This is a genomic window from Clostridium sp. (assembly GCF_047718555.1).
Taxonomy (GTDB): Bacteria; Bacillota; Clostridia; order Clostridiales; family Clostridiaceae; genus Clostridium_I.
Window position 1 is genome coordinate 57672 of the sequence record NZ_JBDNRK010000008.1, and the last position, 54222, is coordinate 111893.

A 54222-nucleotide genomic window follows, 5' to 3' on the forward strand; every position below is an offset into this window, starting at 1 on the left:
AAAAGGAGAAGCTATAAATTATTTAAATAAAATATATGATAATGGAGTTCTAGTTTTCATAGTAGTTTTTATTCTTATTTCCTTTGGAGTATGGGAGGCAACACATCCTGTTGTTACTAATTACAATGTCAATATAAATAAAAATTCTGGTAAAATTGACTCGCTTAATATTGTTATGGTTTCGGATGTCCATGTTGGCATAGGTGTAAAAGAAAAAGGTATTGATAATATGATTAGTTCAATAAATAGTTTAAATCCTGATATAGTTTTCTTTTGTGGTGATATGGTAGATGAAAATACTAATAGTAAATCCAAACAATATCTTGCACATGCTTCAAAAAATATAAAATCTAAATATGGAGTATATGCAATCACTGGAAATCATGAATATATCGAAGCAAATTTAGCAGAAACTTTTTCATATTTTAAATGTAGTAATGTGAAAATATTACAGGATACAGCAGAGAAAATTGATGACAGCTTTTATGTGATAGGAAGAGATGATCCAGCAAGTATATCTGTGACAAAACATCAGACAAAATCCTTAAAAGAAATATTGAAAAATGTAGACAAATCACTTCCAATTATAGTATTAAATCATAGACCTATAGAATTAGAAGAAGCTCAAGAAGAAAAGATAGATTTACAACTTTCAGGACATACCCATAATGGTCAATTTTTTCCTAATAATCTTATTACAAAACTTGTATTTGAAGATGACTATGGCTATCTTAACAAGGGTAGTTTTAATTTAATAGTTTCTTCAGGTTATGGAACCTGGGGACCACCTATAAGAATTGGAACAAAGGGCGAACTAGTCAATATAAAGGTAAATTTTAATAAATAAAAAATGTTAATGGTTACTATAAAAAATATCAGCATGTTTTCAATTGAATAAGGCCTTGTTGATATTTTATTTGTAAATATTCTTATATATTTTATTGACAAAACATACCGAACGGTTTATTATTAAAGCAGAGTTAATAGTAAACCGTTAATTTTATCCGATGACTACCATCCGTAATACTCCCATCTTCTATCAAAGTGGGAGATAACGGATGCCACGTCCCTGGATAACGATTTCTAAGTTTCAGATGGAGAAAAAAACTCCACTTGAAACAAAGAACTCTGTTTATGGGAGGAATACTTTTGAATAAAGGTATCAAAGGTGAAAATTCAAAAAAACATTTAATAGAAATAGCTGCTAAATTATTTTTGCAAAAAGGATATTCAAACACAGGTATAAATGATATATTGACCGAAGCTGGAGTATCAAAAGGATCCTTTTATTTTCATTTTTCAAGTAAGAAAGATCTTGCAGTAGAAGTATCTAAATATTATTATAAAATTATAGTACAGAATTGGCTTAAGCCATTATCAAATAATACTTGGGATGTATTTATAAATAAATTAGTATTAGATATAAGGAATTCTACATCACTTGGTAAGTTCTTTGGGTGTCCCATAGCCATATTAGGATTAGAAATAGCATTTATAGAAGAAGATTTATCCGATATGTATGCATATTCAATTAAGGAATTAATTGAGGTTTTTAAAAATTCTTTGAAAGTTTCTGGAGTATCAGAGGATAAATTGGATAGTATTGCGAGAAAAGCTTTCTCTATATATGAAGGATATACAGTTTACTATAGAATAACTAAAGATAAAAATGTAATTGACTTTATGTTGAAAGATTTATTGGAAATTGAATTGTATAATAATTTGTAATACATTTTTTATGCAAATAAATGTTAAATTTTTAACTAATTAATCTATAATATATTTTTACAAATTATAAACCAACCAGTCTATTATAAAAACAAAGTATATAAATGAATTTGATTCAGTTAAATTTTAGCATCAGTAAAAGATTATATTAGTCCTAATTCACCTAAAATTGAAAGCTTTTTTCCTAAAGCAAAATCTATAATAGTTATGGCTTATAGGGAATTATCCACTTGTGAAAGTCTTGACCCTCAGCTAGCTATGAATGGAAGGATAGATAAAGATGCGTTAAGACGCTTAAATATCAAAATTAGATAGTCATATTTTAATAGATTATTATTTCATATAGTAAAGCTTCTATATGAAAAATGGGTTTCATGTAGAATAGAAAAGATTGTGATAAAATTAACTATTTAAAAATGTTCATTAACATTTATTAAATATATAGTACATCTAAAATCAAAAATTAGGAGGAGATTTAAATGAAAGAAGTTGTAATAGTTAGTGCAGTTAGAACAGCTATAGGAGCCTTTGGCAAAAGCCTTAAGGATGTACCAGCAGTGGATTTGGGAGCAGCAGCAGTAAAAGAAGCAGTGAAAAGATCAGGAATAAAGCCAGAGGAGATCGATGAAGTTATTTTAGGAAATGTTCTTCAGGCAGGTTTAGGACAGAATCCAGCAAGACAGGCAGCGATAAAGGCAGGATTACCTATAGAAGTTCCAGCTTTTACTCTTAATAAAGTGTGTGGATCAGGCTTAAGAACTGTTAGTTTAGCAGCTCAAATAATCAAAGCTGGAGATGCTGATATAATTGTAGCAGGTGGTATGGAGAATATGTCAAGAGCGCCTTATTTAGTTGATAATGCTAGATTTGGATACAAAATGGGTAATGGGCAGTTTGTTGATGAAATGATTAAGGATGGAGTATGGGATGCATTTAATGACTATCACATGGGAATAACTGCTGAAAACATATCAGAAAAGTGGTCAATAACAAGAGAAGAGCAGGATGAATTTTCAGTTGAATCACAGAATAAAGCTGAAAAGGCTATAAAAAATGGAGAGTTCAAAGAGGAAATAGTACCTATAGTAGTAAAAACAAGAAAAGGTGAATTTGTATTTGATACAGATGAACAGCCAAGATTTGGCAGTAACCTAGAAGCATTATCAAAGTTAAAACCATGTTTTAAAAAGGATGGAACAGTTACTGCTGGAAATGCATCTGGATTAAATGATGGAGCAGCAGCTTTAGTTATAATGAGCGCTGATAAAGCAAAGGAACTAGGCATAAAACCATTAGCTAAAATTTCTTCTTATGCTTCAGCTGGAGTAGATCCTAAGATAATGGGATATGGTGCATTTTATGCAACAAAGGCTGCTTTAGATAAAATAAATTTAGAAGTAGAGGATTTGGATTTATTAGAAGCAAATGAGGCTTTTGCAGCCCAAAGTATAGCGGTAACAAGAGACTTAAAAGTTGATATGAATAAAGTAAATGTAAATGGAGGAGCAACAGCACTAGGACATCCTATAGGAGCTTCAGGAGCAAGAATTTTGGTTACACTATTGCACGCTATGAAAAAAAGAGATGCTAAGAGAGGGCTAGCTACACTATGTATAGGTGGAGGCCAGGGTACTGCATTAATAGTTGAAAGAGAATAATAATTTTTATATTAGTAATGGAAAATAGTTAGTTTAAATAAATATAAAGCTTAGATAACTACCTAAGCTAAGATAAATTTATAAATTAGTATATAACTTAAAAATTAGAGTCATAAATATATGACTCTAATTTTTTGGCATTTAAATATATATAAATTTTTATTTACCATCCCATAAGTGCTTTTCTACGTTAATACGTCCAATATTATTAAAGGTTATGCCTTCGTTTTCCAGCATAGTTCTTTGTATTTTTTTATCTCCAAATATATAATCTGCTGCTAATGTTCCAGTTTTATTTACAACTCTGTGGCAGGGGAGTTTGAGATCCTTTGGAGCAGCTCTCATAGCATAACCAACTATACGGGCATTTCTTGGATTTCCAAGTAATGCTGCTATTAATCCATAAGTAGCAATTTGTCCTCTTGGTATTTTGGCCACAATTTTGTATACTTTATCAAAATATTTTTCCACAATTTGCACCTCTAATATTTAGTAATGTTTAACCTGACTAACTTGGCGTAAGTTTCCCACTTCTTCAAGTGGGAGTTCAACGCCAAGTAAGCCATGCATTTGCAGTTCTAAAATTCAGATGGGGTAAAAGAATCCCCACCTGAATTAAGAACTTGCTTCAAATAATAATTGAAATACTTTTTATTAACTATGTTATATGATAGTCTATTTGTATAATATCATAACAGAAAAGTTTAAAATGAAAAGAGGAATGAGATATGTACTATGGAGAAAAAGTTTGTTTAAGGGCTTACAAAGAAGAGGATATTAAGCTGGCAATGGATTTTGTCAATGATAAGGAGCTTAAAAAGTTTTTAGTCACTAACATTCCTTTTCCAATGAGTTTATGGGAAGAGGAAGCTTGGGTAAAATCTCAAAAGGGCAGCGAAAGCGGTGAATATAATTTTGCTATAGAGGATATAAAGACATGCAAATATATAGGAGGCTGTGGTATTCAAAAGGTGAATTGGTTAACTCGTGTAGCAGTTGTGGGAATAATGATAGGAGACAAGGATTATTGGGGAAAAGGATATGGAACAGATGCTATGAAAGTGCTTATGAAATTTATTTTTGAGAATATGAATATAAGTAAAATAAGATTGCACACTTTTTCATTTAATGAAAGAGCTAAGAAGTGTTATGAAAAATGCGGCTTTGAAGTAGAAGGTGTTCTAAAAAATGAAATATTTAAAGAAGGTAAATATTATGATGAAATAATTATGGCTGCTTTTGGGAAAAAATAATGAAATATTTTATGTATTGATAATAATATCTCATTTATGATTAAATATATATAATAAGATTTGAAATTATACATAGTAATAATACTGAACAGACTTCAATAATGGAGATGATGCAATATGAAAGGTATGGAAAATCAAGATAAAATAATATTTTTTGACATAGGTGGAACTTTAGTAGGTGCTCCAAATTTGTTTTCATATATAGCCAGCAAATATAAAAATTCTCAAGGGGATACAATTGCTAAAGTAATAAGTGAAAACTATGATCAGCTATATTGCAATGTACAGGAAGATGGATTTTTGAGTGTGAAGGATATGTTGGAAATATCACTTAAAAAAGCAGCTTTGAAATTAAATATAGAAGATTTAAGTAATTTAGCCCATCACTATTATGAAGAACTATATATTAATCAATCTTATCTTTATGAAGATGTTATTGGAGTTTTAAATATACTGAGAAAAAGGAAAATAAAATTAATTGTATTTAGTAATTCTGATTCAGATATATTAATTAAAGAATTGAAGGCTTTGAATATATATAATTATTTTCAGGAATTTATAATATCCAGTGATGTTAGATCTTATAAACCATGCGATATTATAATAAATAAGGCATTGTCCTATTGCAATATTCCCAATAAGGATATAATATTTGTGGGAAATTCTGATGAAGATGTTATAAGTGCTAAAAAAATGGGTATTACTTCTGTTTTAATAAAACGATGGGATAAAAAACTCAATGTTACCAGTGATTATAATATAAATTCATTAGATGAGTTGCTAGAAATATTATAAACAGAGTTCTTTGTTTCAGATGGAGTTTTTTCTCCATCTGAAACTTACTAACAGAGTTCTTAGTATCGGTATTTTCGATACTTAGAAATCGTTGTCCTTTAGGGTAAATCGTTATCCAGGGACGTAGCATCCGTTATCTCCCACTTTGATAGAAAAGTAGAGAGCCAAAATTTTTAATTTTGTGCGAATCACTTTCACAGAGTGCGATGGGAGTATTACGGATGGTAGTCATCGGATAAAATGTGATATTATTCTTTGAGAGGTTTATTTAAATAAGTGGTGGTTGGTGGTATGGTATGAAAAAAGATGATATATTTGTATTATTTGATAAGGCATATATGGAGATCTATAATAAAGAACAGAGTAAAGCTGCAAAGAAAAAATACATGAATAGTGTTTATAAGGAGATCTACAAAAAAGTATCTAAATATACTAAAGAAGATTGGAAGGGCCTTAGAGAAAGATTAAATTATATATATGAAGATATAATTATTTTAATGGATAAATCACCTGCACATGAAAAAGTTCAACAAGCTATTGGGGAATTAAGAGAGTATTATAGTGACAGCTTTTACAATTGTAATTTAAATATGTTTAGAGCTCTTGGAAAATTATATATAGAAGACGAAAATTTCAGAGATAAAATTAACCAACGAAAGGAAGGCTTAGCTGAATTTTTAAGTGAGGCCATAGAAATATATTGTGATAGATCAGAATGGTGAAGATATTATTGCCATATCAGGTACTGGACACGGAGCTGATACAGCAATAATAATAAGGCCGGCCCATGGGGCGGATATATTGAAAACTAAAATAAGAGAGATTATTTGTAAACCGTCAGAATGGTAATAAATTAAATACTTCTTAAAAGCTGAGGGTTTAATATATCACTTAATTCTGAAAAGGGAATTTTTATTAAAGGTATTCCGGAAGCAACTGGAGCAATTTCGTTGAAACCAAAAAACAATACAAGATCATTATTATCCAAATAGTAAGGTTGATCTTCAGTTATGCCTTTAAAATTGCTGGCGGTATTAGGATAATAGTCTTGAGGATTTCTCTGTAAAATTGACCTTATCTTACTGTTTAATACTGATATATAATTTGAACCAGGTTTAAATAGATCTCCTAAAGGCATAGATCTAGCATTTTGAAGATTATAATTATAGGATGTTCTTATATAACTATTTCTTCCATTTATATATTGCTGATAGATTAAAGAAATACTTAAAAGGTTATTTTTGTTATAAGTTACTAAATAGTTGTTTGAAATTTGAAATGGAACTACTGGTTTACCTGCCTGCTGCATAGCTTTTGCATTTTCATCTGCAGCTGTTTCCATTTGACTTTTAAATTCTAAAATGTCATTCTTCACATTATTATTAATGTAATTTATAACATTAGGATTAAAGTCTCCGCTTAGCACTGGAATATTTAGATATTCGTGTATTTTATAATTTTCTGAATTTAGTGGCTGAGAAGTGGCAGTTAAGGTTTTTCCGTTTGCAGGATCATTTCTATGCATGTAATATTTTGGATAGTAATCCTGCGGAAGTTGAGAACGAGTAAGATTATTATGTCCTTTATGTTTATGGTTCATAATATACACCCCCTAAGATATTGTAAATAAGATTAACGTATATGTGTCAATATTTTTTAATTATTTTTTAAGTATCTAAGCCACTAACTAGAATATGTTGCAAGTATAAAAATGTTGCTTTTTACTGGCAAACTTCTTAGATATCTAGTCCAGTAATTAGGAATATGAAAATAGATAGTAAGTCAAAGCTGTGACGTATATTTTGAATTATGTAAGGAAACAGGTTTTAGTCATAGTAAAGATTATCTCAATATAAGTTGATTTTGCAGATTTAAAAACGTCACATTCATATTAGGAGGAAATTATGTCGCATATTAAAACTAATGCTATGCGCATTTTAGATAGAAAAAAAATTGAATATAATATTATTACTTATGATAGCTCAGATGGTAAAATAGATGGAATTTCAGTAACCAATAAACTTGGGGAAGATCCTAAAGTTGTTTATAAAACTTTAGTACTTCAGGGAAGCAGTAATAATATATATGTATTTGTTACTCCTGTTGAAGCTGAAATAGACTTAAAGAAAGCGGCAGTGTGTGCAGGAGAAAAAAGTATTAAAATGATAGCAGTTAAAGATATAATGAAATTAACGAGATACATACGAGGTGGCTGTTCACCTATAGGAATGAAAAAGGATTATAAAACTTTTGTTAATATTAGCGCTTTGGATATTAATAAAATAATTGTAAGTGGTGGAAAGATAGGTACACAAATTGAAATTTCCACTGAGGATCTTGCCAAAGTTACAAATTGTGAATTTAAATATTTCATAAAACATTAAAAGAAAAATCATAAGAAGAAAGGCTGTCCAAAATATTTGGACAGCTTATTAAATTAATGCTGTTCAAAAGTTGTTATTATTCCAGAAAGTGTATTAATATGATTTCTATCTTCATTCAGCATAGAGTCCACTAATTTTGAACTGTCCTCGTCTAGGTCACCTTCTACAATTTTAGAAACAAGCTTTATACCCATGTCTTCTCCATGCTGTGCCTTTTTTACATAATCTAAAGGTTTTTTTGTGCCTATATTTTTCACACTGGATATAGTTTCTACAACTCTACCTGTTACACCTACACTGGATACAGGAACTCCTCCTAGAGTTTGGATTCTTTCAGATAATTTAATGGCATTTCTTTTGTGTTCTTTTTGTATTTTTTGAAATTCAGCTTTTGTGTTGGAATCATCTATATTTTTTATATACTTTTCATAGGAATCAATAGCCATGTACTCACCCTTTAACACAGCATTTAGTTCTTTTATACTAACATTTTTTTCTTTTTTCTTTAAATTAGAAACATCAGGTATATGATAGAAATTATTTTTTTTATTAACAATATTTTGCTTTGTTTTACCTGTAGGCATATAAAAAACACTTCCTTTCACATTAATAATATGCTCATATAATGAATAACTTATGTTATGTAATGCTGTATAGTTCAGGAAAAATTTTCATAATTTTAATTAAATATATAAAAATAAAAAGATAAATGTTGTACAAACTAATTATAATAATCAAATTAAAGAAGTTTATTTTAATGATTTTTGTCTACTTTTTGTTATATATAATTTCAATTATTTATTATTAGTATTTTTTAATTAAATAATAATTAATGTGATATATCTTAGGAGGAGAATAATTATGGCTGCATATTCTAAAATACTTTTAATAGGTCATGAAAGCAAGGATGGATTGGAAGACATATATGTAGAAATTCTGCAAGGTGAAGGTGAGAAAAGGTGGTATGAGGCAAAATATGATGAAGAAAAAATAAAACGACTTGGAAATATAAGATCTGTAATTCCAATAGATAGAGATGATCCCAATTCAACTTTAGATGCATGTATAGCTTTTGCTCCAAAATTATTTGAAAATTGTCCCTCATTAAATGATGTAAAAAGTGAATTGAAAGATAAAAATATGATAGATTTCTCTACTGGAAATAATGTACCGGAGTCTTGGAATAATCTTAGAGAAGAGGCAAAGAAAGAGTTAAGTAATATACACATATATGAGGCAGATATAAAAAGGCATAAAATTTTAAATAAAAATTGATAAAGAATAAGTGGAGATATTAGTTCATTTCCACTTATTCTTTATTTTAAAAATATATTTCATATAGAATATATTTATTGTTTCTAAGCATTTTTAGTCTAAAAGCTCAACACCTTTGGTTAGGGCTAATTTATATGTTAAAAAACTTAATATAGAATATAAAATAAGGAGTATTATAAAAGTTATAATTAAATTTAGATTTAATATAATAGAAAGAATTATTGTAAGTGCAGAGGTTAACATTAAAGCAAGCATTACAATAAAACCATTAAAATTTTGTTTTACTGCCTTTGCTTCATTATCCCAGTCAAGTTTAGGAAATTTTAAATCCACAAATATTCCTAAAAAAGAATAAAAAATTATTCCTACCATAGATATAATAGCTAACATAATTATCATTGTAAAATTGATTTTGAATACTATAGTACCAACTATTAACATCAGAATATCGGTTATAATACTTATTATTATGCCTAAAAGTACTTTGCCTAGAATTTGTTCCCTATAGGAGATTGGTAAGTATTTCATTATAAAAAATCCTTCACCTTCTCTGGAGATAGCCGTAGAACATATCATGTTAAAACTTGTTGCAATCAGTAAAATGCTTGTGGCTATGGATAAAAATGTATTATTCATAGGTAAATTAAAGTTTTTAGACATGCTGCCATTGCTAAATAGTATTATTAAAAGCATTATTGGTGGAAAAATTACGCCTCCAATTATACAATTTTGTAAATAGGCAGGAGTTCTAAGTAGTAATTTTAATTCTTTTATTACATAGGACTTTAATTTAGAATTTTGTATTGAAGATTTACTGAATTCCTTATCAGATAATTTTTTACCCTTTGAACTACTTTCTGAAATTCCAATAGCACCTTTAAAATATAAGCTCTGTGCAGCTATAACAAATATAATAAGAACTATAATTGAAATTACTAAAAATATAAGTAAATTTAATAATCCAGAAATACTCGTTGAATTTAGAAGACTAAGAGCTGCTAATTTAGCAGAGGGAAAAGCTTTAGCAGCATTATTAATGGCACCGCTGTTATCTTTAAGAGAAGTAATCATTGCACTGGGGCCACTTATTTTTCTTATATATACATTTACAAGTACTGCTAGTACTATAGCAAATATCCCAGATAAAAATTTGAATCTATCTTTGTCCTTAAATAAACCTGTAAAGGACATTATAATCATAATGATTAGTGAACAAATTACAATAGGTATTATTGGCAATGTTAAAAATACAACTACTCCATAAATAATAAAAAGGGCATTACCTGCCTTATAGCAAAATCCTATAAGAGTGGGTACTAATGTAACAATTTCTACAAAATATTCAAATAATATAATGACAATAAGTTTGGCACATAATATTTCATAGGGTTTTAAAGGCAGCGGAAGTAAAGTATCTATATCTTTGCTGAAGTAAAATATACTCATGATGTAAAAAAAACCGAATACTAGCATTACAATGCAGGAAAAAGCTAGAGTAGAAGTTAACAGCATACCTTGAAGATTAAGCTTTGCAAGAGTATCATAGGATGAAATTGTAGAAGCCGCAAATCCCAAAGCTAGGGGAAGAAAACATAATATTAGTAGTATTATCATTCCGAACTTTCTTTTCTTATTGAATCCAGATTCAAAGGGATTATCATTATTTTTTATTAGAATTTTAGTTAAAATAAATAATTTACTCATGTTCAGTCATCTCCAAAAACATTTTCTCTAAGGATTCGTTAGATTTAAAATGCTCTCTCATTTCATTTAAGGTTCCACAAAATAATAATTTCCCTTTATTTATTATTCCAACTCTATCGCATAGCTTTTCAGCTACTTCTAGTACATGAGTTGAGAAAAATACGGTTTTACCACTATCAGCATGTTCTCTCATCATCTGCTTTAGGGTAAAGGATGATTTTGGATCTAGGCCGGTCATTGGTTCATCAAGAATCCAGGTAGAAGGACTATGTACAAGTACGCCCATTATTACTATTTTTTGTCTCATACCATGAGAATAACTCTGTATTTTATCTCCAAGGGCTGTGGTCATCTCAAATCTTTCACTTAAACTTTGGATTCTTTCTTTTCTCAATTCATTGCTTACATCATACATGTCTGCCATAAAATTTAAATATTCTATGCCCTTAAGTCTCAAAAATATATCAGGACTATCTGGAACATATCCAAATTGTTTTTTTGCTTCAAGAGGTTTTTCAGTTATGTCTATACCATTTATACCAATATATCCAGAATCTTTTTTTAGAATTCCTGTAAGCATTTTTATAGTTGTAGTTTTTCCAGCACCGTTATGGCCTAAAAATCCAAAAATTTCTCCATCATTGATAGTTAGATTTAAACTATCTACGGCTTTGTTTGTTTTGTTGTAGCTTTTACTAACATCTAGAATTTCTATCATTGTGACAAGCCTCCCCATTTTTAATTTTAGTATATTTTAAGTCATACATATAAGATATTATAAATTTTTATTCAGGTCAAATATTTATCCGATAACTAGTCGCTGTAATACTCCAACTTTTACAAGGTGAAGATAACAGCGACACGTTCCTGGATAATTCATCTAAACTCAGTGGGAGTACAAATTCCCACTGAGTAAGATTCATTGATATTAATAGCAAAAACTAGATAATTAAAAAGAATGAAGCATATGGCAGTAAGCTTTTAATTTTTTCTTATTTTATACCGGGTGTACGGCACGTAACGGGATATTTTGCAGGTATTACTAAAATATCCTTTAAAAAGTTTGCTATTAATGCATATATAGGTGGAATTTTATGGAGTTTTACATTTATAACACTTGGAAAAACCTTAGGCAGCGGATGGAATAGATTTCATTTCTATATAAGAAGATATTTTATTTTAATAGCTATAGTTTTAGTAATTATAATATTGATAATCTTTATTTATAAGCATTACAAAAAGAATTCATGATATTTTTGTTTTTGGATAATAATTGGTATAATATTCACTCCTATTGGAAACTATATAGTTGAGAAAGGGGTGCTACATATGTCTAAAAGAGGCAATTCTGATAAAAAGAACGATAAAAACATTCTAGAGTCTGAAAGTGACTACGAAAAAAATAGACAGGAAAAAACTAAGAAACATAAATAGAACGTATAAAAATAAGTAATATTTATTAATGTAAATTAAAGAAAAATGGGCTGTCTCACAATGCATATTATGCATAGCGAGACAGCTTCTTAACTATTCTACTATTAAGAATAATTATTAAAATCTGATTTTTATTAAACAAATGAGGCCGTTCTCAAATTAAATGAATATTTATTCCTTTGGAGACAGTCCATTTTTGTTATTTTAAATTTGCTGGATTTTCATCATATTTGTTGTACCTGTAGTACCGGCAGGTATTCCAGCAGCAATTATAACCAAATCACCTTTTTTTATATAATTAGCCTCTAGAGATTTCTTTACAGCATCTTCAATTAATTCATCTGTAGAAATTAATTTGTTGGATACTATTGCCTTAACCCCAAAATTTAAGGAAAGAGCTCTGGCAACTTTTTCACTTGGTGTAACTGCAACGATTGGACATTCAGGTCTATATTTGGATACCATTCTAGCGGTATGGCCAGTTTGAGTTGAGGTTATGATTGCAGCAACTTTAAGTTCTTGGGCAGTAGTACAGGTAGCTAGGCTTATAGCATTTGATACATTGCTTATACTACTTTCTCTTCTCTTATTTAAGGCATCAGAGTAATCTATATTTGCTTCAGCTTCCTTAGCTATGTTAGACATAGTAGCAGCGGCCTCTAGTGGATAATCGCCACTTGCACTTTCACCACTTAACATTATGGCATCTGTTCCATCAAATATGGCATTTGCTATATCTGATGCCTCAGCTCTGGTTGGTCTTGGATTTCTTATCATTGAATCCAGCATTTGAGTTGCGGTTATAACAGGCTTACCAGCTTTATTACATTTTTGTATTATCATTTTTTGTATAATAGGTACTCTTTGAAGTAGAATTTCAACACCCATATCTCCCCTTGCAATCATAATTCCATCAGCAGCTTTAATTATTTCATCAATGTTATCTACTCCTTCCTGGGTTTCGATTTTAGGTATTATTTGAATTTTTTCTCCACCATTTTCATTAAGTATTCTTCTCACATCTAATACATCTTCAGCCTTTCTTATGAAAGAAGCAGCTACTATATCTACTTCCTGTTCACAACCAAATATTAGGTCGGCTTTATCCTTTTCAGTAACAGCAGGAAGACCTATGGACACATTGGGCACATTTATACCCTTGTGGCTTCCAATGTAGCCTGTATTAAGGGCTGTACAGTGAATTTCTTTACCTTCAACAGAATCTATTTTTAATTCTAATAGTCCATCGTCTACAAGTAACATTCCACCTGTTTTCACATCTTTATATAGTTGCTCATAGGAAACAGAGCATCTTTCCTTATTTCCAAGAAGTTCTTCACCGCATATAAACACGAATTTATTACCTTTTTCTATTAACACTCTATCATTTTCAAAATTATGGGTTCGTATTTTAGGGCCTTTAATATCCAGCATGATGGCAACTGGTTTATTGAGCTTCTCTCTAAGCTTTTTAATAATATCCATCTTTTCTTTATGACTTTCATGAGTGCCATGAGAAAAGTTAAGCCTTGTTACATTCATACCAATATTTATAAGTTTTTCTAGAGTTTCTTCTGTATCACTGGCTGGACCAATAGTAAAAATCATCTTTGTTTTTTGCATAATAAAATCTCCTTGTCAATATATAATTTTGAATAAAAATATTTTATGGTATACTATTGATATCAGTTAAGCTTATTATTAGTATATTTATAGCTTAATGAATTTATAAGTATAAAGTTACATTATAGCTTTTACAAATAGGATGATTTTGAAACATATTAAGGCATGGTAAATAATATGTGCACTATTTTTTTGCTTGCTGTTTGTTTTCACATGTCGTATTGAATAAATTATAAAATAGATTTATAAAAAATTTATTTATATAATAATATTTTTAGGAGGTGTGTTTTTTGTTTATTAATGATACAATACTTAAAGTCAGGTATGCTGAAACAGATAAAATGGGAATTGTACATAATTCCAGATATTATATATGGTTTGAAGTAGCAAGAGATGAGTATATAGAAAAATTAAATATTACATACAAAGAACTTGAGGATATGGGAATAATGATGCCTTTAGTTGAAACTCATTGTAAATACCTAGAAGGGGCAAAATATGGTGATGAGATTTTAATAAAGACCTCTGTTATTGAAATAAGTGGGGTAAAGGTAGTTTTTAATTATGATGTGTTTAGAAATAATGATAAAAAGCTTTTGGCAAAGGGAGGAACTACCCAAGCCTTTGTAAATAGCAATGAATTTAAAATAGTTAATATTAAAAAGAAATATCCAGAGGTATGGAAGCTATTTGAAAAGTTAATGTAAATATTCAATTTGTATTAATTGATAGTTAAGAATTGAGAGATGCAAATAAGAATTCAAAAAATGAGAACATTGGACTAACAATAGTTGTTACATATAATAAATTAAGATTTTATGAAGTAAAAGAGGGATAAAATGAAAAAAGCAGTTGTTCTATTATCAGGTGGTTTAGATTCGACCACAGCTTTATATTTGGCAAAATCACAGGGCTTTGAAGTTTATGCTATTTCTTTTAATTATGGGCAGAGACATAAAAAGGAAATAGAGTCTGCAAAAAAGGTTGCAGAAAAGGCAGATATAAAAGAACATATTATTGTGGATACAAATATGAATGCATGGGGAGGTTCAGCACTTACTGATTCTCATATACAAGTTCCAGAGGGAGATGAGAATAGGCAAGATATTCCTGTTACTTATGTACCAGCAAGAAATATGATATTTTTATCCTATGCAGCTTCCTATGCTGAAGCTGTGGGAGCACAGGATATATTTATAGGAGTAAGCCAGGTAGATTATTCCGGATATGTAGATTGCAGAAAAGAATTTATAGATGCTATGGAAAATGCAATAAATAAAGGCACAGTATGTGCAGTTGAAGATAATAAGCCTATAAAAATACATGCTCCATTTATGAATATGACAAAAGCTGAAGAAATAAAGCTGGGAATGGAATTAGGGGTAGATTACTCTTTGACTTGGACCTGCTATAATGGTTATGAAAATGCCTGTGGACATTGTGATAGCTGTTTACTAAGACTTAAGGCTTTTGAAGAAGCGGGATATGAAGATCCAGTGAAATATATGGATTAAAACTGGAAAAATTACACTCCTGGGGTGTAATTTTTCCAGTTTTTAGTTTCTGGCTTTTTTATTTTTCATAAATCTCTATAGGCAGATCATCAGGATCACTGAAGAAAGTAAATTTTTTATTAGTAAATTCATCTATTCTTATGGGTTCTGCTACTATTAGATTATCTTTTAAATATTGAACTGTATCGTCTATGTTATCTACCTCAAAAGAAATATGTCTTAAACCGCAGGCTTCAGGATAGCTTGGTCTTTTGGGCGCATTGGGAAAAGAAAATAATTCAAGTTGATCAAAGTTTCCAACTCTTAAATCTAGTTTATAGGAATCTCTTTCTTTCCTATAGGCTTCATGGATTATGGTAAAACCAAGAATTTCTGTGTAAAATTTTTTAGATTTATTATAGTCAGAGCATATTATTGCTACATGATTTATTCTATTGAATTTCATAATAAGTATCCTTTCCTATTATATTTGTATATTTAAGATTATAGTTTATATTTGCAATTATAACACATATTGCTAATATTTTTTATGATGCTATTTTTTATTTAAAAAGCTCTAATATTCCAGCTGTTACAGCATAATTTATACTTGAGTACATATCTTATAAAATATTTATTAATGGTATAGTATCATAATAGTCACTATTTTAGAGAATAATATCATAGAGTATAGTAACTGTATACTGCATAAACAGAGTTCTTTGTTTCAGGTGGAGTTTTTTTCTCCATCTGAAACTTACTAACAGAGTTCTTAGTATCGGTATTTTCGATACTTAGAAATCGTTGTCCTTTAGGGTAAATCGTTATCCAGGGACGTAGCATCCGTTATCTCCCACTTTGATAGAAAAGCAGAGAACCAAAATCTTGGATTTTGTGTGAATCGCTTTCGCTGTGTGCGATGGGAGTATTATGGATGCTAGTCATCGGATAAAATAATAGTTTTTTAGATGTAAAGAGGTGTGAATATATTGAATAAAGCTTTATTTTTAGACAGAGACGGAGTTATAAATGAAAACGAAAAACCTATAAATAAACCTGAAGATTTTAAATTATATAAAGGAGTGAAAGAAGCTTTAAGCAAGGCACAGAAAAATGAATTTGAAATATTTGTAGTGACAAATCAGGGAGGAATTGAGATTGGACATATTACTGTTGAACAACTTAATAGAATTCACGAGAAAATGATTGAAATGTTAAAACCTTATTGTAATATTAGAGAGATAAAATTTTGCCCAGACTACCATTTAGATAGTGGGTGTAGAAAGCCATCACCTAAAATGATATTGGAATTAGCAGAAAGATATAACATTAATCTTAAAGAAAGTTATATGATAGGTGACAGAGATACAGATATAGAAGCTGGAAAGAGAGCTGGCTGTAAAACTGGAAAGATAGGTAGATTTAATAGTGATGCCGATGTTAATGGGAAAAGTTTATATGATATAGTTAATAATATAATCAATTAGTATAAATGGATAAAATTTATATATAATTTTCACAACAATTATACTAATATTTAACGAATTAGACTATTAAAGCATTACATTTACTTGTGAATATTATCATGAAATATATTAAAATTACAATTTAACAAAATAAAACTAAGTAGAAGAAGTTTTTTAGTGAGACTTCTTCTGTTAAATTTAAGCTATCTTTTTTAATTTATGTTTATTTGATGAGGTTATATAATATCCATAGGCTGTAATAATAATTGCTGCAGCATAAGGGATATATAATACAAAAAATTCTGGGATTATTTGAAGCATTAATTCATCATGTAAAAACATATCAAAAGCAGTGTGGGCAAGTATGGCACCACCTATGTATATTACAAAAGGATGTTTTTTCATAATGTTTGCTACATATACGCTTCCTAAAAATATTATTGGAATATTTATAAGAAGACCGAAGACAATCAAAAATATATTGCCGTTTGCACTGCCTGCTATAGCTAGTACATTATCAATACTCATAGTTAAATCTGCAAGGACAATACTGTAAATAGCACGCCAAAAACCATGTACACTTTTTTGCTTTAGTGTATTATTATGTTTTGGTTTAATAAAATCAAAGGTTATTATTATGAGAATGATACCTCCAACTAATTTAATTGGGAGTCCTTCAATCATTAAAATGTATGTAATGAAGCAAGAAAATATTATTCTTAATACAATTGCAAAAATAACTCCTATGAAAGAAGCCTTTTTTGCAAGCTTTAAAGGTAAATCTTTTGTAGCTAGTGCTATTATACCTATATTGTCTCCGCTTAATACAATATCTAATAAAGTTATTTTTATTATTCCACTGATAATTAAAATATAGTGATCCATAATTTTCCTCCAATGGCTTTATATTATATAAACATTTATATATAGAATTATATTATAAATAAATAATTTAATGTAATAAAAATAAATTATTTATCTTAAAAGTTAATTATAGTAATAATTAAAAACATATGATTATATAATAAAACTATTGAATAAATTCAGATATTTAATTAACAAAACGTATTACAAAATCCCTTATTAGGATTAGACAAGTAATCCTAATAAGGGATTGATGTTTATAAAGGTATTTATATAAATAAAATTAAGGATTACTAATAATTTCTTGAGCTAAAGTTAGACAATATATAATTTTTTGTCAAATACTTCTTTAAATTCATCAGTAGCAGTTAAAGCTTCTTTAATTTCAAGAGTAGGCATGGCATCAGAAATAGTTTTTATTATTACAGTATCCTCATCTATAATGCATTTAACATCTTTTACTATTGAAATCATACTTTTATCTAGATTTTCTGCAAGTCTTAATAACAATCCTAATTGCCTTATGGTTTCCAAATCTTCCTTAGTAATTATAGTTTTGTATTCAGAATAATTAATTGGAAAACTATCATCTCTATGGCTTGCTGCTATGCAGGCACTCATTACTAACTCCCTATGGGAAAGTCCATTGATCTGTGAATTGAGTATCATATATAGAGAATGTTTATAGTGAAAATAGTAAGTTATATTGGAGCCAATGTGGTGCAGCATGGCAGAGGTTTTTATAATATTATGTAGGCTGCAGGCACTTTTTATTAATGGTTTAAGTTCACTATATAAAGAATTCATCAAATGATATATGTGCTCAGCATGCCTGAAATTGCTATTATGATTTATCAATAAAGTATTGATAGAAAAATCAAGTACATCCTTTATGGGAGTATTATCTTTGCATATATGACTATACAGTAAGCCCTCTCTTATGCCATTTCTGCTTATAATTATATCTTCAATAGAACAGAATTCTATTAAAGTTGAAATGGCAGCGGCAGCACCTACAAAAATATCGGCTCTATCACTGGATAAACCTTTGATCTTTTTCCTTTGAACATTGTTTTTACTCTTTACTAAATTATAAATGGATATAATATCTGTGTCTTTCATGTGATAATTATGCATTAGGTTTAGAGGATAGTTAATAGATTTTCTATGGATTTTACCTAGTGTTCGTATACTTCCACCAATACCTATTAGAGTGTAGCCTTTAGCTTCCTTTAGCCACTCTAAATCATTAAATTGTTTTAGTAAAAAATTTTTAAGTATATTTTCTTTATCATCTTCAAGTACATCGTTAATTTCAAATTTTTTAATTAAATTTATTGCTCCAAAGGGAATACTAATACTATGTATAAGTTTTCTGTGTTTTACAAGTATAAGCTCAGTACTTGCTCCACCAATATCCACTATAAGAGCATTATCTACATTCATACTGTTTATAGTACTGAAATAGTCATAATAAGCTTCTTCTGTACCAGTTAAAACAGTTATTTTTAGTCCTATACTGTTTTCTATTTTATCTAAAAATTCTCTTTGATTTTTAGCGCTTCTTATGGCCTCTGTTGCCACTGCTGTTATTTCTGAAACTTCAAAAGCAGTGCATATATTTTTATAGGTGGTTAGTGTTTTTAAGGTCAGCTCAATTTTTTCCTCTGACAATATTTTATTTTCATCAAGTCCATCTCCAAGTCTTAAGTATTCTTTAAGTTCATTTATTATGCGTATAGAATTTTTATCACCTATATCTGCAAGCAAAAGGCGTACTGAATTAGATCCTATGTCGATTATACCTATCCTTTTGTTCATAAAGTCACTCCTTATATAAATAAATTCATATATTTTAATATATATATAATCTTTCTCTGCTATAATATATATTATTTCATAAAATAATTATATTCAATATAAATTTTTTTACTATTTGGGATAAACTAATAATAAATTTAATTAATTATGTTGTTTTATGTAATTAGGGAGGATACAAGCAAATGGAAAGTACTCATAGGGAAACCGTTGCGGCTTTAGATCTTGGAGCTAATTTTTTCAGAATGATAATTGCTGAAATCAGCAGTGATGGTAGTATTAATATATTAGATGATTTGCAAAAAAATACGTCTTTGGGGAGAGATACTTTTACCAAGAAAAGAATAGGTGTAGAGGCAATTTATGAGACTTGTTCAATATTGGATGGCTTTGTAAAGCTTATGAAGGACTATGGTGTTAAGTATTATTGGGCAGTTTCTACCAGCGGGATAAGAGAAGCTGAAAATAGAGAGTATGTATTAGAACAAATAAGAGTAAGAACTGGAATACTAATTGAGGTAATAAACACATCTCAGGAAAGATTTTTAGTATTTAAAGCTTTAAGAGACAAAATAGAAAACTCAAAGGAAATATACAATGAAGGTGCAATGATTCTTAACATAGGTTCAGGTGGTATTGAAGTTTCTATATACAATGAAGGAAGTCTTAAATTTACTGAATATATAAAGATAGGTTCTCTTAGGCTGAGAGAAATCTTAGGGGGACTTGAAAATAAAACCTTAAATTTTTCAGAGGTCATGACTGAATTTGTAGAAAGTAGAATTTACACCCTAAGAAATTATTTAGAAGGTTATAAAGTTAAAAATTTTGTTGGATTAGGTGGAAGTTTTAAATTTCTTTTAAAAATGTATTCTAATGAAGAAAAAAGATATATTTCAAGGGAGTCACTTTTGGATTTTTTAAATAAGATAAAAAATATGACCACAAAAAGAATATGTGAAGAATTTGATATAACAATGGGGGAAGCTAAACTTCTGCTGCCTTCCACAATAATTGTAGAAACATTTTTAAATATGACTTTAGCTGAAGGAGTAAATGTACCAAAAATTTCTTTAAGACATGGAATGTTAATAGATATGCTGAGTAAAAAACTTGATCCCAGCAAGAAAAGGATGTTTGATCATGATATTATAAGTTCCGTTTGGTATATAGGCAGAAAATACGGCATAGATAAAAAACATTCAGAAAGAGTAAAGAATTTGTCTCTTGAAATATTTGATAAAACCAAAAGATTTCATAGATTGGGAGATAGGGAAAGATTATTCTTAGAAATAGCAGCCATACTTCATGATGTAGGGAAATATGTAAACTTAAATGAAGATGGTTTTTATTGCTATAATATTATTTACTATGAAGAAATACTTGGATTATCTGATAAAAATTTAAATATTGTGGCAAATGTGGTAAGATATCATGGTGAGGAGATACCATCACTTTCTCATGAAAATTATAAAACTTTAAATTTTACTGATAAAATAATTGTATCCAAATTGGCAGCTATTTTAAAACTTGCAGAAGCTTTAAATATATCAAAGAAAAATAAAATTGATAATAATATATACATAACAGTGGAAGACAGAACTGTATATTTTCAATTGGATACTTATAAGGATTGTACTCTTGAAATGTGGAGTTTTAAAAATAATGGTGAATTTTTTGAAGAAGTAATGGGAGTAAAACCTATAATAAAAATTAAAAATTAAAAATTTTGGAATAAGGTATTTTTAATTATTATTTTATATAGCTAAAGGAAAGGTGTAGTATGGATAGCAAATATGAAAATTTTATTAACAGAGAACTCAGTTGGCTGGAATTTAATAAAAGAGTTCTAGAAGAGGCTGCAGATAAAACTAATCCGCTGCTAGAAAGACTTAAATTTTTGTCAATTGTAAACTCAAATTTAGATGAATTTTTTATGATAAGAGTGGCCTCCTTAATAGAACAGGTACAGGCAAATTTTGATAAAGTGGACTTTGCAGGACTTAGCTCCAGTGAGCAGGTTAAAAAGATAACTGAAAAAGTTCATAAAATGGTACATGAGCAATATGACATATATAAAAATCTTGAAAATGAATTAAAAAATGAGCATATTGTTATATTAAAGCCAGAAGATATAAATAGTGATCAGACAAAATTTATAAATGTTTATTTTCATTCAAAAATATATCCCGTTCTTACGCCAATGGTAGTTGATAGCAGCAGGCCTTTTCCACTTATCCTCAATAAGAGTTTAAATATAGCACTTTTTATTGATGGCAAGGAAGAAGAAGAGAATATTTTTGCCACAGTGCAGGTTCCTTCTGTTCTTGGAAGGATAGTAGAATTACCTAAGTGTAATGATGATAAATGTTTTATTCTTCTTGAAGATATTATAAAAATGCACATAAATGATATTTTCATGGGCCACAATATAAAGGCTATAGGGTGCTATAGAATTACAAGAAATGCAGACCTCAGTATTGATGAGGAAGGAGCAGAAGATTTGCTAGAAGCTATTCAGCAGTCTGTAAAGAATAGAAAATGGGGAGAAGCTATTCGTATAGAGATAGAGCATGATATGGATAACAGACTTATTGAACTTCTAAATGAGGAATTGGAGGCTTCCTTTGGGGAAATATATGATATAAAAGGGCCAATTGATCTCACATTTTTATCAAAGCTAGGTTCTATTGAAGGTTATGATAATTTAAAATATCCTAATTTTAATTCTGTACCTGTACCAGAATTTATTGTAAGAGAAAATATATTTGATGCCATATCAAAAAATGATATCTTGGTGCATCATCCTTATCAGACATTTAAATGCGTTGTGGATTTAGTTAAGATGGCAGCTAGAGATCCTAAGGTGCTGGCTATAAAGCAGACACTTTACAGGGTGAGCGGAAATTCCCCTATAGTAAAAGCACTAATGGAAGCGGCGGAAAATGGAAAACAAGTAACGGTATTAGTAGAATTAAAGGCCAGATTTGATGAAGAAAACAATATAATATGGGCAAGGAAGCTTGAAAAGGCAGGTTGTCATGTTATATATGGCCTTCTGGGACTTAAAACTCATGGGAAAATCCTTTTAATAGTTAGAAATGAAGATGATGGGATTAAAAGATATGTGCACATGGGAACAGGTAATTATAATGACGTAACTGCTAATTTTTATACTGACATAGGGTTATTTACCGCCAATACATATGTGGGTGAGGATGCTTCTGCTTTATTTAATATGCTTTCAGGATATTCTATGATAAGTGAAATGAATAAGCTGTATATAGCACCTTCTGGGCTAAGAAAAAAATTTATTTCTCTTATAAAGAGAGAAGAGGATAATGCCAAAAACGGTAAAAAAGCAAATATTATAGCTAAAATCAATTCACTTGTAGATAAGCAGATAATAGAAGCATTATATGATGCGTCCAGAGCTGGAGTTAAAATTCAGCTTATTGTAAGGGGAATATGCTGTCTTAGACCAGGACTTAAAGGTGTAAGTGAAAATATAACAGTAATAAGTATAGTTGGAAGATTCCTAGAGCATAGTAGAATTTTTTATTTTTCTAATGATTCAAATGAAGAAATATATTTATCTAGTGCTGATTGGATGAATAGAAATTTAGATAGGAGAGTAGAAATATTATTTCCAATAGAGGATGAGGAAAATAAGCATAGAATAAAACAATTTTTAAATGTTTATTTATCTGATAACGTAAAGGCAAGAATTTTAAATAATGATGGAACTTATTCTAGAGTAACTTGTAATGAGGGCGATGAAATGATAAATAGTCAGGAATATTTTTCAAAGAAGGCTATAAAACAGGTCAAAAAGGCTAAAAAACAAGAAAGTCAGCAGAAATTCACCCCTGTAACATCATTGAAAGGTAAGTTTTAATGAGTAAATTTATATTGACATAGATATAGGTTAAATACTATAATTTAGTATAAACTATTATATAAGGCACATTCAAATAAATAACTAGTCAGTATGCTAGTCTATTTTGAATCCTACTACGTCAACAGAACCCTCAGATAGTTCACTATCCTCAGAACCTGTTTCCTTGTATGATTCAAAATATCCGTCGCATCTTTGACTTACTATTTATTTTCATATGCCTAAGTATGGATTTGTTGAAGAGGAGAGTAGCTAATAGAAAATTTTTAGCGAGCTGAAGAGGGTGGAAGTTCAGTGGTTTTTTATTAAAGCATATATTAATTAGTAGCTTATGGATATATATGTCCGTGTGAAGAGAACCTTGGAAAAACTTCAAAGGGGAAATATATTTTTCTTGATGAAAGTCGTTTTTGCTGCGTTAAAGCATTGAGTGGACTGAGGAATCATCAAATAAAAATAAATAACAGCTGGTATATTTGATGTGTTATTTATGTAGATGCCCAATGTCAATCAGAGTGGTACCGCGGATTATCCGTCTCTGCAATTTTTTGCATAGGCGGTTTTTTATTTTTTAATAAATTTTTATAAGGATATAATTCATCTAAACTTGATGAGCTTATAAATTTTCACTAAAGTAACATTCATTGATAAAAAGGAGAGTATTTATGGATTATAAGAAAATAATTGCAGAAAAAATTAAAAAGACTGTAGAATTAGAATTAGAAACTATTGAAAGATTAATAGAAATACCACCTAAATCTGAGATGGGAGACTATGCTTTTCCATGCTTTTCTCTGGCAAAAACTTTGAGAAAGGCACCAAATATGATTGCAGAAGATATTGCAAGAAATATAGATAAGGACGGCTTTGAAAAGATAGAAAATCTAGGACCATATTTAAATTTCTTTGTTGACAAAGGAGTTTTTATAAAAAATACAGTTGAAAAAATATTAATTGAAAAAGATTCCTATGGTTCATCCGAAATTGGAAAGGGTAAAAATATTACTATAGATTTTTCTTCACCTAATATTGCAAAGCCTTTTCATGTAGGGCATCTTTTCAGCACAGCCATAGGAAATTCATTATATAGAATTTTGTCCTTTGAAGGTTATAAATGTATAGGAATAAATCATCTGGGAGATTGGGGAACTCAGTTTGGCAAATTAATATGTGCCTATAAAAGATGGTGCAATAAAGAGCAATTGGAAAAAGAGCCAATAAAAGAACTACTAAGAATATATGTTAAATTTCATGAAGAAGCAGATAAGGATTCAAGTCTTGAGGATGAGGCTAGAATGTATTTTAAGAAATTAGAAGATGGTGAGAAAGAAGAGACTGAACTTTGGGAAAAGTTTAGGGAACTAAGTCTTAAAGAATTCCAGAATGTGTATGATTTATTAAATGTAAAATTCGACTCCTATGCAGGGGAAAGCTTTTATAATGATAAAATGGATGCAGTAGTAGAGGAAATAGATAAAAAGGGATTACTTGTAGACAGCAATGGTGCAAAGGTTGTAATGCTTGAGGAATTTAATATGCCTCCTTGTATAATTAAAAAGTCAGATGGAGCTACAATTTATGCTACCCGTGATTTAGCAGCAGCAGAATATAGGAAGAATACCTATGATTTTTATAAGAGTATTTATGTAGTTGGAGGAGAGCAAAGGCTTCATTTTAAGCAGGTGTTTAAGACATTGGAACTTATGGGTTATGATTGGGCAAAAAATTGCAATCATGTAAGCTTTGGACTTGTAAAATTTGCAGATAAAAAGCTATCTACCAGAAAAGGTGAGGTGATTTTCCTAGAAGATTTATTAAATGAATCCATATCAAAAACTTTAGAGATTATAAATGAGAAAAATCCTGAACTCAATGATAAGGAGGAAGTTGCTAAGAAAGTTGGAGTAGGAGCAATGATATTTACTTATCTTAAAAACGGCAGAGAGAAGGATATAGTTTTTGACTGGAAAGAAATGCTCAGCTTTGATGGTGAAACTGGCCCTTATATTCAGTATACTTATGCGAGGGGAAAAAGCATATTGAGAAAACTTGGAACTGCCCAGGGTGAAATAAACTATTGTAAGCTAAATACTGCTGAAGAATTTGAGCTTATAAAGTATTTAGAAAGCTTTCAAAAAGCTATTTTTGATGCTATAGATAAATTGGAGCCTTCAATTTTAACAAGACATATTATAGATATTGCAAAGGCATTCAATAAATTTTACAATCTTCACAAGATAGCAACGGTAGAAGATGATGAAATTAAAAATGCAAGATTAAAGCTTGTGGAAGCAACTTCTCAGGTAATAAAAAATGGTCTGTATTTATTGGGAATAAATACAGTGGAAAGTATGTAGAATTATAGTATAATTATATGAAAGATCTTATTTTAAGACTTAACAAACCTAGGAATAAGTCTACATATTAAAAGTTTACAGGGAGGTATGGAAATGAAAGGTTTTTCTTGGAACATAATGATTCCGGTTATCATATTAATCGTCATATTACTGACAGCTTACAATATGCTCAAAGTATTTGTATTTGATAAGCTAAGAACAGTAAAATGGGCAAAATGGGTAGTGGTGGTAATTACTGTATTGTTAGGAGCACTAAACGGATATGCAGGAAATAAATTCGGTGAAACAAGCTGGCAATACTATATTTGTATGGGGTTGTTTGTTATAGCATTGTTTACTTTTTTCGATCTTTTGGGATTTGGAAGAAGGTCATCATCATCAAAATATAATAAAAAAGACGATGTAGTCATAAGGCCTAAAGCTAAACCTAATAGGGTGAAAAATAAAGATAAAGATAAATAATAATAAAACGAGAGCTTGCAAAATTAGCTCTCGTTTTGTTATTTATTAGAATCTTGCTGTTATAGTTCCACAGGCAATTTTTTTGCCGGAATTACCAGAGGGTTGAGTTCTATAATCATCTGGACTTTCATGAATAACTACAGATCTATTAATAATATCTCTAACTTTAAATTTACTTGTAAAAAAGCTCATTTTAGTTATAGAATTATTGTTGGAAAATAATACAGGAAAGTCTCCAGCATGGTTTCCATGTGGCTGATTGGTTGGATTCCAATGCTCACCAGTTTGTGGAAAAGGATTATCTGTAGTCCCTGGATTTCCACAGCTATTCTGATGTATATGAAAACCAAAGGGACCTATTTGAGGGTTATTGCCTTCTGCTGGTTTATAAGGTGGTAAGTTCTTTATATTAACATATACTTCACAGCCAGCAGGAACATCCTTAAAAATCACCGTACCGGTTATGTCAGGATATTTAGTACCACCCTTGACATAGGCAATAGCATAGGTGGGTACTGAAGCCCTTGTAAAGTTATTGTAATAAATATTGTCATAGTAGTATTCATTGTAGTTACTATACATATATATTCCTCCGATAAAAAGTTTACCGTATATTATATGTATAGTCATAAATTTTTGCTTATCTACAAATACTTAAATTATATACTTGAAATTTTAATTTATTATAAAATTAATCAAATTATTAGTTGTATAACTACAATTAAGTTGTATACTGAAATTCTTTATAAACGTTGAAATTTAGTAACCTAATAAATGTTAAAAATACAACTCCACCTGTACTGAGAGTATAGGTGATTTTTTTACATACAATTATGATGTGTACTGAAACATTAATATATTGAATAAATATGCATAATTAATTTATATTATGAAATATAAAATCTTGGATAGCTAATATGCGCACTATAAAATCCTTTTATTTAACATTTGATTGCATTTCTTTATGTACATTTAGGATAATGTTGGAACAGCCCTAAATGAATTAAATAATAGTTAATATGCTTAGAGAGTAATATATCGGGGCTTTTTACTTTTTTCAACAAATTTTGAAGGATAATTATAGATATTTGTTGAATTATTTATTCATAGATTTAAATTACATAATGTCTATAATGAGAAGATTAATAGTTAAGAATTTTATCAGGGTACTTTACATGCTTGATTTATTTTATTAGGAGTAGATATGACGTATTTGTAAGATATTGTGCATTAAATATATTCATTTGGAGGAATAATTATATGAATGAAACACTTAAAATTATAAAGGAAAGAAGAAGTGTAAGAGTTTTTAAGAATGAACAAATTAAAGATCAAGAATTACAAGCTGTTTTAGAAGCTGGATTGTATGCACCAAGTGCCTTAAATGAGCAGTCTTGGCACTTTACTGTTATACAAAATAGTAAAGTACTTCAAAAATTTACTCAAGTTGCAAAAGCTGCTTTAGCTAAATCACATATTGTCCAGTTAAGAAGTATGGCAAACAATGATAAATATAAAGCATTTTATAATGCTCCTACAGCTATAATTATATCTGGTAATATGAATGCATCTAATCCTCAAGCTGATACTTGTGCAGCTACTGAAAATATGCTAATTGCAGCAAAATCTCTTGGACTAGCTACTTGTTGGATAGGTAGTATGCCATTTATATTTGGAAATGGTGAAAATATAGAGCTAAAAAAAGAACTTAAAATACCAGAAGGATATAATCCAATAAACTCTATTGCTATAGGATATGCTGCTTCTGAAGCTCCTAAATCTCCTGCGAGGAAAGAGAATAAAATAACTATAATAAAATAATTTTTTATTTTACAATTTTCTATTATCTTAAATTAAGTAATGATTATTACACTTAATTTAAGATAATATTCCGGTGTGAATCAAGGATCATTTGAATTATGTTCGGAGGAAGTTTTTTATGGATATATCTTTAATCAAAGCCAAATTAAAAGATGCAAAGACTATTCATCACATGCAAATTAAAGCATTCATGCCATTATTGGAAAGATATAAAGATTTTGAAATAAATCCTGCAAATGAACCAATAGAAAAAGTGTTTGGTAGAATCAATCAGCCATCTACAGATTACTATATTGTCAAAAGTGATGGCATTGTTGTTGGTGGGATTAGAATAATAAAAAAAGATGATAAAGTCTATCGTGTAAGCCCTATTTTTATCTTACCAGAGTACCAAGAAAAAGGGATTGCACAAAAAGTTTTTCAAATTATTGAACAGATATATTATGATGCAATAAAGTGGGAATTAAGTACTATACTACAGGAAAAAGGAAATTGTTATTTATATGAGAAATTGGGTTATGAAAAAACTGGAAAAATGCAAATTATAAATAGCAATATGACATTAGTATTCTATGAAAAATATTTTGCTAAATAAATATAAAAAGAGTTGACAAATACAAACGTTTACATTACAATAAAAGCATGAAGAAGATATAAAAAGACTTCTTCTAGCAACCCTAATTGGGGTATGGCAACGATTCGTGTAAAAAAGACCTCCTAGAATATTACAACTAAAAGTAAGACAATTATAAGGAAGTTTATAATTCTAGCCTTACTTTTAGTTATTGAGCTATATATGAAGGACATTATAATTTATTTCTTCTGGCTTTCTATCTATATCTAATTCATATTTTCCAAACCTATTTATATGTTGCGTAATATATGGACTTAAGGATGATAGCATACTCTCTGTAAGTTCATAACCTTCATCTACATATTCATTTAAAATTAAGCTGATTGAATAGACGTTGTAAAATATTAAACAATTTGCTATGAGATGATTATATTTAATGATTTTACGCTGCTCAAGTCTATTATTTTCTTTTATTTCATTTCCACCAAAAGAAATCCATTTTGCAAATCCGTTAAATGCTTCGCTTTTATTTGTTGTTGATTGAATTGTTGATCTTAAATCTTCATCACGAAGACATTGCATTAAAAAACCAGTACGTATAACTCTTCCTAACTCTCGAAATGCAAGATACAATTTATTCTTTCTACTATAATTACTAAGTCTACGCAAAATTGCAGATGCAGTAATTTTACCGGCTTTTATTGAAAGAATAACTCTCAACATATCGGGTAAAAATGTTTTTATAAGCTCCCAATCTATAGTATCAGAAAATAAATCGTTTATATGTTTATAAACTTTAGTCGAATCTGGACGGTAAAATTTTAAATCCTTCCAATTTCTAATACGGGGCATAAGATTAATCCCAAGAAGATACGAAAATGCAAATACAGGAGAATTTTGGCCTTGGGTATCAGCGTGAATAGTGTCAGGTCTAATATCTGATTCATTTTTTAAAAGACCATCAAGTATATATACTGCTTCCCATACACCACATGGAATAAAATGACTAAATAATGCTATGTATGTATCTGAAACATGATAATATCCAATTCCACCATAACCACCATAGCGTATATGGTACTCAGATAAAAGATTTTCTTCATATATATCCCACTTTGTGCCATCAGCAGCGACTCTATTGCCAGATCCCCAATACTTAGGAAGCGTAAACCAATTATATGAATTTACAACTAATTTAATAGCTGAATTTAGTTTATCTTCATCAATATGTCTTTGATTAATCCACGCTACTTGCTTTCGATTTAAGTTGTCAAGAGAACTTGCTGTTTGAGTTGGTCCTAGGTTGCATCCATAGCAAAAGGTTGTGGTCAAATACCTTTCAATAGGATTTTCTATTTTCCCTTCATATCCTGAAGCAGGTCTAAAAAATCTAGTCCAATTCAACCAATATTCTGTGTCAGCAAGCATATCTAATATATTTTTAGAGACTAGGTGATCAGCAATATATGTTTCTAAAAATTTTAATTTACTAGGTTCTTTTTTCTTCTTTAATTTATGTAAAATTGGCTCTCCATTTTTAATTTCTAGGTATTGATTCGTTGGAAAGGATTTATCTGTTTTATTAATTTCAGATTGTAACCAATTTTTTGTATATTTTATAAATTCATCACTTTTTAAAGGAAGTCCAACTTGTTCACTATATAAGTCAATAGAATTATTATATTCTTCCCAGCTAATTAACTGATTACGATAATCAGAGAAATTATTACTTCCCTCCACATACAAATCTCCAGACTTTAAGTCAATCATAATTTGAGAAAATAAACATAATTCAAAATGTCTTCTATTAATTTTTTCTGTACAGGATGATTTTTTATTTTGTCCGGTAACAAACTTCCACCATGAATCAGGTATCCATGTAATATCTAAAAGCTCTATCCGTTGTTCATTTTCCTTCCCTTTATTTGCAATTTTAATTATATCTATAAAATCTCTATTTGCTATTTTATTATTTACAATAAAATTAATTGATTTCTCTAAGGATGTATTTTGAGTAGTCGAATAAATTTTTACGGTTTTGAGTATATTAATAAAAGCTAGCCTATGAGATTTATAAAATTTCCACATAAAAGGAAAGTTATTATTTGATAATGTTGCTAGATGTGCTTCACAATTATTTAAAACATTTTCAGCATCATCACCTATTATTGTGTCAATAGCAGCTAATCGTTGGTTAGGATTTTCATTCGTCTTATAAGCTATAACAATATCTTTGAGTTTAGATATTAATTCGTCTGACTTTTTTATACTTTCAAGTTGGGATTTTTCAAGTTCTTGTTTAGCTTTTCTATTAATATTCATCATTTTTTTAATAAACATTTCTACTAAGTCATCTACAACTGTATTTGATTGCACAAATAGTAATGAAACTACAAGTGCATACCTCTTTTTTGATTCCATAGATTTTAATCTGGCTGAATCTAACGTCCTTGCTTCATTTGCAAATTGCTGTATCTTAATATCTGGAATTTTCTTTAAAGCTAAAGCACACACATTTTTTTTAGATAACCATTCAATACGATTTATCATTTCCTTTATATTGTTGACAGTTGGCTTTCCTGGTTCTACTTTAATATAATTCCATTCTGTAAAATTTTTTTCAAAATCAACCTCAAATAATTTATCTAGATTATTACGTTCGTTTTCACCTATAAGGTTATAAATTTCATTATAATAGTCATTATAGATTTTTACCTTAATATTATTTACTAGCCGTACTAATGTATTAAAAGCAGGAAGTTCAAAGTTATGACGAACTAGTTCTTCAACCGATATATTTATTAAGTCACACACATCATCTTTTACTTTGGCAACTTCTGTAATTGTGTTAATAACTAACGCTTTCCCTGTTTCATCAAAGCGATTAATATTTAGGTATCTTCGAATATTGTTCATGTGTCTTTTTCTACTATTTGTATTATCATATTTTAAAAGTTCTTCTTGATTTACACCTACATCTAAAACAGAGGATATATGATTTACAATCACTGCAGGAATTTGTGATATAAATGGAAAATAACCTAGTCGGCCAAAAACTTTTAACATTACAGTAACCCAAAGTTTTGAGGTATCACTTTGAGTTATTGAATCAACAAAATTTATTTCTTGGAGCATTGGAGAAAATATTTTATTCAAATCTTTTTGAGTAATATTACTTTTTAGTCTTGGATATGCTGTTTCTGATATGTCTGGCAAAAAAATACCTCCTTTTAATCTTTTGTATTTTTAGTATCATTATCTTAAATATATATTATTTTTGAATGTTACACAACAGAGTTTTGTAACATTCAGAATGGCTCAACAATGGGGATTAAAAGAGATTATATAAATATAGTGTTATTGAATGTTACATAATTATAAAATATAATATTAATGTGTAACATTATCTTTAATGTAATTTATACAATATGATTCAAGGAGAAATAAAAATGAACTCAGTAGAACCAATAAGAGATATTAAAACAATTAAAAATATGAGAGCTATTTTAAAGAGTCAATCAACTAGAAATGAATTACTTTTTATACTTGGTATAAATGTTGGATTGAGAATCAGTGATATATTAACATTGAAGCTTTCAGATTTATTAAAACCTAATATGAAAAATGTAAAAAATTATGTAACAATTACTGAAAAGAAAACCGGTAAAACTAAAAAATTTTATATTGGGGATATAGTTGTTAAATTGATACAGACTTATCTAAAGGCATATCCTGAATCAGACCTAAATTGTTATGTATTTAGAAGTCGCAAAGGTGCTAATTCACATATAACTAGGCAGCAGGCATACAGAATATTAAATAACGCAGCTGAATCCATAGGTCTTATTGAAAGAGATGAAAATACTAATATCATAATATCAGGAGAAATTGGAACACATACTTTGCGAAAGACCTTTGGGTATCATGCATATCAAAATGGTACATCTTTAGAATTGCTTATGGATATATTCAATCACTCCTCAAAATCTCAAACTTTAAGGTATATAGGAATTACCGAGGATCAGAAGAAAGAAGTTTATTTACAATCTAATTTAGGATAGTTTATATACACATTAATATATAAGAATTTATTTTAAATCATGGTAAAAATGATATTATTATCTATATACTTACATCGCAATTGTAGGATTAGACGTACTAGCTCAAAAGGTAGTGCGGCTTTTTTTATTCCTACTTTGCCCCTGGTTACAGCTGCTGGTATTACCCCTATATATAAATTAATTATTTTTGTAAAAAACTATTTCCTAAAATTATATTATATGTAATTATATATATATAATAGATTTTTAATAGCCATAAATTAAAAATTTCAAATGTAAAATCATCATCAGATTTATTGAAATTACTTTGCACTTAATATCACAGATACCGGTCTTATATCCGATATCATTCTTTTCACTATTAAATTTGTATAGAATAATAAAAAGAATGATAAATTTAATATAAGATACCTAGATGGAAAGGGTGATTTATCTTGAAAAAGTTTTTACAAATATCAATACTTTTAATAATACTTATATTAGGTAACGGATGTGAAAAACTACATTCCACCAAGAATAGCGTAAGTACAGATAGCTGGGCTTATGAAAAAATGATTACTCTAAATAAAATAAATTATGTTGTTACATCTGAACAAATTGAAAAAGTCGATAGTAAACTAGGAGAAGTTAAACATTACTCAACTAATGAAAAAGATTTTGATCCAAATAATTTTTCAAATTACTTTAAAGTTGGAACTGGATTATACAAGATTCCTAATATTAACACAAAAGATGCAATTGCAGTTGAAATTGAGAAAAATAAATTTGTTAAAGCATCTAATGCACAATTAATTAAATAAATAGTAAAGGAACATCTTTACTAATAAAGAATGTTCCTTTACTATTTATAACAATTATTTTACACTAATTTTCTTTAACAAATTTTCTTTTGATATGTCTGAATTTAAATTTTTATAATTTCCTGATGTCTCATCTTTCAGGAAAATACTTTCATCCTCATTAATTAAGTAATAGCTATTTGCAGGACCTTTTTTTAAGAAAAGAATAACTTTATTATTTTTTTTAAGAGGAGTTACATCTTTTGAAAGTATCTGTACTTCGTCATCTTGTCCACCTAATTGACTTACTGTAATTTGGTTATTAGTTATAGCGGAATCACCTTTTAATACTTTATCTATTTTCAAATCAGAATCTAAATGATAATTTTTATAATCTCCCTTAGTTGCAAATTTAGTTCCATGTTCTTTAATAACTTGTCCCTCTACAACTAAATCTGCAGCTTTGGCCATGTCATTAGTAGTAACATATTTTATAGCCCAGGTAGGATCAGCTACTATAAACTTATCATACTTAGGATTTCCCTTTTCTTTGATAACCATATTTGCTTCACCTAATGAGCTGCTTGTACTACTACCCGCTATTATTGGACCATAAATACTATTTATAGTATTTATATCAGGAGACTGAGGAGTATTGTATGTACGAGCTAAAGATCCATCACTGTAAAAGGTATAAGGATACATTACAGAAGATGTTGAACTATTATGTCCTAGTCCAATGGAATGTCCCATTTCATGAGTAGATATACCATTAACTATATAGTCAGTATATCTATCTTGACCAGTATAATAAGTATTTACATAAGCGTTTACTGCTGTAAAATATCCTGAGGAATCTATAGAATAATACGTAATACCATCCCAGCCAACACCAGAATTATATGTATTACTACAATGAAATGCTGTACTCGATGACGTTCCTAGTGCAACATGCGTTGAGTTGTTCCAGTTTGACGCCGCAGTACTCCAAACATTTTGATAATAGGAATTAGTTCCGTCGTTTGAATAGCCAATTAAACCAGTTGGCCATTTTCCTCCAATAAGTGGAGTGTCAGCATATACATATACTGTTGAAGTAAATAACAAAATGAAGATTAACATTGAAGCTGATACTAAATTAGTAATTTTCTTTTTTAACATCATAATAACATCTCCCTCTGTAATTTTTAAACAAATCATTCTATAGATAGAATACACTATATTTTATGTATAATTTGTAGAAATTTGTTATATATAAATATTTTTTTAAATAGGGAAATATGATTGCCCCTGGTTGCAGATATGTTCCCATTATCCCAATTTATTCCCACTTTTCTTATATTGTTCATCAACTAAAAAAGGCAGTACTGCCTTTTTTTATTCCTACTTATCCCCTGGTTATAGAACTGCTGGTATTACTCTTTAGTATTAATTACTATTGTAATATTCTAGGAGGTCTTTTTTGCACGAATCGTTGCCGTACCCCTAATTCATAAAAAGAGTAAGTAAAAAAATTTTTAAAAGCGTTAGGATATAGAAAATACAGAATACAAATATTAAGTATTTGATTTAAAGTATGACTATATAATAATGTTAGTACAGTTTAAAAGATTGAGAATATGGAAATGAAATATAATTAGCTTACTAGATATACTAGAGGCTAAGCTATATTGGAACACAAGATTTAGTGAAATTTATCTTAAAAATTATATTTAATTCAAGGCTTATGTACAGATGATTATAGTACAGTATCCTCGGGGCAAGGGGATTTCAAGCCTATAAAGAGTCTTAGAGTACGAACGCTTGGAAGTAGAAATCTCTTACTTCTATATGTCGGAGTAGTTCACAAGTTGTATAAATATAATTTAACAGATGTTAATTATTAAATCAAATGTGTTCAATAAAAATAATAGATTTTATAATGCGAGAAGCATATAAAAATCAAAAAAAGGTGATGAATATTCAAATAATATCAGAAAATTTAAATGAATTAGGTGTTGCTTAACCACCAATTAGTTTATATATAATATATAACTAATTGGTGGTTTGATTTTTTGTGGTTGTTAATCTGGAGTTTATTTATAGTTTTAAATCTGCTTTCTTAAGCAGATCAAGTAAATTAGTCATAGGCCAAGGTCTCATAATTTAAGTTTTTATTTTTGATAAGTTCATATCATTTTTTATAACTGAATCTTTCATAGTAGTATTAATAACACCGTTTTAAAGCAATACCCTGAATCAGATCTAAACATTAGTATTAGGCACATTCAAATAAATAACTAGTCAGTATGCTAGGCTATTTTAAATCCTACTGCGTCAACAGAACCCTCAGATAGCTCACTATCCTCAGAACCTGTTTCCTTGTAGATTTCAAAATATCCGTCGCATCTTTGACTTACTATTTATTTTCATATTCCTTAATTAAATTTTAAATTATAACTTGACTTAAAGTATACTTTAAGTGGTATGTTTTTAAATAAGGGAGGTATTGCTATGGCAGAATTTGAAATAAGCGAAGTGTCAAAATTAATAAAATTAAAAACACATACTCTCAGGTACTATGAAAGTATAGGATTAATCACAAGTATAAAAAGAAACTCATCTGGAAAAAGAATTTATAGTGAAGAAGATATAAAATGGCTTCAAGTTATAAATAGACTTAGAGAAACTGGAATGACTATAGAGAAAATGAAAGAATACGCTCAATTAAGAAAGATGGGAGATTCAACTATTACAGAAAGAAAAAATATTATGAAAGAACATTTAGCATTAATTGAAGATAAAATTAAAGAGTTATTAAAATCACGAGATTATGTTGCAAAAAAAATTAAGATTTATACTGAAATGGAGGAAAAGATTAATGGAAGATAGATTAAAACGAGGATATATAAAATTGCGTGAGGTAGATGGGAGTGCTGGTAAAGATGTAGAAAATAGTTTGAATGATATATTTCCAGACTTAGTTAAGTATATGATTGAGTACGTTTGGGGTGATATATACTCAAGAAATATATTGGATCTAAAATCAAAAGAAATGGCTGTAGCTGCGGCATTAACAGCAATGGGAAATGCTGAGCCCCAATTAAAGGTTCACATAAATGGAGCATTAAATGTTGGTTGTACAATTAATGAAATTAAAGAAATAATACTTCAAATGTCTGCATACTCTGGTTTTCCAGCATGTATAAATGCAATGAACGCGTTAAAGAATGTGTTAAAGGAACGTGAAAAGCAAGGAATAAAAGATTGTATAGGCGATGAACCAACAAATAAAATTTCGCCTATGGAAAGATATGAAGTTGGTGTAAAAGAACTTTCTGAATTAGACAGTAAGCAGGTAAATTTTCTTGAAGAAACTTATAATGATTTTTCACCGGACTTAGTTAAATTTATAGTATGTGGTCAAGCAGATATTACAGCAAGAAATAATTTAAATAAAAAATATAGGGAAATTTCTACAATTTCAGCTTTAGCGGCTTTAGGTACTGCTCAGCCACAATTAAAATTTCATATTAATGCAGGACTTAATATAGGATTAACAGCTGATGAAATTAAAGAAATTATGCTTTTAACTACTGTTTATTCAGGTTTCCCAAAAGCTATAAATGGAACAAATATTTTAAAAGAAGTTTTAAAAGAAAGAAACGAATAATTTTATTTAAATACAGTTAAATTATTATTTTAGTAATAAATTTGAAGATAGACATAATATAAAGGGAGCTGCAAAATGAAAAATAATATAAAATCTAATAGAATTAACTCTAATCATTCTAATTATCTTCCAATGCCAGGATTACTTGCCCTGGCTATGACAGGATTTACAGCCATTATGACAGAAACACTTCCAGCAGGTTTGTTACCACAGATAAGCAAAGGGCTCAAAGTATCAGAAACTCTTGCAGGTCAGTTGGTTACCTTATATGCTATTGGCTCATTAGTAGCCGCTATTCCATTAGTTGTTGTCACTCAAAGGTGGAGACGTCGCCCACTTCTTCTTATATCTATTTGTGGTTTCCTTATTTTTAACAGTATCACAGCATTATCATCTAATTATATATTGACACTAATTGCACGCTTCCTTGCAGGAGTATCTGCTGGTGTTTCATGGGGAATGATTCCTGGATATGCTCGACGCATGGTCTCAGATCAGCTTAAAGGACGAGGTCTAGCTATAGCAATGATAGGTATACCAATTGCCTTAACTTTTGGTGTACCTCTGGGAACCTTTTTAGGCAATATTATTGGATGGCGCTATATATTTGGATTCATGGCAATGCTTAATCTTACATTGATAGTATGGGTAATTTTAAAAGTACCTGATTACCCAGGACAGGCCACTAAATCTTCCATATCTGTCTTAAGTATATTTACTACTACAGGAGTACGCCCTATACTGTTTGTTATTATGACTTGGATACTGGCTCATAATATTATTTATACATATATAGTCCCATTTCTTACATCATTGGGTATGAGCAATCATATTGATTTGGCATTACTTATTTTTGGTATTTCAGCCTTTGTAAGTATATGGCTCGTAGGTTTATTGATTGATCGTTGGTTACGTATGTTAGTTTTAATTAGTATAGCTGTTTTTGCATTGGATTCAATTGTATTTGGCATGGCTAGTAATAATTTTATGGTTATATATATATGTACTGCTATTTGGGGATTAACATTTGGTGGTTCATCAACATTGTTAAGTACAGCACTTGCTGAGACCGTTGTAGATGAAGGCGTGGATATAGCTATGTCAATAAGCACCACTGTATGGAACTTAGCTATAGCAGGTGGCAGTTTGGCAGGAGGAATACTTCTTAAAAATGTTGGTGCTGCTTCATTTACAAAGGTACTGTTTATATTGTTAATTTTCGCACTAATTGTATCATATATGTCAAAAAAGCATGGATTTACTCAATAAAAACATAAATCTAATAACTTTTTATCTGGATAAAAAAATCAAAATATAACTACTTTATAGTATCGATATATTTTATTCAATAACTAAAAAGGCATCATTGCCTTTTTTATGATTATTACAAACACTTAACTTTTACTAAACTAATTTTATTCATATATTTTTTTACATCTCTTAAGCCTTCTACTATTTCATTTCTTGAAAAGTTACATTTAGCAAGTTTATCATCACTCCATAAATTTAGTTTTTTATAAAATGATAAAGCTATTTGTAGATTGAAGGGTGATTTACATATTTCGATATGTTCAAATATCATATTTTCAGCTTCATTAATTTTCCCAGCATTTATATAATTATTGAGCATAATTGATAATAAATCATTTTCCGAAATTGTTACATTACCATTTTGTTCATTAACCAAACTATCCATAGCATTTTTCCCTGAAAAAATGGTAACCAATAGTTGTGTACTTGATTTTATTAATTTCATTATATAATCACTTTCATTCATATACAAATCACTCCCCATTATCTAGAAATATAAAACATTGGTATAAGAAATTATAATTAGTTGTAATAGCATGTATTTTTATAAATAACATATAAAAATTAAATATAAGTAATATACTGTATATTATATCATCTTGAATGAAGTTTTCAAATTGGTGTATATATTGTTTTTCTATTTTAAAGATAGTAGCCACATAACTGTAATGTTATGATACTAAAGAATATATTGCAATTTACTTTTTTGTCCATAATATGGTATGATTTTTTTATAAATAATTAGTATTGATTTGTAGGTAAATGCGAAGAAAAAAAGTATATAAAGTAGGTGAATAACGTGATATGTAAAGAGTGCTATAGTAAAAATTCAAGAATAACGCCACTCTTAAATCCAGAACAATGTTTAGAAAATCATACTCAATATATATAATCTCTCTGCCTCATTAGGTATCAAAATATCCTCATATTGAGCCATTAATTCAATATCACCACTTCTGATTGCTTCTCTCATTTTTTTAGTAAGAGCAAGGTCTTTTTTTGTAGTTTCATTAATTGTATGCTCATCTATTTTTTCGTGACCATTATAAATTGCATTGGCTTGAGTAAATGTAAAAAGTTTAATTGCAAAGTCCATAATACCTTGAGAGTGTTCATAGAATAAATCAATCAGTTTATCCGATAAAGGTACTTTTTCTTTAGTCCATTGATATTGCCATAGGGCTGTCATAAAGGTTTGCCATTCGTTTTTATCAGTTATTCTATCCCAAAGTATAAATCCATTACCACCTATCCTTCTAGGTTCTCTAATATTATCTTGAAGAACTTGATATGCTTTATTTGTTCCAATTACAAGAATGGGAACTTGAATTGTATTTATTATTTCAACAAGGAAATCTAGCAATTCTTTGGTTTTGGACTGGGTTTTTACAAGATGCTGGATTTCATCTATCACAATAAGTCCAATGTTTTCATTTATAGCAGCATTAGGCATATTCTGAACCATAGTTCCGCGTCTTTCTCCACCAAAATTTTTAAAATATTGAGCATTATCTATAATTTCATCAAGTTTATTGAAAAAGGCATTGCATAGAGATTTTATTGTTCCATCTGTAGGGCATTCTAGTTTAATATAAGATATTTGCTTTTCTATTAATGAGTGACCGTTATATTCAGTATGTTTTACAAATTGCGGAAAGAGATTTAGTATTTTATTAGTGGAGACAGTCTTTCCGCTGCCGCTAATACCAAATATACATAAGCCACTGGAAGTAGTATATATATTGTCATCAATATCCTCATCTATATAAAATTTACTAATATCAACATCACGATTAAAGTATTTTCGTCTTATATTACATTTTCTTCTTACATTCTCAGGGCTGAATGGGTTTTTATCTTTATAACCATCTGTAAGAGCCGTGTAAATTTTATTATATAGTTCAACATGTTCATTGTTAGGTATAAAAAATTGCTTTAACCTACTTAGAAGTTGTATTCTTTGACTTTTTGATAATTCTCTTTCTTCATCGCTATATTTAATAGGTGAATATAACTTTCTATATAGTTCAGTTGGCTCAAGAAGGGGAGGTAGAGCTTCAATAAAAGGGTTTCCCTCATAATCTGGTAAAGAAGGGGTGGTATATACAGCATTCATTCTACGTTTATATTTATCCATGGTTTTCATCTGCTTTCAGTCTTATTTATTCTGGTCTTCCAAATATAATATTTTGTAGTAAAACATTCATTTCATCATTATGCTTTTGCACATGCTCTTCATAGGTCATTTCATCATCATTTTTTGAAATATTAGAATTATTTGATGCTTTACTTTTATATTTGTCTAAGTTTACAATAGGTGCATCATTACTTCGCTTTTGAGGATCAAGGTCAAAGTATTCTTCTTTTCTTATAATTGTTTTTTCAATCTTTTTATTTACAGGTATATTTTTCAATTTGTTTTTTGATGAATTTTCCACCATTTTTGATTGGTTTACAGCATTATCAATAATATCTTTCATCTGATGATGAGAATTTATTTGCACTGAGATATTCTCTGTATTATTTAATTTTTTTAATCTTGACTCTGTACTTCTTATTTTTATTAGTTCATCAAGGGATATATCTTTGCAATCTTTAAGACTTTTTTCGAGCATAGTACAGGTTTCAAATTGCATTGTCTTTTTATCATAAATATAAATCTTGTTTAGGTTTCTTGGATCATAAGCTATATCTACTTGTTTTGGAACATTTGAAATCCTTAAAAACCAATTTTCACGTATTCCAGTTTCAGATGTATAGTATAATCCTTTAAAATTAATTCCACCTCTTTGAACAGCTGCTTTAGCTTTAGGCATTAAGGTAAGCATCATTTTTTCTTTAGGTACACTGCTTGTAAACAGAAGCTTCATTGAAAAAAATCACTATTTATTTTTTAAATTATAAATAGTGATTTCATATTTTTTTATTTGAACATTAATAAATAAATATTCAATTTCTAGTAAAGCTGAAAGATGTATGGGCAAAGGTCAAAGCTGTATCAGTAAAGTTGAAAGTTGTATTAGTAAAGGTCAAAGTTGTATTTCTACTATTATCAATAATGGTTAATTGAAATTTTAGCTGCAGCCTGTAGTGGTTCCGCAATCCATGCAAACCATACATGTTCCGTTTCTTGCCATTCTTGTAGAAGAACAGTTTGGGCAAGTGGCGTCGTAAACTCTTTCTAAATTAGCTTCATTTTTGTCTGCTGCTTCATACTGGTCAGGAGCCACCTGGCAGCTGGAAAAATCGTTCAATTCTATATCAATTACTTTACTTATAAGGTCCGAAATAGATGTAACATATTTTATATATGGATGCTTTTGTACAAAACCATAAGGCTCATATTTTTGTCCTTTAAGCATTCTAGATATATCCTTTGGGGGAACATGATATTGAAGCATAACTGAAATTGATTTAGACAGAGAATTTAAAAGTCCTGTAATAATAGTTCCTTCTCTATCTGTTGTTATATAAATTTCACATATTTCTCCATTCTCGTTTCTATTAACCGTAGTATAAATTTTAACATCAGCTATTTGAGCTGGATGAGTGGTTCCATATCTTATTCCTACAGGTTTAACTCTATTAGCCTTTGAAGATGTATTTTTAGACTGTAATGATTTAACTTTAGTTACAAGAGCATCATAAGTCATGTTTTCTAAATCTAAATTGCTATTGTCATCTAAACTTGTATTTAATGGTTGACTTGCTTTAGAGGAATCTCTATAAAGAGTTATTCCCTTGATGCCAAGTTCCCAGGATTTAAGAACTACATTTTTAAAGTCTTCAACAGCAGCATCCTTAGGAAGATTAACTGTTTTAGAAATAGAGCCGGAAATTAAAGGAATAATTGAGGCTACCATAAGCACATGTCCCATAGGTGAAATATATCTTTTACCGCTGCCACATTTATTAGCACAATCAAATATAGCCAGATGCTCTCTTTTTAAATGTGGAGCACCTTCTATTTTGCCGTCTGCTAGTTTTTCATATTGAAGATCTCCGTCTTTAACAGTTTCCGTTCTTAAGATATAGTCCATTATATCTTGTATTTCATTCTCGCTATAGTCTAAATTCTTAAGTGAAGTTTTTATTACAGGATTTATTATGGTCATATAGCCCCCGCCAGATAGTTTTTTATAAATAACGTGGCTAAAGAAGGGTTCTATGGAGGTAGAACCACAATCCATGGCAAAGGAAATAGTACCAGTTGGAGCAATTACTGAAACTTGAGCATTCCTATATCCAAATTTTTCCCCGTACTCAATAGCTTTTTTAAAGCTTTCTTTTAACAGATTACTTATATCTTCCAGATTTTCATCAAGCAATAATTTATGATTTATCCTAACTGGATTGTAGTTAAGATTTTCGTAATCAGTATCTAATAAGCCAGCTGCTCTTGCATGATTCCTTATAACCCTTTTCATATAAGGCTTATTTATTTCATATTTCTGAAAGCATCCAATTTTAGCAGACATTAATGAAGAAACATAGTAAGAATGAGCAGTAAGTATTCCGGTTAAAGATGCCGCCAAAGTTCTAGCTTTATCAGAATCATAAGGATAGCCTTTAACCATAAGTAAGGATGCTAAATTTGAAATACCAAGGCCTGTAGTTCTAAACATAAAAGTTTTTCTAGCTACATCTTCTGTAGGAAATTGTCCCCAATGAATAGAAGCTTCCAATACAAGCTGAACTAAACCTATTACGTGGATATAACCCTCTAAATCAATGTAGTTTTTATCAATATCATAAAATTTAAATATATTGATAGAAGCAAGATTGCAGGAAGTATCGTCTAAAAAGGCATATTCTCCACAGGGATTTGTTGAGTTAATTCTGTTATAAGGTGCATTATATACACCATCTTCACCAGCAGGACAGGTATGCCAGGCATTTAATCTGTCGCCGAAAAGCGGAGCAGGATCAGCACATTTCCAGGCAGATTCATTAAATATATTCCATAAATTCTGTACCTTTACATTTGTATTTACAGAATCATCAGTTCTGCCTGTCAATTCTATTGTTTCATCAGGATTTTTATCTAAGTTTTTAACTTTATTCATAAATTCGTCTGAAAATAGCACAGAGTTATTTCCATTTTGACCTGATACAGTTTCATAAGCCTCGCCTTCAAAACTCATATCATATCCCATTTTACCAAGAGCTCTCACTTTATCTTCTTCTTTTGCTTTCCAGCTAATGTAGTCCAGTATTTCAGGGTGATCAATATTAAGGCAGAGCATTTTTGCAGCCCTTCTTGTAGTACCGCCGGATTTTATAGCCCCGGCATTTCTATCTAATCCTCTTAAAAAGCTCATAAGACCAGAAGAAACGCCGCCACCAGATAATTTTTCACCTTTTGCCCTTATAGTTGAAAAATTTGTTCCAGTACCAGAACCTCCCTTAAATAATTTTGTCTCTGTAACATATTGATCAGATATGGAATGGGAGCCTAGAAGTTTATCAGCTATGGAGATTATAAAACAAGCTGAGGCTTGAGTTCTTGTATAATTATCTTCTGCAACAGCAACTTTTTTTGAATTCTCATCATAATAATAATTTTCCTGCTGCTGACCTTTAATATTATAGGAAAGAGCAAGGCCTGTATTAAACCATTGAGGTGAATTTGGAGCAAACATTTGATTTAAAAAGGCATAAACCATTTCATCATAGAAAATGGTTTCTTCTTCTTCCGTTTCTATTAATCCTTCATCTTTTAAAGCCTTGCACCAAAAATTTACTAATCTGTGAGCAATCATTTTAAGACTATTTTCACAATAGGGAGCCTTGGGAATTCCTGCTTTTCTAAAATATTTTGATGCTATTATGTCACAGGAATTTTGAGAATAATTAATTGGGAATTCAAGATTTTTCATATCAACTAAAACTTTGCCTGTTTTATAGTCTTTCATAAAAACATCTACTTTTTTCCATTGAAATAAATCATATACACTTTTATCCTTATGTATATCCAGTTCTTTAGTGTAAACTCTTTTAATTATGCTTTTTATGCTGTTCATGTATTTCCTCCATTTAAGACATATTAAAGGAATAATTATTACTTATTCCAAATTGCCATAATTCTATATATAGTATTGTATGCATAAACATATCACTACATGTGGTATATTATATTATTATTTTAAATAATTTTCAAATACTTAGTAATTCAATTTTAGTGAAAATAATTTAATTATCTCTATTATAATGCATTATAATAATTAATTGTTAATAATTAATATTAATAAACAAGGAATAATTTGCATAAAACCATTGACAAATAAAATAAAATTATATATTATTAAAACTGTACTAAACAGGTATACTTTTAAAAGTAGGTGTGAGAAAATGAATATCACTCAAGAAAGTGATTATGCAATAAGGGCAGTACTTATACTGGCAAAAAATTCAGAAAAATATATTTTAGATGCTAAGACTATATGTGAATTTGGAAATATACCCTTAAGATTTTTATTAAAGCTTTTAAGAAAACTTATTAAAAGTGGAATAATTAAATCTTACAGAGGGGTAAATGGTGGCTATTCTCTTGCAAAAGCACCCATAGATATAAATTTGAGAGATATTATAGAATCTATTGAAGGACCTATAACTATAAATAGATGTCTATATGATAAAGATACCTGCTCTGCAGGTAAGGGTGACAACTGTGCCATTCATGCTGCTCTATATAATGTTCAATCAAAAATGATTAGTGAATTAGAAAAAGTAAATTTTGAAGATTTGAAAAGAAATAAATGGTAATTTCTAAACATAAGTTTTGTTTTACACAAAAGTATACCAAATAAGTATACTTTTATAATTATAAAATAAATAGTAAATATAAAATAATTTTTGGGTTTTGAGGAGGAATTGGAATGTCAATGTGTAAATCAGCAGATTGTAAGTTATGTGAATTTTTAGAGTCTAAGGAGGATTTGGAAACATCCTTCAACAGAGTGGAACAACAAAAAAATAAATGTAAGTTTGGTACAGATGGTGTTTGCTGTAAGTTGTGTTCAAATGGTCCATGCAGAATAACACCTAAATCACCTAGAGGCGTCTGTGGAGCCGATGCTGATACAATAGTAGCAAGAAATTTCTTAAGAGCTGTTGCAGCTGGTTCAGGTTGCTATGTCCATGTAGTTGAAAATACTGCCTGGAATTTATTGAATATAGCTAAAGGCCAAGGTGATTTAAAAATAAAGAGTCCTGAAACTCTAAATCAATTAGCAGAAGCTTTTGGCATTGAAGAAGAGGATTTAAATAAAAAGGCTATAAAGGTTGCCGAAACAGTATTAAATGATTTATATAAACCTAAATTTCAAAAGATGGAGCTTGTTAAAAAACTTGCCTATGGGCCAAGAATTGAAAATTGGGAAAAGAATGGAATATTACCAGGTGGAGCAAAGTCAGAAGTATTTGATGCAGTAGTTAAAACTTCAACAAATCTTAACAGTGATCCTGTAGACATGCTTTTAAATGCCTTAACACTTGGAGTATCAACAGGTATTTATGGACTTATGCTTACAAATTTATTAAATGATGTAATTCTTGGTGCTCCAAAGATAAGAGCAGCAAAAGTTGGTTTCAGGGTTATAGATGAAGATTATATAAATATTATGGTAACAGGTCATCAGCATTCAGATATTGCTCATCTTCAAGATAGGCTTATAGCTGAAGATGTAAAAAAGAAGGCTCAAGCAGTAGGTGCAAAGGGTTTTAGATTAGTTGGCTGTACTTGTGTTGGACAGGATTTACAATTAAGAGGAGAACACTATTCAGAAGTATTCCCAGGACATGCAGGAAATAATTATACAAGTGAGGCTGTTCTTGCTACTGGTGGAATTGATCTTTTAGTTTCTGAATTTAATTGTACTATACCAGGTCTTGAAGATGTAGCCGAAAAATATAAAGTTAAAAGTATATGTATAGATGATGTGGCTAAAAAGAAGAATGCAGATTATATTCCATTCAGTATAAATGATGCAGAAAAAATAAGCGACACATTGATAGAAGAAGCATTAAATAGCTATAAAGAGAGAAGAGGATCAATAAACATAGATATTCCAAAGGATCACGGTCATGATGATGTAATTACAGGAGTAAGTGAAGGATCTTTAAAGGAGTTTTTAGGTGGAACCTTTGAACCACTTATAAAACTTATAGCAGAGGGCAAAATAAAGGGTGTAGCAGGAGTTGTAGGGTGTTCTAATCTTACTGCAAAAGGACATGATGTATTCACTGTAGAACTTACTAAAGAATTAATAAAGAGAAATATTATAGTTTTATCTGCTGGTTGTTCTTCAGGTGGACTTGAAAATGTAGGGCTTATGTCACCAAAGGCTGCAGAACTTGCAGGAGATAGTCTTAAGGAAGTATGCAAGGCACTTGGTATTCCACCTGTACTTAATTTTGGACCTTGTCTTGCTATAGGCAGACTTGAGATGGTAGCTGTAGAGCTTGCAAAAGTATTAAATATTGATATACCACAGCTTCCACTAGTACTTTCAGCACCGCAATGGCTTGAAGAACAGGCTTTAGCAGATGCAGCCTTTGGTTTAACTTTAGGTCTTCCACTGCACGTAGCAATTTCTCCATTTATAGATGGAAGTTCTACAGTTACAAAAGTACTTAAAGAAGATTTAGTTAATATTACTGGCGGAAAGCTAATAGTTCAAGAGGATGTTATTAAGGCTGCTGATGAACTGGAAGCTATCATAGAAGAAAGAAGAAAAAGTTTAAATATTTAATTTCAATTATGGTATAATAATATATAGATAAACTATTTTAGGTGTTATTTGTTAATAATGGAAAATTTAAAGCTGAATTTTAATGTAATATCTAAAATTACTTAAGGTTTATCTGTCATATGGGAGGTGACAGTTTATGGAAAATAATGCAAGTAAGGAGATTATGGATAAACTTACTAAGACTTGTATTTGCAAGAGTATACCTAGAGCTGTTATAAAAGGCGCCATTAGGAATGGAGCTAAAACTGTAGAAGAAGTACAAAAGTTAACTGGGGCAGGTTCTGGCGGTTGTAAAGGGAGACGATGTACCCCAAGAATACAAATGTTATTGGATAGTAAAGAATAGGATGTAATATTTAGGGATATTTTAAATTATTGATTTCAGTATTGTTTTGTGAAGGATAATAATTTAAAATATCCTTTTTATTACATAGCATAGGTTTTGGATATAAGGATGGTGATTTTATGATATATAATTTTAAAAATTATGAGCCTAAAATACATGAAAATGTTTTTGTTGCAAAAAGTGCAGATGTTATAGGTAATGTATCTATTGAAAAAAACTGTAGTATTTGGTTTGGGGTAGTAATAAGAGGAGATATGAATAAAATAACTATTGGAGAGGGAACCAATATCCAGGATAATTCTATACTTCATATAAGTAAAGAAGAAAATCCTCTTGAAATTGGTGATTTTGTTACAGTAGGTCACGGAGCAATACTTCATGGTTGTAAGATTGGAAATAATTCATTGATTGGTATGGGTTCTACAATACTAGATAATGCTGAAATAGGAGAATTTACAATAGTAGGAGCAGGTAGTTTAATTACAAAAAACAAAAAAATACCTGATGGAGTACTATGCATGGGGAGGCCTGCCAAGGTTATAAGAAATCTTACAGATGAGGAAAAAGAAAGCATAAAATTAAATGCCCAGGAATATATAGAGATCAGTAAAAATTATCAATGAATTAAAAAATTGTCCCGTAATGCATAAATGTGTATTGCGGGACAATGGATTTTTTATACAGTAATCTTAAATAATTAGTTAACAACCTGGATCATTTTACACTATGCTTTTTTATTTTTACTTGCTCTTATGAAAATTTTTGCAATTTCATTTATTATTAAAGTTAGTATAGAAATTGCAATGACAAAAGTCCAATCAAAGAGGGTTAAATTGAACAAGTTAAATATATTTGATAGAAAAGGTACTGTTATAACTATATATTGCAGCAGTATGCCTATAATTACAGAACCAACTAGATATTTATTACTAAAGATACCTGTTTTAAATATTGATTTTTCTGGATGTCTCATATTAAAAGAGTGAAAAAGCTGTGAAACGCTTAAAACTACAAAAGCCATAGTTTGAGCATGTACTCCTTCAGTTCCATATATTTTTTCTCCATATCTGAAGGCTATTAAAGTTAAAGTTCCTATCAATATTCCGTTTAATATTAAAAATATGCTTGAACCTCCTGAAAATAAGCTTTCCTTTGTATTTCTAGGAGGATTATCCATAACATTCTCGTCACCAGGATCTACACCTAAAGATAATGCAGGTAATGTGTCTGTAATTAAATTTACCCATAATATATGAATTGGTCTAAGTGGAGTATCCCAGTTTAAAAGTATGGCTACAAACAAAGTTATAATTTCACCTAAATTACAGGAGAGAAGAAATATTATTGATTTTTTTATATTATTAAATATATTTCGTCCTTCCTTTATAGCAGCAACTATAGTCGAAAAATTATCATCAGTTAAAATCATGTCAGAAGCACCTTTTGATACATCGGTACCTGTAATTCCCATAGCTACACCTATATCTGCTATTTTTAAAGAAGGAGCATCATTTACTCCATCACCTGTCATAGATACTATATTTCCTTTAGTTTTAAAAGCTTTTACAATATTAACCTTGTGTTCTGGTGAAACTCTTGCAAAAACTCTTAGAGAATCAATTCTACTATTTAATTCATCCTGACTTAATTTATCCAGCTCTGTTCCTGAAATTGTTTCATTTTCAGTTTCAGCTATGCCTAGCTCTTTAGCTATGGCAAAAGCAGTATTTTTATGATCACCAGTTATCATTATAGTTTTAATACCAGAATGTTTACAAGTAGATATAGAATCTTTAACCTCTAATCTAGGAGGATCAATCATTCCCACTAGACCTATGAAAACTAAATCTTTTTCAATATTGTCTAAAGATATAGTATCATTATCTAATTCTTTATATGCAGCTCCAAGCACTCTTAAAGCATCATCAGACATAGCATTAGAGACATTCATTATTTTAGCTTTCAAATCTTCTGTAAAATCTTTTATTGTACCATTAATATTTATTTTATTTGATATCTTAAGCAGATTATCAGTAGCACCTTTTGTGTAAACAATATAATTTTTATCATGTCTATTCATAGTAGACATAAGTTTTCTGTCAGAATCAAAAGGTACTTCGTTAACTCTTGTAGAAGAGGCCTCCAGCTCATTTTTAAATATATTAAACTTTACACCAATTTCTAAAAGGGCTACTTCCGTTGGATCTCCAGTTTGGGAATTTTCTGTATAAGTAGCATCATTACAAAGCATAAGGTTATTAAGTAGTAATTTATTGCTTACATTATTTATGTTCAGATCATCAATATTTTTTAGTGAATCAGAATCAGCTGTATAAAATTTTGTAACTGTCATTTTGTTTTGGGTAAGTGTTCCTGTTTTATCTGAACATATTATGTTTACGGCACCTAAAGTTTCAACTGCGGGAAGCTTTCTTATAATGGCATGCTGTTTTACCATTCTCTGGACACCCATAGCAAGTACTATAGATACAATAGCAGGCAATCCTTCTGGTATTGCTGCTACAGCAAGACTTATAGCAGTAAGGAACATTTCAAATAAATCTCTTTTCTGAATGACGGAAATTACAAAGATCAATGCACAGATTGCTACAGCGGCAATACCTAAAATTTTACTTAGTTCAGCAAGCTTTTTTTGTAGAGGAGTCATTTCATTTTCAGATTCATCCAGCATTTTAGCTATTTTACCAATTTGAGTATCCATACCAGTAGCAGTGACTATACCTATACCTCTTCCATAAGTGGCTAAAGTTGATGCAAAAGCCATATTCTTTTGGTCGCCTAAAGGGACATCACTAGTATTAAAGCTCATGGTTGCATCCTTACTTGAAGGTACCGATTCACCTGTAAGAGCAGATTCTTCTATTTTTAAATTTGCACTTTCAATTAGTCTTAAATCAGCAGGTGTATATCTACCAGCATCTAGAATAATAACATCTCCTGGAACAACTTCTTCTGAAGGGATTTCTTTAAGATCTCCATCTCTTTTTACTACAGCCTTAGGTGTAGATAATTGTTTTAAAGCTTCCATGGCTTTTTCGGATTTAAATTCCTGAATGGTACCAACAATGCCATTTATAAATATTACAACTAAAATTATTATGGCATCACTTATTTCTCTCATAAATACTGATATTAAAGCTGCTATTAATAATATAAATATCATAGGATCTTTTAGTTGAGAAATAAAAATTTGAAACATAGTTTTCTTAGCTTTAGATGAGAGCTTATTTTCCCCATATTTTTCTAATCTTTTTTTAGCTTCTTCAGCAGGTAAGCCTTCCTTAGGGTCTACATTTAATTCTTTAATGACTTCTTCGGTAGTTTTATTAAACCACATAACTTGATCTCCTTTCCATAATTAAAAAATAAACACTGAAAGTAGTATTTTTCATGCCACTGGAGTAATTTGTATATTATTGATTAACAAATATATAAGCAGACAATAAGTATTAAATAGTATCAAAATATTTATTTTAGTTAGTATAACCTATAAGTACATGTATAATTAGTTATTTAAAAAATTATAATTTGCAAACAAAAAGACTTATGTATAATCAGAATATGGATTACACATAAGTCTTACTATTTAATACAAAGCCAGATGAAAAAATTCATCGGGTGTTGACTTTGCAGCAGATAAAATCTGCTAGCTACTCCCTTACGTTCAATGTTAAATTATACAAAAATTATATAAAATTTATTGCTATATGTCAAATAAAAATTATAAAAGTTATTCTAATTTACATTTATTTTTCCATAAGCAGATTTTTATATAAAGATAAATAAAATCGTGTTATAATTTAAAATAATATATTTTTTATGGGGATGATTAAATGGAGGTATCAAGGATTAGAAATAGTACTGCCATATCACAGGAAAGAAAGAAGATAGATTTTAAAAAAGATTTTTCTCAAAACTTTAATTTTGAAAGAGATAGAAGAAATGAAGAAGAGATGAAAAAACTTCTAGATGATATAAAAAAAAGAGGAAATAGGCTTATAATAAGTAAGTGCTATGCTGATGTTAAGGCATATAAAAATTTAATTAAAGAGTATTTAAAAAGTGTATTGGACTGTATTTATAAAGTTAAGAATGAAGCTAGTTTTTGGCAAACACAATATTATATAACAGTGGAAGTAATAGATGAAAAATTAGAGAATATAACAAAAGCTGTTTTAGGAGAAGAAAAAGAAAATCTAGATATAGCAGCTACTATTGATGATATTCAAGGCCTTATTGTAGATATTTACAAGTAGTAAACTAACTAAGATATAATTAATTTTTAAAAGATGCTTTTTCTTCGCTGCGCTGCGAAAAAAGCTTTCTAACACTTTTGGCTTTAGCCAAATCTATAACTTTCAATCAGTGAAGCGACGTTGAATCTTTCACCTTTCACGAAGTGAAATCTTTAACTTTTTGTGGCTGTAAAATCCCATGATTCTGGAGATTTTACAGCCACAAAAGCTTTCACTGTTTAATGGACAGAGACCTTCAAGCTAGTTCGCCATCTTCTAATATTATATATTAAAGTCATCTATCCATAAATTAAAGCTTGCATCAGAAGGCATTCTCCAGTCACCTCTTGGAGATAAACTCACAGTTCCCACCTTTGGTCCATCGGGAACTGCAGAACGTTTAAACTGTTGTGTGAAAAATCGTGTGATAAATTTCTCAAACCATTTTTCTATAGTTTCTTCGGTATAGGTATCTTTAAAAGCAATTTTGGAAAGATATAATATTTTTTCAGGAGATGCTCCTTGTCGTATAAAATAATATAAAAAGAAGTCATGAAGCTCGTAAGGACCAACTAGATCTTCTGTTTTTTGTGTTATATTGCCTTCTTTATCCTTTGGTAAAAGTTCTGGGCTTACAGGTGTATTTAGTATGTCTAGTAGAATTTTTGATGTAATGTCATCTACCTCTTTTTCAGCCACATATTTAACTAGATATCTTACTAAAGTTTTAGGTATAGAGCAATTTACCGAATACATGGACATGTGGTCACCATTATAAGTGCACCAGCCCAAGGCAAGTTCTGATAAATCTCCAGTACCAATTAGAAGTCCGGCTTCTTTGTTGGCAATGTCCATTAATATTTGCGTTCTCTCTCTTGCCTGAACATTTTCATATGTAACATCATGGTTTTCAGGATTATGGCCTATATCTTTAAAATGTAAAAGGCATGCATCAACTATGTTTATTTCTCTGAGGTCAGTATCTGAATTTTTGCATAGATTAATTGCATTGTTATAAGTTCTATCAGTAGTACCAAAGCCTGGCATTGTTATGGTGAGAATATTCTTTCTTGGTAATTTTAGCATATCAAAGGTTTTTATAATTACTAGTAATGCCAAAGTTGAATCTAAACCACCAGATATCCCAATTACTGCTTTTTTTAGACCAGTGTGTTCAATTCTCTTTGCAAGGGCAGCAGTTTGAATATTAAATATCTCTTTACATCTAATCTGGCGAGCTGACTCATTAGCAGGTACAAAAGGATGCTTATCAATAGCTCTGTTAAATTCACCTATGTATGTATTCTTAAAATTAAAGTTAATAATTTTACTTTTGAATGGGCAAATTTTCATATTATCGCTAAAACTTACATTTTTTATTCTCTCCATATCTAGTTTATCAAAATCTATAATAGAAGTTATAACTTGATTTTCTCTTTGAAATCTCTCATTAGCTTTGACTATTAAACCATTTTCGCCAATAATGAGGTCACCGCTAAAGAGTAAGTCTGTGGATGACTCATAAACTCCGCTTGAAGCATAAACATAGGCTCCCATACATCTGGCACTTTGATTTGATACTAGACTTTTTCTGTAATCTGCCTTACTTACAACTTCATTTGAGGCAGATAGATTTCCAATTATATTAGCACCACAAAGGCTTAAATAAGAACTTGGAGGAATGGTAACCCAAAGATCTTCGCAAATTTCTAGTCCCAGCTTTAGTTTACCTGAACTAAAAATTAAATTTGTGCCGAAGGGTATAGTGCTCTGAAAAGGTAAGTCTATGTATTCATCTATTATACCTAAACCTTCAGTAAACCATCTTTTTTCATAGAATTCTGTATAATTAGGTATATAACTTTTAGGTACAATACCTAATATTTTGCCATTAAATATTGTAAAAGCACAATTATATGTACAATAGTTGTAAATTAAAATTGAACCCACTACTATTAATATATCTTTTTCCTTTGAGAAAAGACAAAGTTTCTCAAGAGCATTATAGGATTTATTAATAAGTTTTTGTTGATAAAATAGATCTCCACAGGTGTAAGAAGTTATAGATAGTTCAGGAAATATCACAAGTTTTGAATTATCTTTTAAAGCTTCTACTACACAGTTCTTTATATTCGCTATATTAAAGTCTATATCTGATACTCTAGTTTTTGGGCAGGCAGCAGATACTTTTATAAAAGAATTCACCATTATTTTCACTCCATTTCTTAATGAAAAAAGTTCAATTTATTTTCTTTAATATAGCTTAACATATTGTGCAATTTATATTCAACATAATAGATTAATTAATATCCATAGTAAATATGAGAAAATTGACGATAGAAGGAGGGGGTGTGCTTTACTGTGGAGAAAACTTAGCTAAGTGATTTAAAATAACTCTTAACAAGTAAAAATAAAACTTTATTTAATGATATAAATACGATATTATAATTTGTATGG

47 protein-coding genes (1 of these 47 cut by a window edge) are annotated in these 54222 nt (G+C 29.6%); 29 read left to right on the top strand and 18 right to left on the bottom strand.

Annotated features, from left to right (window positions below; genetic code table 11):
- The 3 genes from ABF633_RS05200 to ABF633_RS05210 all read left to right on the top strand — a co-directional run.
- Positions 1–847, top strand: the 3' portion of a protein-coding gene (locus tag ABF633_RS05200; protein WP_415522584.1) for a metallophosphoesterase. The gene continues 332 nt to the left of window position 1, outside the view; the window shows 847 of its 1179 coding nt (coding positions 333–1179); the start codon falls outside the window, past its left edge; it ends in the stop codon at positions 845–847.
- 302 nt (positions 848–1149) lie between these two features.
- Positions 1150–1728 (top strand): TetR/AcrR family transcriptional regulator, encoded by a 579-nt coding sequence (locus ABF633_RS05205; protein ID WP_415522585.1) that lies wholly within the window; start codon positions 1150–1152, stop codon positions 1726–1728.
- A gap of 479 nt (positions 1729–2207) precedes the next feature.
- Positions 2208–3386: an acetyl-CoA C-acetyltransferase gene (locus tag ABF633_RS05210; protein WP_415522586.1), complete on the top strand. Its 1179-nt coding sequence runs from the start codon at positions 2208–2210 to the stop codon at positions 3384–3386.
- A 159-nt stretch (positions 3387–3545) separates the two neighbouring features.
- Here ABF633_RS05210 and ABF633_RS05215 read toward each other — a convergent pair whose 3' ends face one another.
- Positions 3546–3857: an MGMT family protein gene (locus tag ABF633_RS05215; RefSeq protein WP_415522587.1), complete on the bottom strand. Its 312-nt coding sequence runs from the start codon at positions 3855–3857 to the stop codon at positions 3546–3548.
- Between the two features lie 257 nt (positions 3858–4114).
- Between ABF633_RS05215 and ABF633_RS05220 the strand changes: the two genes are divergently transcribed.
- From ABF633_RS05220 to ABF633_RS05235, 4 genes are all read left to right on the top strand, one after another.
- Positions 4115–4639: a GNAT family N-acetyltransferase gene (locus ABF633_RS05220; protein WP_415522588.1), complete on the top strand. Its 525-nt coding sequence runs from the start codon at positions 4115–4117 to the stop codon at positions 4637–4639.
- 117 nt (positions 4640–4756) lie between these two features.
- Positions 4757–5434 (top strand): HAD family hydrolase, encoded by a 678-nt coding sequence (locus ABF633_RS05225; RefSeq protein WP_415522589.1) that lies wholly within the window; start codon positions 4757–4759, stop codon positions 5432–5434.
- Positions 5435–5730: 296 nt separating this feature from the next.
- Entirely contained in the window at positions 5731–6156 is a 426-nt protein-coding gene (locus ABF633_RS05230; RefSeq protein WP_415522590.1) for a TipAS antibiotic-recognition domain-containing protein, read from the top strand.
- A complete protein-coding gene (locus ABF633_RS05235; protein WP_415522591.1) occupies positions 6137–6283 on the top strand; it encodes a hypothetical protein in 147 nt (48 codons plus the stop codon). Before ABF633_RS05230 ends, ABF633_RS05235 begins: the two co-directional genes overlap by 20 nt.
- Positions 6284–6287: 4 nt before the next feature.
- Here ABF633_RS05235 and ABF633_RS05240 read toward each other — a convergent pair whose 3' ends face one another.
- The gene (locus tag ABF633_RS05240) at positions 6288–7034 is read right to left on the bottom strand and encodes a DUF3298 domain-containing protein (RefSeq protein ID WP_415522592.1); all 747 of its coding nucleotides are present in this window, start codon (positions 7032–7034) and stop codon (positions 6288–6290) included.
- A gap of 304 nt (positions 7035–7338) precedes the next feature.
- On the opposite strand from ABF633_RS05240, the gene ybaK reads away from it, so the two are divergent.
- Positions 7339–7818, top strand: a complete 480-nt coding sequence (ybaK, locus tag ABF633_RS05245) for a Cys-tRNA(Pro) deacylase (protein WP_415522593.1) — start codon at positions 7339–7341, stop codon at positions 7816–7818.
- 53 nt (positions 7819–7871) lie between these two features.
- Here the strand turns inward: ybaK and ABF633_RS05250 are convergent, their stop codons facing one another.
- Positions 7872–8402: a DUF2383 domain-containing protein gene (locus ABF633_RS05250; RefSeq protein ID WP_415522594.1), complete on the bottom strand. Its 531-nt coding sequence runs from the start codon at positions 8400–8402 to the stop codon at positions 7872–7874.
- A gap of 277 nt (positions 8403–8679) precedes the next feature.
- Here ABF633_RS05250 and ABF633_RS05255 point away from each other — a divergent pair, with 277 nt between their 5' ends.
- On the top strand, positions 8680–9093 hold the full coding sequence (locus ABF633_RS05255; protein WP_415522595.1) for a hypothetical protein: 414 nt from the start codon (positions 8680–8682) through the stop codon (positions 9091–9093).
- A gap of 93 nt (positions 9094–9186) precedes the next feature.
- Here ABF633_RS05255 and ABF633_RS05260 read toward each other — a convergent pair whose 3' ends face one another.
- Both ABF633_RS05260 and ABF633_RS05265 read right to left on the bottom strand, forming a co-directional pair.
- Positions 9187–10797: a putative ABC transporter permease subunit gene (locus ABF633_RS05260; RefSeq protein ID WP_415522596.1), complete on the bottom strand. Its 1611-nt coding sequence runs from the start codon at positions 10795–10797 to the stop codon at positions 9187–9189.
- Positions 10790–11515: an ABC transporter ATP-binding protein gene (locus tag ABF633_RS05265; RefSeq protein WP_415522597.1), complete on the bottom strand. Its 726-nt coding sequence runs from the start codon at positions 11513–11515 to the stop codon at positions 10790–10792. The genes ABF633_RS05260 and ABF633_RS05265 overlap by 8 nt, the downstream gene beginning before the upstream one ends.
- A 230-nt stretch (positions 11516–11745) precedes the next feature.
- Between ABF633_RS05265 and ABF633_RS05270 the strand changes: the two genes are divergently transcribed.
- Positions 11746–12048, top strand: a complete 303-nt coding sequence (locus ABF633_RS05270) for a DedA family protein (RefSeq protein WP_415522631.1) — start codon at positions 11746–11748, stop codon at positions 12046–12048.
- Between the two features lie 387 nt (positions 12049–12435).
- Here the strand turns inward: ABF633_RS05270 and pyk are convergent, their stop codons facing one another.
- Positions 12436–13854 (bottom strand): pyruvate kinase, encoded by a 1419-nt coding sequence (gene pyk, locus ABF633_RS05275; RefSeq protein WP_415522598.1) that lies wholly within the window; start codon positions 13852–13854, stop codon positions 12436–12438.
- Between the two features lie 290 nt (positions 13855–14144).
- On the opposite strand from pyk, the gene ABF633_RS05280 reads away from it, so the two are divergent.
- Entirely contained in the window at positions 14145–14561 is a 417-nt protein-coding gene (locus ABF633_RS05280; RefSeq protein WP_415522599.1) for an acyl-CoA thioesterase, read from the top strand.
- 132 nt (positions 14562–14693) lie between these two features.
- Entirely contained in the window at positions 14694–15368 is a 675-nt protein-coding gene (gene queC, locus ABF633_RS05285; protein WP_415522600.1) for a 7-cyano-7-deazaguanine synthase QueC, read from the top strand.
- Between the two features lie 58 nt (positions 15369–15426).
- On the opposite strand, the gene ABF633_RS05290 is transcribed toward queC, so the two are convergent.
- Positions 15427–15813, bottom strand: a complete 387-nt coding sequence (locus ABF633_RS05290) for a VOC family protein (protein WP_415522601.1) — start codon at positions 15811–15813, stop codon at positions 15427–15429.
- Between the two features lie 514 nt (positions 15814–16327).
- Here ABF633_RS05290 and ABF633_RS05295 point away from each other — a divergent pair.
- On the top strand, positions 16328–16834 hold the full coding sequence (locus tag ABF633_RS05295) for a D-glycero-alpha-D-manno-heptose-1,7-bisphosphate 7-phosphatase (protein WP_415522602.1): 507 nt from the start codon (positions 16328–16330) through the stop codon (positions 16832–16834).
- A 177-nt stretch (positions 16835–17011) separates the two neighbouring features.
- Here ABF633_RS05295 and ABF633_RS05300 read toward each other — a convergent pair whose 3' ends face one another.
- Positions 17012–17698, bottom strand: a complete 687-nt coding sequence (locus ABF633_RS05300) for a TerC family protein (protein ID WP_415522603.1) — start codon at positions 17696–17698, stop codon at positions 17012–17014.
- 294 nt (positions 17699–17992) lie between these two features.
- The gene (gene ppx / locus ABF633_RS05305; protein ID WP_415522604.1) at positions 17993–19498 is read right to left on the bottom strand and encodes an exopolyphosphatase; all 1506 of its coding nucleotides are present in this window, start codon (positions 19496–19498) and stop codon (positions 17993–17995) included.
- Positions 19499–19680: 182 nt separating this feature from the next.
- Between ppx and ABF633_RS05310 the strand changes: the two genes are divergently transcribed.
- The 4 genes from ABF633_RS05310 (at position 19681) to ABF633_RS05325 (ending at position 26212) form a co-directional block, all read left to right on the top strand.
- Complete coding sequence (locus ABF633_RS05310; RefSeq protein WP_415522605.1) at positions 19681–21219, top strand: HD domain-containing protein; 1539 nt, start codon at positions 19681–19683, stop codon at positions 21217–21219.
- Positions 21220–21278: 59 nt separating this feature from the next.
- Positions 21279–23393: an RNA degradosome polyphosphate kinase gene (locus ABF633_RS05315; RefSeq protein ID WP_415522606.1), complete on the top strand. Its 2115-nt coding sequence runs from the start codon at positions 21279–21281 to the stop codon at positions 23391–23393.
- 665 nt (positions 23394–24058) lie between these two features.
- A complete protein-coding gene (gene argS / locus ABF633_RS05320; protein ID WP_415522607.1) occupies positions 24059–25750 on the top strand; it encodes an arginine--tRNA ligase in 1692 nt (563 codons plus the stop codon).
- A 93-nt stretch (positions 25751–25843) separates the two neighbouring features.
- Complete coding sequence (locus ABF633_RS05325; protein WP_415522608.1) at positions 25844–26212, top strand: amino acid permease; 369 nt, start codon at positions 25844–25846, stop codon at positions 26210–26212.
- Between the two features lie 45 nt (positions 26213–26257).
- Here ABF633_RS05325 and ABF633_RS05330 read toward each other — a convergent pair whose 3' ends face one another.
- Positions 26258–26794, bottom strand: coding sequence for a superoxide dismutase family protein (locus tag ABF633_RS05330; protein WP_415522609.1), 537 nt, complete (start codon positions 26792–26794; stop codon positions 26258–26260).
- A gap of 678 nt (positions 26795–27472) precedes the next feature.
- Here ABF633_RS05330 and ABF633_RS05335 point away from each other — a divergent pair.
- Both ABF633_RS05335 and ABF633_RS05340 read left to right on the top strand, forming a co-directional pair.
- Positions 27473–28033 (top strand): nitroreductase family protein, encoded by a 561-nt coding sequence (locus tag ABF633_RS05335; RefSeq protein ID WP_415522610.1) that lies wholly within the window; start codon positions 27473–27475, stop codon positions 28031–28033.
- A 118-nt stretch (positions 28034–28151) separates the two neighbouring features.
- Complete coding sequence (locus tag ABF633_RS05340) at positions 28152–28628, top strand: GNAT family N-acetyltransferase (RefSeq protein ID WP_415522611.1); 477 nt, start codon at positions 28152–28154, stop codon at positions 28626–28628.
- 195 nt (positions 28629–28823) lie between these two features.
- Here ABF633_RS05340 and ABF633_RS05345 read toward each other — a convergent pair whose 3' ends face one another.
- Positions 28824–31823 (bottom strand): Tn3 family transposase, encoded by a 3000-nt coding sequence (locus ABF633_RS05345; protein WP_415522612.1) that lies wholly within the window; start codon positions 31821–31823, stop codon positions 28824–28826.
- Between the two features lie 233 nt (positions 31824–32056).
- Between ABF633_RS05345 and ABF633_RS05350 the strand changes: the two genes are divergently transcribed.
- Both ABF633_RS05350 and ABF633_RS05355 read left to right on the top strand, forming a co-directional pair.
- The gene (locus ABF633_RS05350) at positions 32057–32668 is read left to right on the top strand and encodes a tyrosine-type recombinase/integrase (protein WP_415522613.1); all 612 of its coding nucleotides are present in this window, start codon (positions 32057–32059) and stop codon (positions 32666–32668) included.
- A 434-nt stretch (positions 32669–33102) separates the two neighbouring features.
- Positions 33103–33468, top strand: coding sequence for a hypothetical protein (locus tag ABF633_RS05355; RefSeq protein WP_415522614.1), 366 nt, complete (start codon positions 33103–33105; stop codon positions 33466–33468).
- Positions 33469–33522: 54 nt separating this feature from the next.
- Here the strand turns inward: ABF633_RS05355 and ABF633_RS05360 are convergent, their stop codons facing one another.
- Complete coding sequence (locus ABF633_RS05360) at positions 33523–34611, bottom strand: matrixin family metalloprotease (protein ID WP_415522615.1); 1089 nt, start codon at positions 34609–34611, stop codon at positions 33523–33525.
- A 1329-nt stretch (positions 34612–35940) separates the two neighbouring features.
- Between ABF633_RS05360 and ABF633_RS05365 the strand changes: the two genes are divergently transcribed.
- The 3 genes from ABF633_RS05365 to ABF633_RS05375 all read left to right on the top strand — a co-directional run bounded on the left by ABF633_RS05365 (position 35941) and on the right by ABF633_RS05375 (position 38368).
- Entirely contained in the window at positions 35941–36318 is a 378-nt protein-coding gene (locus ABF633_RS05365; RefSeq protein ID WP_415522616.1) for a MerR family transcriptional regulator, read from the top strand.
- A complete protein-coding gene (locus ABF633_RS05370) occupies positions 36308–37099 on the top strand; it encodes a carboxymuconolactone decarboxylase family protein (protein WP_415522617.1) in 792 nt (263 codons plus the stop codon). Before ABF633_RS05365 ends, ABF633_RS05370 begins: the two co-directional genes overlap by 11 nt.
- Positions 37100–37174: 75 nt before the next feature.
- Entirely contained in the window at positions 37175–38368 is a 1194-nt protein-coding gene (locus ABF633_RS05375; protein WP_415522618.1) for an MFS transporter, read from the top strand.
- Positions 38369–38483: 115 nt separating this feature from the next.
- On the opposite strand, the gene ABF633_RS05380 is transcribed toward ABF633_RS05375, so the two are convergent.
- The 4 genes from ABF633_RS05380 to ABF633_RS05395 all read right to left on the bottom strand — a co-directional run bounded on the left by ABF633_RS05380 (position 38484) and on the right by ABF633_RS05395 (position 44433).
- Positions 38484–38876 carry a DUF6483 family protein gene (locus ABF633_RS05380; RefSeq protein WP_415522619.1) on the bottom strand — a complete coding sequence of 131 codons (393 nt, stop codon included), beginning with the start codon at positions 38874–38876 and terminating at the stop codon, positions 38484–38486.
- Positions 38877–39275: 399 nt separating this feature from the next.
- Positions 39276–40556, bottom strand: a complete 1281-nt coding sequence (locus ABF633_RS05385; RefSeq protein WP_415522620.1) for an ATP-binding protein — start codon at positions 40554–40556, stop codon at positions 39276–39278.
- A gap of 16 nt (positions 40557–40572) precedes the next feature.
- Positions 40573–41280 (bottom strand): Mu transposase C-terminal domain-containing protein, encoded by a 708-nt coding sequence (locus ABF633_RS05390; RefSeq protein ID WP_415522621.1) that lies wholly within the window; start codon positions 41278–41280, stop codon positions 40573–40575.
- 204 nt (positions 41281–41484) lie between these two features.
- Positions 41485–44433, bottom strand: coding sequence for a vitamin B12-dependent ribonucleotide reductase (locus ABF633_RS05395; RefSeq protein WP_415522622.1), 2949 nt, complete (start codon positions 44431–44433; stop codon positions 41485–41487).
- Positions 44434–44761: 328 nt separating this feature from the next.
- On the opposite strand from ABF633_RS05395, the gene ABF633_RS05400 reads away from it, so the two are divergent.
- The 4 genes from ABF633_RS05400 to ABF633_RS05415 all read left to right on the top strand — a co-directional run bounded on the left by ABF633_RS05400 (position 44762) and on the right by ABF633_RS05415 (position 48132).
- A complete protein-coding gene (locus ABF633_RS05400) occupies positions 44762–45175 on the top strand; it encodes an Rrf2 family transcriptional regulator (protein ID WP_415522623.1) in 414 nt (137 codons plus the stop codon).
- A 113-nt stretch (positions 45176–45288) separates the two neighbouring features.
- Positions 45289–47163 carry an anaerobic carbon-monoxide dehydrogenase catalytic subunit gene (gene cooS, locus ABF633_RS05405; RefSeq protein ID WP_415522624.1) on the top strand — a complete coding sequence of 625 codons (1875 nt, stop codon included), beginning with the start codon at positions 45289–45291 and terminating at the stop codon, positions 47161–47163.
- A gap of 136 nt (positions 47164–47299) precedes the next feature.
- On the top strand, positions 47300–47509 hold the full coding sequence (locus ABF633_RS05410; RefSeq protein ID WP_415522625.1) for a (2Fe-2S)-binding protein: 210 nt from the start codon (positions 47300–47302) through the stop codon (positions 47507–47509).
- A gap of 119 nt (positions 47510–47628) precedes the next feature.
- The gene (locus ABF633_RS05415) at positions 47629–48132 is read left to right on the top strand and encodes a gamma carbonic anhydrase family protein (RefSeq protein ID WP_415522626.1); all 504 of its coding nucleotides are present in this window, start codon (positions 47629–47631) and stop codon (positions 48130–48132) included.
- A 101-nt stretch (positions 48133–48233) separates the two neighbouring features.
- Here the strand turns inward: ABF633_RS05415 and ABF633_RS05420 are convergent, their stop codons facing one another.
- Entirely contained in the window at positions 48234–50867 is a 2634-nt protein-coding gene (locus ABF633_RS05420; protein ID WP_415522627.1) for a calcium-translocating P-type ATPase, PMCA-type, read from the bottom strand.
- A 496-nt stretch (positions 50868–51363) separates the two neighbouring features.
- Between ABF633_RS05420 and ABF633_RS05425 the strand changes: the two genes are divergently transcribed.
- A complete protein-coding gene (locus ABF633_RS05425) occupies positions 51364–51786 on the top strand; it encodes a YaaR family protein (RefSeq protein WP_415522628.1) in 423 nt (140 codons plus the stop codon).
- 261 nt (positions 51787–52047) lie between these two features.
- On the opposite strand, the gene ABF633_RS05430 is transcribed toward ABF633_RS05425, so the two are convergent.
- Entirely contained in the window at positions 52048–53973 is a 1926-nt protein-coding gene (locus ABF633_RS05430) for an NAD(+) synthase (RefSeq protein ID WP_415522629.1), read from the bottom strand.
- Between the last annotated feature and the right edge of the window lie 249 nt (positions 53974–54222).

Bases quoted from the DNA above. Each gene is read 5' to 3' on its own strand.
- ABF633_RS05370 (WP_415522617.1), top strand. From the start codon at position 36,308: ATGGAAGATAGATTAAAACGAGGATATATAAAATTGCGTGAGGTAGAT.
- ABF633_RS05430 (WP_415522629.1), bottom strand. From the start codon at position 53,973: ATGGTGAATTCTTTTATAAAAGTATCTGCTGCCTGCCCAAAAACTAGA.
- ABF633_RS05310 (WP_415522605.1), top strand. From the start codon at position 19,681: ATGGAAAGTACTCATAGGGAAACCGTTGCGGCTTTAGATCTTGGAGCT.
- ppx (WP_415522604.1), bottom strand. From the start codon at position 19,498: ATGAACAAAAGGATAGGTATAATCGACATAGGATCTAATTCAGTACGC.
- ABF633_RS05415 (WP_415522626.1), top strand. From the start codon at position 47,629: ATGATATATAATTTTAAAAATTATGAGCCTAAAATACATGAAAATGTT.
- ABF633_RS05330 (WP_415522609.1), bottom strand. From the start codon at position 26,794: ATGTATAGTAACTACAATGAATACTACTATGACAATATTTATTACAAT.
- ABF633_RS05335 (WP_415522610.1), top strand. From the start codon at position 27,473: ATGAATGAAACACTTAAAATTATAAAGGAAAGAAGAAGTGTAAGAGTT.
- ABF633_RS05230 (WP_415522590.1), top strand. From the start codon at position 5,731: ATGAAAAAAGATGATATATTTGTATTATTTGATAAGGCATATATGGAG.
- ABF633_RS05400 (WP_415522623.1), top strand. From the start codon at position 44,762: ATGAATATCACTCAAGAAAGTGATTATGCAATAAGGGCAGTACTTATA.
- ABF633_RS05410 (WP_415522625.1), top strand. From the start codon at position 47,300: ATGGAAAATAATGCAAGTAAGGAGATTATGGATAAACTTACTAAGACT.
- ABF633_RS05350 (WP_415522613.1), top strand. From the start codon at position 32,057: ATGAACTCAGTAGAACCAATAAGAGATATTAAAACAATTAAAAATATG.
- ABF633_RS05210 (WP_415522586.1), top strand. From the start codon at position 2,208: ATGAAAGAAGTTGTAATAGTTAGTGCAGTTAGAACAGCTATAGGAGCC.
- ABF633_RS05260 (WP_415522596.1), bottom strand. From the start codon at position 10,797: ATGAGTAAATTATTTATTTTAACTAAAATTCTAATAAAAAATAATGAT.
- ABF633_RS05360 (WP_415522615.1), bottom strand. From the start codon at position 34,611: ATGATGTTAAAAAAGAAAATTACTAATTTAGTATCAGCTTCAATGTTA.
- ABF633_RS05380 (WP_415522619.1), bottom strand. From the start codon at position 38,876: ATGAATGAAAGTGATTATATAATGAAATTAATAAAATCAAGTACACAA.
- ABF633_RS05385 (WP_415522620.1), bottom strand. From the start codon at position 40,556: ATGAAAACCATGGATAAATATAAACGTAGAATGAATGCTGTATATACC.
- ABF633_RS05365 (WP_415522616.1), top strand. From the start codon at position 35,941: ATGGCAGAATTTGAAATAAGCGAAGTGTCAAAATTAATAAAATTAAAA.
- pyk (WP_415522598.1), bottom strand. From the start codon at position 13,854: ATGCAAAAAACAAAGATGATTTTTACTATTGGTCCAGCCAGTGATACA.
- ybaK (WP_415522593.1), top strand. From the start codon at position 7,339: ATGTCGCATATTAAAACTAATGCTATGCGCATTTTAGATAGAAAAAAA.
- ABF633_RS05250 (WP_415522594.1), bottom strand. From the start codon at position 8,402: ATGCCTACAGGTAAAACAAAGCAAAATATTGTTAATAAAAAAAATAAT.
- ABF633_RS05265 (WP_415522597.1), bottom strand. From the start codon at position 11,515: ATGATAGAAATTCTAGATGTTAGTAAAAGCTACAACAAAACAAACAAA.
- ABF633_RS05390 (WP_415522621.1), bottom strand. From the start codon at position 41,280: ATGAAGCTTCTGTTTACAAGCAGTGTACCTAAAGAAAAAATGATGCTT.
- cooS (WP_415522624.1), top strand. From the start codon at position 45,289: ATGTCAATGTGTAAATCAGCAGATTGTAAGTTATGTGAATTTTTAGAG.
- queC (WP_415522600.1), top strand. From the start codon at position 14,694: ATGAAAAAAGCAGTTGTTCTATTATCAGGTGGTTTAGATTCGACCACA.
- argS (WP_415522607.1), top strand. From the start codon at position 24,059: ATGGATTATAAGAAAATAATTGCAGAAAAAATTAAAAAGACTGTAGAA.
- ABF633_RS05220 (WP_415522588.1), top strand. From the start codon at position 4,115: ATGTACTATGGAGAAAAAGTTTGTTTAAGGGCTTACAAAGAAGAGGAT.
- ABF633_RS05255 (WP_415522595.1), top strand. From the start codon at position 8,680: ATGGCTGCATATTCTAAAATACTTTTAATAGGTCATGAAAGCAAGGAT.
- ABF633_RS05315 (WP_415522606.1), top strand. From the start codon at position 21,279: ATGGATAGCAAATATGAAAATTTTATTAACAGAGAACTCAGTTGGCTG.
- ABF633_RS05290 (WP_415522601.1), bottom strand. From the start codon at position 15,813: ATGAAATTCAATAGAATAAATCATGTAGCAATAATATGCTCTGACTAT.
- ABF633_RS05340 (WP_415522611.1), top strand. From the start codon at position 28,152: ATGGATATATCTTTAATCAAAGCCAAATTAAAAGATGCAAAGACTATT.
- ABF633_RS05325 (WP_415522608.1), top strand. From the start codon at position 25,844: ATGAAAGGTTTTTCTTGGAACATAATGATTCCGGTTATCATATTAATC.
- ABF633_RS05395 (WP_415522622.1), bottom strand. From the start codon at position 44,433: ATGAACAGCATAAAAAGCATAATTAAAAGAGTTTACACTAAAGAACTG.
- ABF633_RS05425 (WP_415522628.1), top strand. From the start codon at position 51,364: ATGGAGGTATCAAGGATTAGAAATAGTACTGCCATATCACAGGAAAGA.
- ABF633_RS05225 (WP_415522589.1), top strand. From the start codon at position 4,757: ATGAAAGGTATGGAAAATCAAGATAAAATAATATTTTTTGACATAGGT.
- ABF633_RS05300 (WP_415522603.1), bottom strand. From the start codon at position 17,698: ATGGATCACTATATTTTAATTATCAGTGGAATAATAAAAATAACTTTA.
- ABF633_RS05375 (WP_415522618.1), top strand. From the start codon at position 37,175: ATGAAAAATAATATAAAATCTAATAGAATTAACTCTAATCATTCTAAT.
- ABF633_RS05240 (WP_415522592.1), bottom strand. From the start codon at position 7,034: ATGAACCATAAACATAAAGGACATAATAATCTTACTCGTTCTCAACTT.
- ABF633_RS05420 (WP_415522627.1), bottom strand. From the start codon at position 50,867: ATGTGGTTTAATAAAACTACCGAAGAAGTCATTAAAGAATTAAATGTA.